General features: G+C 55.4%; 39 protein-coding genes. 16 read left to right on the top strand and 23 right to left on the bottom strand.

Annotated features, from left to right (window positions below):
• Nucleotides 1-312, top strand: a 312-nt coding sequence (locus LGT44_RS06620) for a hypothetical protein (protein ID WP_230333541.1), incomplete at its 5' end; no start/stop codon positions are given.
• Nucleotides 245-838, top strand: a complete 594-nt coding sequence (locus LGT44_RS06615) for an outer membrane beta-barrel protein (RefSeq protein ID WP_230331770.1) — start codon at nt 245-247, stop codon at nt 836-838. The genes LGT44_RS06620 and LGT44_RS06615, both read left to right, overlap by 68 nt.
• A gap of 48 nt (nt 839-886) precedes the next feature.
• Here LGT44_RS06615 and LGT44_RS06610 read toward each other — a convergent pair whose 3' ends face one another.
• Nucleotides 887-1,741 (bottom strand): crotonase/enoyl-CoA hydratase family protein, encoded by an 855-nt coding sequence (locus LGT44_RS06610; RefSeq protein WP_225691247.1) that lies wholly within the window; start codon nt 1,739-1,741, stop codon nt 887-889.
• A gap of 156 nt (nt 1,742-1,897) precedes the next feature.
• Between LGT44_RS06610 and LGT44_RS06605 the strand changes: the two genes are divergently transcribed.
• Nucleotides 1,898-2,824, top strand: a complete 927-nt coding sequence (locus LGT44_RS06605) for a LysR family transcriptional regulator (RefSeq protein ID WP_230331771.1) — start codon at nt 1,898-1,900, stop codon at nt 2,822-2,824.
• On the opposite strand, the gene LGT44_RS06600 is transcribed toward LGT44_RS06605, so the two are convergent.
• The 5 genes from LGT44_RS06600 to LGT44_RS06580 all read right to left on the bottom strand — a co-directional run bounded on the left by LGT44_RS06600 (nt 2,821) and on the right by LGT44_RS06580 (nt 9,018).
• Nucleotides 2,821-3,984 (bottom strand): hypothetical protein, encoded by a 1,164-nt coding sequence (locus LGT44_RS06600; protein WP_230331772.1) that lies wholly within the window; start codon nt 3,982-3,984, stop codon nt 2,821-2,823. The two genes, LGT44_RS06605 and LGT44_RS06600, sit on opposite strands and share 4 nt — an antisense overlap.
• A gap of 125 nt (nt 3,985-4,109) precedes the next feature.
• On the bottom strand, nt 4,110-4,550 hold the full coding sequence (gene cynS, locus LGT44_RS06595) for a cyanase (RefSeq protein WP_145467426.1): 441 nt from the start codon (nt 4,548-4,550) through the stop codon (nt 4,110-4,112).
• Between the two features lie 119 nt (nt 4,551-4,669).
• Nucleotides 4,670-5,584 carry a histone deacetylase family protein gene (locus LGT44_RS06590; RefSeq protein ID WP_230331773.1) on the bottom strand — a complete coding sequence of 305 codons (915 nt, stop codon included), beginning with the start codon at nt 5,582-5,584 and terminating at the stop codon, nt 4,670-4,672.
• Nucleotides 5,585-5,593: 9 nt separating this feature from the next.
• Entirely contained in the window at nt 5,594-8,068 is a 2,475-nt protein-coding gene (locus LGT44_RS06585) for an EAL domain-containing protein (RefSeq protein WP_145467428.1), read from the bottom strand.
• Nucleotides 8,065-9,018, bottom strand: a complete 954-nt coding sequence (locus LGT44_RS06580; protein WP_230331774.1) for an ABC transporter substrate-binding protein — start codon at nt 9,016-9,018, stop codon at nt 8,065-8,067. The genes LGT44_RS06585 and LGT44_RS06580 overlap by 4 nt, the downstream gene beginning before the upstream one ends.
• A 162-nt stretch (nt 9,019-9,180) precedes the next feature.
• On the opposite strand from LGT44_RS06580, the gene LGT44_RS06575 reads away from it, so the two are divergent.
• Complete coding sequence (locus LGT44_RS06575) at nt 9,181-9,456, top strand: hypothetical protein (RefSeq protein ID WP_145467432.1); 276 nt, start codon at nt 9,181-9,183, stop codon at nt 9,454-9,456.
• A 91-nt stretch (nt 9,457-9,547) separates the two neighbouring features.
• Here the strand turns inward: LGT44_RS06575 and LGT44_RS06570 are convergent, their stop codons facing one another.
• Together LGT44_RS06570 and LGT44_RS06565 are read right to left on the bottom strand one after the other, a co-directional pair.
• A complete protein-coding gene (locus tag LGT44_RS06570) occupies nt 9,548-10,123 on the bottom strand; it encodes a YceI family protein (RefSeq protein WP_145467434.1) in 576 nt (191 codons plus the stop codon).
• Between the two features lie 59 nt (nt 10,124-10,182).
• Complete coding sequence (locus tag LGT44_RS06565; protein WP_230331775.1) at nt 10,183-10,725, bottom strand: cytochrome b; 543 nt, start codon at nt 10,723-10,725, stop codon at nt 10,183-10,185.
• Between the two features lie 153 nt (nt 10,726-10,878).
• Here LGT44_RS06565 and LGT44_RS06560 point away from each other — a divergent pair, with 153 nt between their 5' ends.
• Entirely contained in the window at nt 10,879-11,775 is an 897-nt protein-coding gene (locus LGT44_RS06560) for a LysR family transcriptional regulator (RefSeq protein WP_145467438.1), read from the top strand.
• 10 nt (nt 11,776-11,785) lie between these two features.
• Here LGT44_RS06560 and LGT44_RS06555 read toward each other — a convergent pair whose 3' ends face one another.
• Complete coding sequence (locus LGT44_RS06555) at nt 11,786-12,427, bottom strand: hypothetical protein (protein ID WP_145467440.1); 642 nt, start codon at nt 12,425-12,427, stop codon at nt 11,786-11,788.
• Between the two features lie 210 nt (nt 12,428-12,637).
• Nucleotides 12,638-13,969, bottom strand: coding sequence for an MATE family efflux transporter (locus LGT44_RS06550; RefSeq protein WP_230331776.1), 1,332 nt, complete (start codon nt 13,967-13,969; stop codon nt 12,638-12,640).
• A 73-nt stretch (nt 13,970-14,042) separates the two neighbouring features.
• On the opposite strand from LGT44_RS06550, the gene LGT44_RS06545 reads away from it, so the two are divergent.
• The gene (locus LGT44_RS06545; RefSeq protein WP_230331777.1) at nt 14,043-14,666 is read left to right on the top strand and encodes an SCO family protein; all 624 of its coding nucleotides are present in this window, start codon (nt 14,043-14,045) and stop codon (nt 14,664-14,666) included.
• Between the two features lie 122 nt (nt 14,667-14,788).
• Here the strand turns inward: LGT44_RS06545 and LGT44_RS06540 are convergent, their stop codons facing one another.
• The gene (locus LGT44_RS06540; RefSeq protein WP_230331778.1) at nt 14,789-15,091 is read right to left on the bottom strand and encodes a hypothetical protein; all 303 of its coding nucleotides are present in this window, start codon (nt 15,089-15,091) and stop codon (nt 14,789-14,791) included.
• 87 nt (nt 15,092-15,178) lie between these two features.
• Nucleotides 15,179-17,863, bottom strand: coding sequence for a S8 family serine peptidase (locus tag LGT44_RS06535; protein WP_230331779.1), 2,685 nt, complete (start codon nt 17,861-17,863; stop codon nt 15,179-15,181).
• 150 nt (nt 17,864-18,013) lie between these two features.
• Here LGT44_RS06535 and LGT44_RS06530 point away from each other — a divergent pair, with 150 nt between their 5' ends.
• The gene (locus LGT44_RS06530; protein WP_230331780.1) at nt 18,014-19,528 is read left to right on the top strand and encodes a YifB family Mg chelatase-like AAA ATPase; all 1,515 of its coding nucleotides are present in this window, start codon (nt 18,014-18,016) and stop codon (nt 19,526-19,528) included.
• A gap of 81 nt (nt 19,529-19,609) precedes the next feature.
• The gene (locus tag LGT44_RS06525; protein WP_230331781.1) at nt 19,610-19,774 is read left to right on the top strand and encodes a hypothetical protein; all 165 of its coding nucleotides are present in this window, start codon (nt 19,610-19,612) and stop codon (nt 19,772-19,774) included.
• On the opposite strand, the gene LGT44_RS06520 is transcribed toward LGT44_RS06525, so the two are convergent.
• Complete coding sequence (locus LGT44_RS06520) at nt 19,756-21,279, bottom strand: EAL domain-containing protein (protein ID WP_230331782.1); 1,524 nt, start codon at nt 21,277-21,279, stop codon at nt 19,756-19,758. The two genes, LGT44_RS06525 and LGT44_RS06520, sit on opposite strands and share 19 nt — an antisense overlap.
• A gap of 444 nt (nt 21,280-21,723) precedes the next feature.
• Between LGT44_RS06520 and rep the strand changes: the two genes are divergently transcribed.
• On the top strand, nt 21,724-23,751 hold the full coding sequence (rep, locus tag LGT44_RS06515) for a DNA helicase Rep (RefSeq protein ID WP_230333539.1): 2,028 nt from the start codon (nt 21,724-21,726) through the stop codon (nt 23,749-23,751).
• Nucleotides 23,752-23,829: 78 nt separating this feature from the next.
• Here the strand turns inward: rep and LGT44_RS06510 are convergent, their stop codons facing one another.
• Entirely contained in the window at nt 23,830-26,118 is a 2,289-nt protein-coding gene (locus LGT44_RS06510) for a hypothetical protein (RefSeq protein ID WP_230331784.1), read from the bottom strand.
• Nucleotides 26,119-26,341: 223 nt separating this feature from the next.
• On the opposite strand from LGT44_RS06510, the gene LGT44_RS06505 reads away from it, so the two are divergent.
• From LGT44_RS06505 to LGT44_RS06495, 3 genes are all read left to right on the top strand, one after another.
• Nucleotides 26,342-27,085 carry a substrate-binding periplasmic protein gene (locus LGT44_RS06505; RefSeq protein WP_230331785.1) on the top strand — a complete coding sequence of 248 codons (744 nt, stop codon included), beginning with the start codon at nt 26,342-26,344 and terminating at the stop codon, nt 27,083-27,085.
• Between the two features lie 258 nt (nt 27,086-27,343).
• Entirely contained in the window at nt 27,344-28,507 is a 1,164-nt protein-coding gene (locus tag LGT44_RS06500) for a hypothetical protein (RefSeq protein ID WP_230331786.1), read from the top strand.
• Between the two features lie 245 nt (nt 28,508-28,752).
• Nucleotides 28,753-31,527 carry a DUF2339 domain-containing protein gene (locus LGT44_RS06495; protein WP_230331787.1) on the top strand — a complete coding sequence of 925 codons (2,775 nt, stop codon included), beginning with the start codon at nt 28,753-28,755 and terminating at the stop codon, nt 31,525-31,527.
• Nucleotides 31,528-31,536: 9 nt separating this feature from the next.
• On the opposite strand, the gene LGT44_RS06490 is transcribed toward LGT44_RS06495, so the two are convergent.
• The gene (locus LGT44_RS06490) at nt 31,537-32,184 is read right to left on the bottom strand and encodes an anti-sigma factor family protein (RefSeq protein WP_230331788.1); all 648 of its coding nucleotides are present in this window, start codon (nt 32,182-32,184) and stop codon (nt 31,537-31,539) included.
• Between the two features lie 9 nt (nt 32,185-32,193).
• Entirely contained in the window at nt 32,194-32,682 is a 489-nt protein-coding gene (locus LGT44_RS06485) for an RNA polymerase sigma factor (RefSeq protein WP_230331789.1), read from the bottom strand.
• A 146-nt stretch (nt 32,683-32,828) separates the two neighbouring features.
• Between LGT44_RS06485 and LGT44_RS20120 the strand changes: the two genes are divergently transcribed.
• From LGT44_RS20120 to LGT44_RS06470, 3 genes are all read left to right on the top strand, one after another.
• Complete coding sequence (locus tag LGT44_RS20120) at nt 32,829-34,229, top strand: S8 family serine peptidase (RefSeq protein WP_230331790.1); 1,401 nt, start codon at nt 32,829-32,831, stop codon at nt 34,227-34,229.
• A gap of 77 nt (nt 34,230-34,306) precedes the next feature.
• Nucleotides 34,307-35,662: a DUF5666 domain-containing protein gene (locus LGT44_RS06475; protein WP_230331791.1), complete on the top strand. Its 1,356-nt coding sequence runs from the start codon at nt 34,307-34,309 to the stop codon at nt 35,660-35,662.
• A complete protein-coding gene (locus LGT44_RS06470) occupies nt 35,655-36,581 on the top strand; it encodes a hypothetical protein (RefSeq protein WP_230331792.1) in 927 nt (308 codons plus the stop codon). The genes LGT44_RS06475 and LGT44_RS06470 overlap by 8 nt, the downstream gene beginning before the upstream one ends.
• Nucleotides 36,582-36,590: 9 nt before the next feature.
• Here the strand turns inward: LGT44_RS06470 and LGT44_RS06465 are convergent, their stop codons facing one another.
• Entirely contained in the window at nt 36,591-37,457 is an 867-nt protein-coding gene (locus tag LGT44_RS06465; protein ID WP_230331793.1) for a lipase family protein, read from the bottom strand.
• Between the two features lie 256 nt (nt 37,458-37,713).
• On the opposite strand from LGT44_RS06465, the gene LGT44_RS06460 reads away from it, so the two are divergent.
• The gene (locus LGT44_RS06460) at nt 37,714-37,896 is read left to right on the top strand and encodes a hypothetical protein (RefSeq protein ID WP_230331794.1); all 183 of its coding nucleotides are present in this window, start codon (nt 37,714-37,716) and stop codon (nt 37,894-37,896) included.
• A gap of 1,597 nt (nt 37,897-39,493) precedes the next feature.
• Here LGT44_RS06460 and LGT44_RS06455 read toward each other — a convergent pair.
• From LGT44_RS06455 to LGT44_RS06430, 6 genes are read right to left on the bottom strand one after another with little or no spacing between them, the layout of a single operon-like run.
• Nucleotides 39,494-40,444 (bottom strand): peptidoglycan-binding domain-containing protein, encoded by a 951-nt coding sequence (locus LGT44_RS06455; RefSeq protein WP_230331795.1) that lies wholly within the window; start codon nt 40,442-40,444, stop codon nt 39,494-39,496.
• Nucleotides 40,445-40,492: 48 nt separating this feature from the next.
• Nucleotides 40,493-41,242, bottom strand: a complete 750-nt coding sequence (locus LGT44_RS06450) for a hypothetical protein (protein ID WP_230331796.1) — start codon at nt 41,240-41,242, stop codon at nt 40,493-40,495.
• Nucleotides 41,243-41,256: 14 nt separating this feature from the next.
• A complete protein-coding gene (locus tag LGT44_RS06445) occupies nt 41,257-42,906 on the bottom strand; it encodes a hypothetical protein (RefSeq protein WP_230331797.1) in 1,650 nt (549 codons plus the stop codon).
• 12 nt (nt 42,907-42,918) lie between these two features.
• Nucleotides 42,919-43,149 carry a hypothetical protein gene (locus tag LGT44_RS06440; RefSeq protein ID WP_230331798.1) on the bottom strand — a complete coding sequence of 77 codons (231 nt, stop codon included), beginning with the start codon at nt 43,147-43,149 and terminating at the stop codon, nt 42,919-42,921.
• A gap of 3 nt (nt 43,150-43,152) precedes the next feature.
• A complete protein-coding gene (locus LGT44_RS06435; RefSeq protein ID WP_230331799.1) occupies nt 43,153-44,388 on the bottom strand; it encodes an ATP-binding protein in 1,236 nt (411 codons plus the stop codon).
• Nucleotides 44,389-44,391: 3 nt separating this feature from the next.
• A complete protein-coding gene (locus LGT44_RS06430) occupies nt 44,392-45,726 on the bottom strand; it encodes a hypothetical protein (protein WP_230331800.1) in 1,335 nt (444 codons plus the stop codon).
• Nucleotides 45,727-45,901: the final 175 nt, after the last annotated feature.

Here is a 45,901-nt window from a genome sequence, read left to right as displayed (position 1 = left end):
GCGGGTTTTTTTATGTCTGGATTTCTGCCGGAACGCAGCTTAGCTGCGGCCATAACAAGTCCAGCAGATCCGCGAAAAATCGGGCAAATGTTAAGCTTCCCCTGTTTTCTGAAAAATGCCTGTGTTTTATATTCGTTTAATTTCCCTGTGGCCGGAATTTCCGTTTTTTCCGATCCACCTGTCATAAAAAATAAATTTATCAGCGTTATAATCACCGCCTTTTATTCGTCGCTAAGGAAAGGCAATGCTGACCCACCTTTGCAGATCCCTGCTGCTGTTTGCTGTATTCGTTCTGCCATTACAGGCTTCTGAAAATCCGGGGCCATTACATCTTTATGTTGGTGCCGGTTGGGGGACTGGTGATGGCTCGCACGACTGGGATTACAGTAACCAGAAAATCAGCACCACACATTACGATCAGGATATAAAAGATTTTAAGTTGGGCATTCTGTTCTCCCCGGCAGTGCGGCTGGAGCTTGCCAAAACCCGGGTTGATATGGATGTCGGCACATCACGGAATGATCTGAGCGGTATGGATCTGAATTTGTTTTTCAGCATTGGTAGTAAAGCTGTGCGGCCTTACCTGATGATTGGTCTGGGTTCCTATGATTACGACGATACTGCATCTCTGGTGAAAGGAGATGATGACCTGAGCGGCACCGCCGTCAATATTGGCGTTGGTATCTTTGCTCCTCTGGCTGAGCATGTTGAGCTGGAAATTGGCTATCAGGAAAAACGCATTGAATGGCAGAAAATGAATTCGGTTACTAACGATGCGCGCTTAAATTTGTCGACTCGTATGAATTACTTCAATACCGGACTGCGCATTATTTTCTGACTGGTTTTAGTGAGTGGGGCGGAGTATGTACTCCGCCGCTTACCGCTCTTACTCTTCAAACAATCCCTTCACGGCAAACAGATCATCGTATTCTGCCTGTTGCTTCTGTGCTTTCGCCTGGAAGGTTTTCATCATATCGGTCGGGCGGAACATACCGGCCTGCCAGGTTGCCATATAGCGCAGGCTGTCTTCGACACTGTGGTCGCGGCTGTAATTCAGCATTTCTTTGCAACCGGTGACGGCCAGTGGAGAATTCTGGGCAATCTGGGCGGCAATGGTCATTACGCCATCCAGCATGGCCTGCTGGGATTCATACACCTCATTAACAAAGCCCAGAGCCTTGGCTTCCTGCGCACTGAATTTACGCCCGGTGTAGGCCAGTTCGCGTACCACACCCTGCGGCATCAGTTTTGGCAGACGCTGCAGGGTACCAACGTCGGCGGTCATACCCAGTTCGGTTTCTTTAATGGTGAAGTAGGCATCGGCGCTGCAGTAGCGGGAATCGGCGGCGCAGACCATATCCAGCGCACCACCAATACAACCACCCTGAATGGCGGCCAGTACCGGCAAACGGATCTGCTCCAGTGAGCTTAAGGTGTCCTGCAGCTGCAGCACGACACGGCGCAGATTTTCGGCCATACGCCCTGCATCGCCACTCATTGGCACCGCTTTCGGGTTGGTGAATACACCCAGGTCCATGCCGGCCGAGAAGTGCTTGCCGGTCGAAGAAATCACAATTACCCGTGCATCGGTCTGGGCTTCAATAGCGCGCATGCATTGCGGCAGCTCCAGCCAGAAAGCCTGGTTCATGGAGTTCAGGGCGTCGGGGCGGCACAGCTGTACGTGGGCAATATGATTTTCGACACTGACGTTAAAGCTCTGGAATTCAGGCAGGGCACTCATGGCAGATCCTTATGGTTGTCTGATGGCAGTTGTTATTGATTATGTTGACGCCGTCAATATAGGGGGAGGCTGTGTGGCAGGTCAAATAAGCGGCTGACCCGGGTGTGGACTCGCATGGTACTCTTATTGTTCTTGTGAATACTGCTGGGTCTGTGTATGCAGAAAATGAATTTATCCCGCGTCGACCTGAATCTCTTTGTGGTCTTTGATGTGATTTATCGTGAGGGCAATCTGACCCGTGCCAGCGAGCAGCTGAACCTGTCACAACCGGCGGTCAGTCATGCGCTGGGGCGTCTGCGGGAGCGCTTTGACGATCCGCTGTTTGAGCGGGCGGGCAAGGGGATGAGCCCGACGCCGCTGGCGAAGGCGATTATTGGTCGTGTCAGAGCGGCGTTGCAGGATTTGGAATCGACCCTGACTGAAGGGCTGGCCTTTGATCCTGCCCTGGCCAGCCGTGTGTTTACCCTGGCTTCCCGGGATGTGATGGAAGCCACAGCGCTGCCGTTGCTAATGGCGCGCCTGCAACAGCAGGCGCCGGGTATTCAGTTGCGCAGTGTGCGGCTGGCACGGCGTGATATGGAAAGCGCGCTGTCATCCGGCCAGATCGATTTTGCCGCCGATGTGTTGCTGCCCGTTGGCGATGATATTGAGCATCAGGCGATTGGTGAGGAGAAGCTGGTCGTGGCAATGCGCAATGGGCATCCGCTACAGGGCAAGCTCTGGGATCTGGATAGCTACCTGAGTGCCCGTCATGTACTGGTTTCCAGCCGCGCAGAAGGCCCGGGGGTGGAAGATTTTGCGCTGACGCGTTTGGGTAAGGTGCGGCAGGTCGCTTTGCGCTGCCAGAATTATTACGCCGCGATTCAGGTGATGCAGCAGACCGACCTGCTGCTGACATTGCCCGGCAGTTTTGCCAGAAGCATGGCCACCCGGCAGCCCGATTTCACCGTGTTGCCATTACCACTGCCTCTGGCACCGTTAGAGATGCATCTGTACTGGCACCGTAAGGCCAGCCGTGATCCGGCGGTTATGTGGCTGAAGGAGCAGATGGCCGGGCTGATGCCCGGCGCAGTATCGGGTTAGGGCAGGGTCAGATTTGTACTGTAGCTGCCGGTGGCGGCCGGAAAACGGTTAAATCCACAGTCAATAGCTGAGGCTGAGCCCATATCCGCACTAAGAACCAGCTGAAGATTATCGGCGGTTGCTGTCAGGTTGCTGAGAGCTTCGGGCTGGGATACCGATCTTACACAACCGCTATCCCGTGCCAGTGCACTTTTCAGGTTACCGTTCTGCTCTGTCAGAAAAAGCAGGCCAAGGCCGCTGCTGCTTCGGGTTTGAAGTTGCTGAATCAGTTCGCTGGCTGCCGGTGCCCCGCCGCATTCCTGTGTTCCGCTCAGCTCCAGCGTCTGTACCAGGCAGTACACCGGCTGATTCGGCTCATCAATGTTGACGCCATTGTATTGGATGGTGAGGGAGTGCTGGCCAAGGGGGGCGGTGCTGTCTGATATTTTAATGGCCGCAGTACTCTGACCGCTGAAACGGGTCTCGCCAAAACCGGTTGTGTAACCCGCTAAAGCTTGTCCTGCCATTTTGCTGTTACTGGTCAGCGTAAAAAATTGCGACTCATTGTTGTTAGAGTTGCTGTACAGAGGTAAAGAGAAGGCGGCCGTTGTATCGGGCAGGGTTTGGAACGTGCTGCTGCCTGCGGCGCAGTTGGCAACTTCCAGAGTGCCGGCATTGTCGCGGATTACAAAGACACTTTTGCGGCGGATATGCCTGGTTTCCTGCTCGGTAGGGATGCGTGGTATCTGCGTGCGTACATAGTCACTGACCATCACCCAGGTGCCGGTCAGGTCGGTATTCAGCTCGGTACGTTCGCTGTAGGCGGACAGGTCATAGGTAGCCGCTGCTGCAGTGTTGCCCAGTGTCTGAGTCGGATTAACCTCTGCTGGCGGCTGATAACCGCAATCGGGATCGGTCGGATCTCCACCGTCACCAGGATCACCACCATCGCCCGGATCACCACCATCGCCCGGATCACCACCGTCACCGGGATCACCACCGTCGCCCGGATCACCACCGTCACCGGGATCACCACCGTCGCCCGGATCACCGCCGTCGCCCGGATCACCGCCGTCGCCGCCGGGATTGTTGTTGTCGGGAGCAGAGCTGTGGCCGGAGTTGCCGTCGCCACCGCAGGCGGCCAGCAACAGCATCAGGGAGAAGGCGAGTAAATGGCGCAAAGCATTGTCCTTATCATTATTTTGTACAGAGCCTAATGTTGCACGATGGTTCTGTAAATGCAGATCAGGATGCTTTGCCTGTTGTTTACGCGCCGGAGCAGCCAGCGCGCACTATGGCGGTCGGCTTACCAGCTTTTATACGGCAGGAATTTACCATTCAGGGTCAGCAGAACGCGGTCGCCTTTCGGATCTTCGATTTTGTCGACTTCCATAGAGAAATCGATGGCGCTCATAATGCCGTCGCCGAATTTTTCCTGAATCACCTCTTTCAGTGTCTCGCCGTAGACGCCGACAATTTCGTACAGCCGGTAAATCAGCGGATCGGTGGGAACGGCCTGATCCCAGATTTTGGTGGGATAAGCTGCGAGGGCATTGCTGATTTCGCTGCCCAGTCCCAGGTAGTCGCTGATCGCGGCGGCTTTATCGGCAGGCGCACTGTTCATACCCAAACAGGCTGAGGTCAGCCAGACCGGCGACATGCCCAGATCTTTGCCCATCTGCTCCCAGCTCAGACCCTTGCTGAGTTTGGCGGCGATGATGGTTTCCGTCATGGTGACTTTATCCATAAATAACTCCTGCTTCTGATTAAGGCGCCCGAGCGCATAAATGCTCTGCCTGGGTGCGTTTTCCGGCTTCAGACACCGGCAGAGGATGGTCAGCAGGGAGTTAGCAAGGCGGGTGCCATTCAGCCCAGATACTGCGGATAGAGGTGAGCGGCCGTTTCGGCCACGATGGCGTGGCGGCGGGCGAGGCGTTCATGGTCGCGGTCATAGCCTCCGCCAATCACGGTCGCCACCGGAATATGGCGGCGCAGGCAATGGCTGAGTACCAGCTCATCGCGCTGTTGTACGCCGGCCCAGCTGATATCCAGATGACCCAGCTCGTCGCCCTGCCAGACATCGGCGCCGGCATCGTACAGCACCAGGTCAGGCTGCTGCTCGTCCAGTAACCGCAGCAGGGTGTTTTCCACCACTTCCAGATAGGGCTGATCGCTCAGATGCTGATCCAGACCGATGTCCAGATCACTGGCGGATTTGCGGAACGGAAAGTTTTTCTCGCAGTGAATCGAGCAGGTAAAGGCCCGTGGTTCACTGGCCAGTATGGCGGCGCTGCCATCACCCTGATGCACATCCAGATCGAAGATCAGTACCTTGCTGACTTCACCCTGTGCCAGCAGCGTCAGAGCACTGTAGGCCAGATCATTGAGCAGACAGAAACCGGAGCCAAAATCGCGGTGGGCATGGTGTGTCCCGCCAGCCAGATGACAGGCCATGCCGTGCTGCAGCGCCAGCCGGGCGGTCAGCAGGGTGCCGTTGGGCGCGGTCAGGGTGCGGTCGATTAAGCCCTGGCTCCAGGGCAGGCCGATACGGCGCCAGGCTTTCGGGTCCAGTGACTGATCACAGAGCATGGCCAGATACTCCGGAGCATGGGCGATGCTGAGGTCGCTGAGTGTTGCAGCTTCAGGGCGGAACAGGTTATTGCGGCCAATCAGTCCCTGTTGCCGGCAATAATCGTGCAGGCGCACAAACTTCGACATCACAAAACGGTGCTGTTCGGGAAAGGGGCAGGAGTAGTTGGGGTGGTATACCAGTGGCAGCACAGCGTTCAGTTAATGACCGGAAGATGCCCTATTGTGCCGCACAAACTCAATGAACTCATCTTCCGCCAGTGGCCGGCTGAACAGATAGCCCTGATATTCACAGCAGCCCCGGTTCTGCAGATATTCGCGCTGGGCCTCATGCTCGACCCCTTCCGCAATGATCTCCATGCCGAGGTTTTGTCCCATCTGGATGATGGAGTCGACAATCCGGGCAGGGCGCTGACTGTCCTCGATATCCATAACAAATGAGCGGTCGATTTTCAGTTTGTGCAGCGGCAGGTGCTGCAGGTAGCTGAGGGATGAATAACCGGTGCCGAAATCGTCCAGCGCAAAGGTAAAGCCCAGGCTGCTCAGGCGCTCCATTTTACTGCGGATAATCTCTTTATCGCCGAGGAAAATACTCTCGGTAATTTCCAGCTCCAGTTGTGCTGAGCAGAGAGAGTGGCTGTTGACCTGAGCAGTAACGTAATGCTCGAAGTTCTCGTCCATAAATTGCGCCGGGCTGATATTCACCGCGAGGCGGCGAAAGCTGTCGGGTAACCGGTTTTCCTGTCGCCAGCGTTTCAGAACACGGCAGCTTTCCGTCAGAATCCACTGCCCCAGCGGCAGAATCAGGCGGGTTTCTTCGGCGGCACGGATAAACACATCGGGGCTGACCGGCGTGCCGCGGTTATTCCAGCGGCACAGAACTTCGGCTCCGGTAATTTCACCGTGGTCGTTGAGTTGTGGCTGGAATACCAGGGTAAACGCCTGCTGCTGGATGGCCTGATGCAGGTCGTTATACAGATTCAGCTTATCCTGCGTTTCCTGCTGCATATTCTGGGTGTAGATACTGATGCCGCTGCGCCCCTGCGCCTTGGCATGGTACATCGCGGTATCGGACTGGCGGACCAGATCGGTTGCTTCATCCTGATCCGCAGGAAATACGGCAATACCGATACTGGCCGACAGATGGAAACAATGAATATCGATATTGAACGGTTGGCGGATCGCCGCCAGCAGCCGTTCGGCACAATCGCTGCCATACTGTGCGGCGGCTTCCGGTGTGTCAGCCAGTTCATCAAGCAGCACCAGGAATTCATCGCCGCCCAGACGCGCGGTCAGGTCTTCATCGCGTACCAGTTGATTCAGACGCTCACCCATTTTCACCAATAATTTGTCGCCAACCGGGTGGCCCAGCGAGTCGTTGATGTTCTTGAAATGATCAAGGTCGATAAAAAGCACCGTGCCGAATTTGCCCACCCGGCGGGCATGGGCCATTTTTTTCTCAATATGCAGCAGGGCAAAGCGGCGGTTGGCGAGGCGGGTGAGGGAATCGAAATTGGCCTGATACTCAATCTGCTGCTGCTTGCGTTTAACCTCCGAGATGTCACGGATTAACCACAGCAGACCGTTGACCAGTGGTTGCCCTTCTTCACTCTGACTCAGTAGTGGCGTCATGCGCGACTCGATATAAAAGTCTTCGTGGCGGAACTCGGTTATTTCTATATCTTGCGATATCAGTGCCTGATCGCGGCTCTCGGTAACGCGCTCTGCTACCTGTGGCTGTAACCAGCAGGTGAAAGGCTTTCCGGTAAGGTCGGCATGCAGAGCTGGCAGCTGACTTTCGAGGCTGCCATAGCGGCCACGGATAATGCCGTCGTTATCGAGCAGAAAAGCCACATCCGGGAAGGCCCGGGTAAAGGCCTGATCACGCATATGCTGCTCACGGATCTGCTGCATGGAGTGTTGCAGGTGCAGGCTGAGATTGTTGAACGCGCCTTCCAGATGAGCAAATTCGGATGATGAGCCGGAATGAATGGTCTGGCCCAGCTGTCCGGCCTGCAGGGTACGGGTGAACTGCACCAGCCGGTACAGTGGGCGCAGTACCTGACGCTGCACGATGCGCTGCAGACCCAGTGTATAAAGCACCAGCAGCAGGATCAGCAGAGCAATACGCAGCCCGGTGCTTTGCAGCATCTGCTGGCGCTGGTCGCTGGCGTCGTAATGAGCAAACAGCCAACCCTGCTGCTCTCCCCGCAGCTCGAGGGTGCGGAACTGAATAGGCTGCAGGCCATAGAAATGTCCGCCATCCTGAAAAAACTGAAACTGTTGCCGGTCCAGAGATAAATGCCTGCTGGCCAGATCAACTTCCAGAGGCCGGCGAATGTCTGCCCTGCGGGTTGATAGCAGAACCTGACCATCGACCAGCAGCAACAGATGGCTGACGTGTGGCCGGGTTGCCATCCGGCTGAGGGTCTGATCGCCGAGCGTCCATTCTCCATCCGCCAGTTGGTGCTGCAGGGTTAAACGCAGTCCGCCCAATTCGGCTTCCAGCTTGTTTGACCAGGTACTGCTGAACTGTTGGGTTAATGCCTGATAGAGGAAATAGCTGAGCAATAAGGCCGCAACGCCCAGTGCCAGGGCTGACCAGCTGAGCAGAATTTTGCGCAGAGAGCCGTATTTCCGGCGACGCTTATGATGTGGCTTGCGGCTCTCTGTCATGGTGACACCGGCAGAAAACGGGGATCGGTAAACTGCTTAAGCTGCGGCGGGGCTGGCATCAGTTTCTGTTTCACCATCAGCTGAGCAAGGCCGTCCGCATTGCGGCTTAAAGGAGAGGGGTCGCCGCTGAGCAGGCGCCGGTTTTCTTCTGTGTCCGGTAATTCCAGCCCATCAAACATGGCGCTGATCTGCTCGTCCGGCAAACGCAGACGCTGGTTCATAATGGCAAATGAAGTCTGTGGAGAGGTTTGTATCAGCTGGCGGGCCTGCAGATAGCCATCAATCAGCTCCTGTATATGCTGTGTTTGCTGTTCCATCACCTCCCGGCGAATTGCCAGCACATCGACGATCTGACCCTTGATTGCACTGCTGTCGAATAATACCCGGGCTCCGGCGCGGGCCAGTTCGCTGCTGAAGGGTTCGTAGGTGATCATGGCATCGATGCTGCCGTTCTGATAAGCCTTCAGCTGGTCACTCAGGTTCATATGGCGGATACGCAGTGAATTGTCCGGCAGTTCAGCAAAATCCATGGCACTTTTCAGCATCAGTGCCCCCACGGCAGTGGTTTCCAGCGCGATGGTTTTGCCACGCAGATCGCTCAGGGTGTGAATATCAGGACGAACCATCAGCATGTCGGCACCGGCAGAAATATTAAACACCAGCACCACGACCAGATCCTGCCCCTCCTGTACCAGTGCCAGCACTTCATCCAGTGTCAGTGCGCCGCCTTCCAGATGACCGAGGCGCAGGGCATCGATAACATCCGATGCTGAAGGCAGCTCCACCAGTTTGATGTGATGACTGTAGAGACCCTGCTCCCGTGCCAGATAAAGTGGCTCATAGCCGGGCCAGACGTTGGTGCCTACACGCAGCAGCGATCCCGGCGAGTCACAGCCACTGGTAGCTACCAATGGCAGGCAGAGCAGCAACCTTAAAATCCAACCCCGCACAGTAACTCCGGCTATTCGCTAACACTTTGTTAAGCCTAGCAGTTTACGGTTTTTCTGCTGCTGAATGTGTGGCTTTGGTGTGGTGACATTCCGACCATGGGCTAATAGTCCGGAGTGCTGAAATATGCTCCCCTGAAGGTTCAGCTGAAACAGGTGCAGGGTATGTCCAAAAATAACAACAAGAGCAGCAATGCGAAGGTAAAAACAGATGCTCCGGTGGCCAATGATGCCGGTTCGCGTTTTGAAAAAGTGTTCTATCGCTATCTGGCCTGGTTTCCGATTCTGGTGCTGCCGATGATGGTGTGGGAAATGATGGGAACGGGGCAGTATGCGGTAGGCAGCATTGTTGCACTGATCCACGCCGTGTTGGTATTCCGTTTTGTGCAGGTCATCAATTTGCCGGGAATCTTTAAGCGTCGTCGCCCAACAGACGCCTGAAAACAGGGGACGCCTGAAACAAAACAGGCAGAAAGCGGATAACGCTTTCTGCCTGTTGTTTTTCCGCCTGCTTTATTTCAGGTGCCAGTGATTACTGGCGGATACCTTCGATAAACAGACCGATTTCAACCGTTGTGGAGGCTGGCCCCAGGTTGTAATCGATACCGTAGTCAGACAGCTTCAGCGTGGTTTTGCCTTCAAAACCAGCGCGGTAGCCGCCCCATGGGTCTTTACCTTCACCAATCATTTTCACCGGAAAACTGATCGACTTGGTTACGCCGTGCAGAGTGAAATCGCCGGTCAGAACGCCTTCGCCGGCGCCGGTGGATTTAAAGCCGGTGCTCTTGAATGTGGACTGTGGAAATTTGCTGACATCGAGGAAGTCAGAACCTTTCAGGTGCTTGTCACGTTCAGCATGATTGGAATCCAGGCTGGTGGTATCAATCGTTACTTCAATGGCTGACTTCTCCGGTGCCTTGGCATCGTATTCAAACTGGCCATCAAAGGTATTGAAACGACCCAGCAGCCAGCTGTAACCCAGATGCTGGATCTTGAACTGGATAAAGGCGTGGGCGCCCTGAGTATCAATTTTATAGGTCGCTGCCTGGGACAGTGACGGCATCAGCAATGCGGCGCTCAGGCCGGCAGCAAGCATCAGTTTTTTCATCGTTCGCTCCTTGGGTTTTTAAAGCGGTTTGTCATTAATAAGTTGTTCTGCGGGGGAGCTTAAGCACCGGGTTTAAGCATCCGCACCAGTGTTTTGTCTTTATCCAGCCAGTGGTGTTTGATGGCAGCTACGGCATGCAATCCGGCCAGCATCATTATGCTCCAGGCCAGCGCCCAGTGAATGACACCGGCGATATCTTCCTGATTGGCGTGCGTCAGAGTGGCGGGTAGCTCAAACAAGCCAAACACCTCAATGGCACGGCCATCGGCGGTGGAAATCAGATAGCCGCTGACGAACAGTGCCAGCATCAGCAGGTACAGCAGAATGTGCGTCAGATGCGCGACTTTATGTTCCCAGACTTTATTGCCCAGTGGCTGCGGTTGCGGGTTACGCAACTTCCAGATAAGACGCAACAGCCACGCCAGTGCCAGCATGACGCCGGCACTTTTGTGCAGATCCAGCGAGCCGCGGTACCAGGCGTCGTAATAGGTCAGCTCTACCATATACAGCCCCAGGCCAAACAACCCGAAAACGGCCAGCGCCATCAGCCAGTGGAAGGCAATGCTGACCCAGCCGTAAGCAGAGGTGGTGTTGCGTATCATAAAACCTGACCCTGAAGTGCCCTTGAGAATTGATCTCGATAAGAACTCACCATAGCGACTTTAGTTCAGCAAAAAAACACGCATAATCGGACAACTGTTGTGCAAATATGCACAACCTGAGTGTAGTGACACACAATTTTCAGAGAACTGATCATGGAAACCAGTTGGGACGATATCCGCATAGCCTATCAGGTCGCCGAATCCGGCAGTCTCAGTCGCGCCGGAGAGCGTTTGGGAATGAATCACAGCACGGTGTTGCGCCACATTAACCGGCTGGAGCAACAACTGGGACATAAGCTCTTTATCCGCCATCAGCGCGGCTACCGGCTGACCGATGCCGGGCAGCTGCTGCTGGAGAAAATGCATCCGATCGTGGCCGATATGCGCCGTTTGCAGGGGACATTATCGACGCTGGATGCTTCACCTTCCGGCACTTTGCGTATTTCCACGGTGTCTGATTTTTCACCGTTTTTTACGCCGTTGCTGCATGCGTTCCGTCAGGAATTTCCACAGATCCGGGTGCAGATTGTCGCTACCGACGATGTGTTATCCCTGGCGCGTGGTGATGTGCATGTGGCCATCCGTATGGGCGCCGAGCCGCGGGAACCGGATCTGATTGCCCGGGCGCTGTTGCCGGTACAAATGCATTACTGTGCAGCGGACAGTTATATCGAACGCCATGGCCTGCCACACTCAATGGCCGACATTAACCGTCATTGGTGGGCGTTGCCGACCGGAGAAAAGCAACGGATTTCCGGCATCCGGCAATTGCTGGAAAAGCTTGATCCGGACCAGATCGCCTTTCAGAGCAACAGCTTTAACGACATTTTGTCGGCGGTAAAAGAAGGCATGGGCATTGGCCCGGTGGGGGCTTTGCAGCGTCTGGCTGACAGTATGTCAGGTCTGAAGCAGGTAGAGTTCGGACTCAGCGCTGAGCCGTCATTAATGTGGTTTGTGTATCACAAAGATATGCGCCGCAGTGCGCGCGTACAGGCGTTGCAGGAGTTTATCCTGCAACGCCTGCCGGAGATGCAACGCCGGCTGGCCTGATGTGCGGCTGTTACAACAGGGTGCTGGTTAAGCCCATCTCATTTGACATAGATGGCCACTGGCGCCAGATATGCACCAGATTGCTGGCTTCCTGACGGTTCATAAAGGCTTTGAATTCCGGGCTCTGGTAGGCCATCTGCGGACCGAACAGACGCTTCACGGCAATATCGACCAGCTGGTCCAGATCATTGGCGAATGGCTCGCCAATCAGGGTGTGGATAATCACATTCGACAACGTCATATCCATCGGAATCAGCGGCTGGCCAACACGGTGGATATAGGTTTCGTTCACCTCTTCCAGCAGACGGTGAGCCAGGTAGGCTTTGTCCATCAGAGCCGCCAGACCAGCCTCATGGCTGAGCGCGGCCGGAGGCGTCACGAAAAACTCGGTCGCCATCTGGATAACCGGCTGTACATAGTGGCTTAAGCCCGCTTCCAGCGCGGCGGCCTGCAGATCGAGCAGCATTTGTGGCACGTCTTCGATATAGCGGACAACAAACTCCAGCAGTTTTTCTGCCGCTTCACCTTCAGGCAGATCGACGATGCGGGCAACCTGATCGGCGCGGGAGCTCAGGGCATTCTGCAGTTGCAGGGTAATGGCTTCATCACTGAGGGCGTTGCGGATTTGCTGGTTGATAACTTCCATGGTCATGCGTTTGCCTCGTTTCCAATCTGCCGTGATTAGGGTGTGGTAAAGCTATAAGCTCAGGTTTACACACGCAATGGAAAATCACGGCACAACTTAGACGGAATTGATCTAAAAATTAATTTGTTAAAAAATCTTTTAAAATCAATAGTTTACGAATCTAATTTCTGTCGACTTTGGAAAGTATAGTAAAGTTTGACGCCGCAACCAGTCGATTTACATAAAATTTTGTGGACGCCTCCACAGTGTCAAAAAAGTGTTAATTGCAAACAGAGCCCGGGTCGTGAGGAAGGCGTAAAAAGACCACCACAGGCCGTCGTTCCCCCACTCTCTGCTCAGCCACCAGATTGGCAGAAATACCAGCAAAGCAGCCGCCAGCATGGCGTTGCGCATGGCGGCACTGGCCTGTGCTCCGATAAATACCCCATCCAGCCAGTAGCTGGCCACCCCCACTAAAGGCAGCCAGAACAGGTAGTGCTGATAGCGCTGCAGCTGTGGCAACAACTCAGGCTGACTGGTCATCAGACTGAGCAGGTAAGGCCCCGCCAGCCATAAGGCCAGAGTCAGGGTAGCTGCCAGCCCCAGCATGTTCAGGCCGGTGAGCTGCAGCGTCTGGCGCAATTGCCCGCTGTCGGCCTGGCCCAGACTGTGCCCGGTCAGGTTTTCGGCGGCATGGGCAAAACCATCCAGCGCATTGGATATCAGCAACAGCGCAGTAATCAGTAATGCATTAGTGGCCAGTGTCAGCTCACCCATCCGCGCTCCCTGAGCGGTAAAAAAGGCAAATACCAGCAGCAGGCACAGGGTGCGCACAAATAAGTGCCGGTTGATACGTAACAGCGGGCGCAGTGTTATCAGCGGCGGGCGGACTCCCAGTGATTGCAAACCATGGCGGCGGGCAAAATACAGCGCCGCGATTAAGCCGCTGTAATCCGCCAGCACGCTGCCCAGCGCCACACCGTCACTGGTCATCCCGGCGTGAAAGACCAGCAGATAATCCAGCACGGCATTGAGACTATTCACGAGTGTCAGAATCAGCAGCGGAATGCGGGTTTTCCCCAAACCGATAAACCAGCCGGTGAGTACATACTGCGCCAGCACCGCCGGTGCCGATAACAGGCGGATGCTGAGATATTCTGCCGCTCCGCTCTGCACATTATCGCTGCCCCCCATTAACGGCAGCAGCCACGGCAGCGCGATAAAAGCTGCAGCCATAACCAGCAGGCAGATTGGCAGCACCAGCCATAACGAATGTTGCAGACTCTCAATGACCTGCGCCTGCTGCTGTGCTCCGGCGGCGCGGGCGGTAACGGCGGTGGTACCCATGCGCAGAAAACCAAAGCTCCACAGCAGCAGGGTAAATAACTGCGCGCCTATCGCTACCGCGCCAAGGTGTTGCGGGTCGGGCAGGTGTGCCAGTACCGCGCTGTCGGCCAGCCCCAGCAACGGCACCGTGATGTTGCTGAGCATAATTGGCCAGGCCAGCATCCAGATGCGGCGTTGTGTCGCAGCCAGAGAAGGGGCTGTTACTGCGTGGCTGGCCGTCATGGCTGATATACTCCGCGTCTCAGTTTTGCGATTACATATTTGGGGTTAAGGCTTTGAGCAGGTGTTGGTCACGATGAAAAAAGCGATTGTACTGTTTTTACTGTTACTTGCGGCATGGCTGACCGGTGCAGGTGTTGCTTATGCACCGCAATGGCAGCAGGCACAGCTGCTGCAACAGGATGGTCTGATGCTGTTTCCGCGTGCGCTGGCCGTGAGCGATCAGGTCTTTATTAATCAGCATGGGCAGCGGATGGCATTGCGAGAACTGCAGGGGCGCAATGTGCTGCTGTTTTTTGGTTACACCTTTTGCCCGGATATCTGCCCGACCACACTGGCCGACCTCAGCCGCAGCTGGAAACAGTTGCCGGCGGATATCCGCGAGCAATGGCAGGTGGTGCTGGTTTCGGTCGATCCTGAGCGTGACAGCCCACAGTCTCTGCAGCCTTATATGGCGTACTTCAATAAGAGTTTTCTGGGTTTAACCGGTAATGCCAATGGTTTGGGCGTGCTGGCGGCAGAACTCAATGCGGTGTATGGCAAAGTGGAGCGTGGCGAAGGCGTGGCTTATCTGATGGATCACAGTGCCAATCTGGTGATTCTGGATAAACAGGGCGCTTACCGTGGCTATATCGCCCCGCCGCATTATCCACAACGTCTGGTGCCGCTGCTGCAGGCGCTGAGTACCCGCCTTCAATAACCCGCTGTCAGTAACGGCTGACCTGCATGGGCGCTGCTTGTAATGGCGGCCTTGTCCATTTAATCAGTTGCCGCAATCCGCTGTCGTCGCAGCGCCCCTGATATTCCAGCCAGTGAATGGTGTTACCGGCGAGAAATACTGAGCCGGAGACGATGGCGCTGCCGGCGGTCCAGCCACCGATAATCACCACAATAGGCTGCGAGGCAGACTTCGGTGCTTTGCTGACAATCCCCCAAACCCCGCAGCAGGTTGGCATGTGTGTTAGCCTCCAGCCACTCATAGTTCAGCGCCAGCTGGCGTGATACCAGTTCGCAGCGGGCATAGCCCTGATCCAGCGGCACTTTGCTGGGGTAAACGGTGCAGCCGCTGAGCAGCAGTACCAGCGTCAGCGCAGCAAGCTGCAGGCCGTTATCCGGTAGTTTCATCCATGACATCCATCGGGCACAGAGCCGTCAGTATGCTGAACGGCGGCTAAACCGCAGCTGAACGATGCTGCATCGCCTTTACCGGCATCATGGAGCAGAACTTTTGTCCGCTTCGCCGGAGACAATGGGTTGTTGCCGCTGCAGCGTATGGGCTGTGCTTTGGCTGTTGCTGCCCAGATTGCTGTTCAGGTTTATCAGAAAGTTCACTCCGCTGCGGCTCGCGCTTATCTCAATAATCTGTTGTGCCCCCAGGCTGGGATAAGCGCCACAGGTTTCTCCGGCCTGACAGATCACGTTATCCACATCAATATCAGAGCCGGCCAGCAGGGAGTAGCGGCCAGCAGGAACGGCCGGGAAGCTGTAGCGGCCATTCGCCTGAGCAAAAATGCTGGTTGTACATTCTTTCTCGTCGCGCCCGGCGGCAATGCAATCGGCATCTTCGAGTAATACATACTGCTGGGTCATGGCGTTGTTGCTGCTGATAACGCCATTCTGCATATACACCGGAATACTCAGGCTGTTGCTGCCGTCGCTGACGCTGATGGTGGCGTTGTAGTAGCCATCACTCAGGCCGCTGCGGCTAACGCTGGCACTGTATGCGCCGAGGTTTTTGTCGTCGACACTGACCGCTGTAATGCTCAGCCAGTCAGCATCATCACTGAGCGTAAGTTGCCCCGGTTGCAGATCACCGGCATTGCTCAGGGTAAAAATGAGGCTGTTGTCGCTGCCAAATACCAGCTCCGCCGGAGAAGACTGCAGCGCCACCGGACGTGGCGGCAGGGTGCCGCCGCCAGCCAGTTTCAGTGCTTCGCTGACTGCGCGATAGGCATCAATCTGACCATAACCCAACTGGTTGTCACGGTTACAGCTGGTGGCTTTACTGGTGATGACACAGCTCTGCAATAACTGATCGACATCGCTGGCAGACAGCGCCGGGTAAACGGATTTCATCAGCGCAATCACCCCGGCCACGTGCGGGCTGGCCATGGAGGTTCCTTCATACAGGTCATAGCTGGGTTGACGTGAGCCGCTGCTGTCATCGGCGAACGTGCTGAACACGCCATCCTTCTTACCGTCGTGGTTATCGTCATTTCTCAGCTCTCCACCAGGGGCTGCAACGCTGATGGTGCTGCCATAATTGGAATACGAGGCCAGTGTGCCGTTGTAACGGGTGGCGCTGACGGAAATCACTTCCGGATAGGCCGCCGGATAAAATGGTGAGGAGGTGGCCTCGTTACCGGCAGCGGCAACAATAATCACTCCGGCATTGCGCGCCGCGGCGTACACCGCCTGCTCCGCCGCCGATGAACTGCTTCCCCCCAGGCTGAGGTTTATCACATCGGCCTTTTGGGCTGGCAGTGTGTTGCTGTCATTGCTTAACCGGGCGGCATAACGTACGGCCTGAATGATGTCGTAGGACGTGCCGTCATTTTTACCCAGCACCCGCAGCGGCATGATTTTCGCGTTCCAGGCGACGCCCGCGCCGCCAATGCCGTTATTGCTTGCGGCAGCAATGGTGCCGGCAACATGGGTACCATGCCAGGAACTGGCTCCGGGAATATCGCTGTCGCCGGGATCATCAGGATTGTTATCGATGCCATTGCCATCGCGGGCGCTGTCTCTATTGGCAATAAAGTCATAGCCCGCAATCAGCTGACCACTCAGATCCGGATGGGCCAGATACACACCGGTATCGATGACCGCCACGATGACGCCATCACCTTTGCTCAGATCCCAGGTCTGCGGCAGATTGATGGCCGGATAATGCCACTGGTAGCGGTAGTAGGGATCGTTGGCTGTGGCCTGAGCCTTGCGGATGTAATTGGGTTCGGCGTATTCGATTCCTTCCTGCTGGCGCAGACGTTTGCTGTCGATCAGGGTCTGGCGTTTGTTATACAGAGCCTCGCTGAACGCACGCAGCAGATCGGGCTCAGCACTGCCGGCGCTTAACCGCGCGCTGCTGCGGTTAAGGCTGAGCAGCTGTGGTTTGTCCGGATCGTTTGCCGATGCTGCATTCAGCTGGTTCAGAGCCACAGGACTGAGCACGGTGTTTAAGCCAGCATTACGTGCCTGGGTGCTGATGCTGCTGCCTGCTTTGGCTTTAACAATGATTTCGTCGGCGACAAAATCATCCATTCTGTTTGCGGATGCCGATGCACTGGCGGGCAGAATCTGCAGTACGTATTTGGAAATACCGGAATCGGCGTAAACGTTAATCAGATAGTCGCCGTCGGCCGGAACGGTGACTTCTTCAAAAGCTCCGGCAGCACCATCCACCGGGCCACGCTGTGATTTGTCAGCCAGCAGATAATCGCCTTCAGCATTCGGGGTTGCTTCGGCGAGAAACAAATCAAGGTCGCCATAATAGCCCTCGCTTGTATGGGTAAAGTTGACAACCTGCAGGCGGATGGTCTGCCCCGCTTGCAGGCTGGCCTTAAAGTAATCGTCGCGGTCTGCGCTGTCGGCATAACGTTCAGATTCGCGGTTATCAGATACTGCGGCATTGGTTGCTCTGGCGGAAGCAAAACCCTGAACAGTCGTCAGGTTACTTAACAGTTGTGGATTGGTGGGATCATCATTACTGGCATAAGGCGCGTAGATATCATTGATATCGGAATCGGTAACAATACCGGTGGCAATGCTCAGCTGGCCCGATAACGAGTACGTGGCTGTCGGGTTGCTGCTGCCACTACTGCCTCCGCAGGCACTGAGAGTAAGACTCAGCAGCAGACTCAGAGGTAACAAGCTGGATTGACGTGCGAAGCTGATCATGGGATTTCCGGAAGGAGGCAGATAACGATGCAGGTATTTTAGCGGCTAATCGCAGCTCTGTGCGTGACCCGGTTGTCTTTTGTCTGCACATAGGCAATTGCAGCACTTTGCATTACCCTGAGGTTTCAGCCGTACAGCAAAGGATTGCTTATGTCGTTAGCCCGCGTATTTACCCGCGCGCAGCTGGGTATTGATGCTCCGCCGGTCATTGTTGAGGTGCACCTGTCCAGTGGCCTGCCGTCGCTCAGCCTGGTGGGGTTGCCGGAAACCGCCGTTAAAGAAAGTAAAGACCGCGTGCGTTCTGCCCTGATGAACGCGCAGTTTGAATTCCCCGCCAAGCGCATCACCATCAATCTGTCTCCTGCTGATTTGCCAAAAGAAGGTGGCCGTTATGATCTGGCCATTGCGCTGGGCATTCTTGCGGCTTCCGGCCAGATTCCGGCCACCGCTCTGGATGGCCATGAATTTATCGGTGAGTTGAGTCTGGGCGGAGATTTACAGCCGGTACCCGGAGTATTGCCCTGTGCCCTGCAGGCAGCCCGTGCGGGTAATGTGCTGGTGTTACCCCAGGCCAATGCCAGCGAAGCGGCACTGTGTTCTCAGGGGGAATTCCGCAGCGCCGCCAGCCTGCTGGAGGTGACCGCTTATCTGCATGGGCAACAGAGCCTGACAGCTGTAACAGCGGGCAATGCTGTCCCCGCGGGGCGTCCGCAACAGGCCGACTTAACCGATGTGCGCGGCCAGCCACAGGCGCGGCGGGCGCTGGAAATTGCCGCAGCAGGTCAGCATAACCTGCTGTTTATTGGCCCGCCGGGCACCGGCAAAACCATGCTGGCCAGCCGTCTGCCCGGCATTTTGCCGCCCATGAGTGAAGAAGAAGCGCTGGTGTCGGCGTCGGTTTATTCCATCAGCAGTCAGCCGTCGCAGTGGCAGGATCAGTGGCGCGTGCGGCCTTTCCGCGCGCCGCACCATACCGCATCCGGAGTGGCTCTGGTTGGTGGTGGCACAACCCCCAAGCCCGGTGAAATCTCACTGGCCCATGGTGGTGTGCTGTTTCTGGATGAGTTACCGGAATTCAGCCGCAAAGTGCTGGATGTGCTGCGTGAACCGCTGGAAAGCGGACGTATTGTTATCAGCCGTGCCAACCGCTCAATTACCTATCCTGCGCGTTTTCAGCTGATTGCGGCGATGAATCCCTGTCCCTGTGGTTATTTTGGTGATCCGGCCGGACGCTGCCACTGCACCCAGGAGCAGATCCGCCGCTATCAGGGACAGACTTCCGGGCCGCTGCTCGACCGTATAGATCTGCACGTTGAAGTACCTCCCATTGCCACCGCGTTGCTGCAGCAGGCTCCGGCCGGTGAAAGCAGCGCGGCAGTACAGCAGCGTGTGATGGCGGCGCAGGCGCTGCAGCAACAGCGTCAGGGGTGCGCTAATGCCGAGCTGAGCCCCACACTGCGCGAGCAGGTTTGCGTGCTGAATGAAGAGGATCAGCACTGGCTGCTGGCGGCGATTGAGCGGCTGCAGCTGTCGGCCCGGGGGTATCACCGTCTGCTGAATATTGCCCGCACCATTGCCGACCTAGATGCCCAGCCGGCTATCGGTCGTGTGCATCTGCTCGAAGCGCTGGGCTACCGCACGCTGGATCGTTACCGGCAGGGGTAAGGCTGGCGGCTGCAGATTTGTGCATTATTTGCACAGATGTCAGTATCTGCCACACTTGGAGAAACCCTGTGGATATAAAGCATGGTAAAGCAACTGATTGTCTTCCTGATCATCATCGCCCTGACCGTGGCAGTTATGGTGTATTACCACGTCAATACGGAAAGCCCTTTTGACGGCGAAGCCTTTTTCGGCCCGAAAGAGCGCCCCACAGAACCGTCACCGGCGCCTCAGAACAAGCGTCCCTGAGTAAATCCTGAATGTTCCGGAAAGCCGCTTTTCGCTTGTGAGATCAGTTCGCCCAGCGCCAGTGGGCGGGCGTAAATATAGCCCTGAATGCGGTCGCAGCCGAGCCGGCGTATCTCTTCCAGACAGGCACTGTCTTCAACACCTTCAGCCGTTGTTTCCAGCTTCAGGCGGTTCGCCAGATCCAGCATGGTGGTAACAATATGGCTTTGTGGTCCGTGGTCGGGCAACGGTGAGACAAAGGCACGGTCAAGCTTGATACCGGTCAGTGGCAGGTCACTTAAATGGGACAGCGATGAGAAGCCGGTGCCGAAATCATCCAGCACAATGTGCACGCCCGCGGCTTTCAGCTGGCGCAGATTCAATAAGGATACGCTGGCGTCGCGCATCATGGCGGTTTCGGTCAGTTCCAGCTCCAGAAACTGTGGTGGCATGCCAAACTGGTCGAGTAAGTCGAGTACCTGCCGGGTATAAAAGGGATCGGCAACCTCCGGAAAAGAGACGTTCACCGCCATGCGCAGCGGGTGGTCGAGCAGCTCCTGCAGCCGGCACCAGGCACTGATGGTTTCGCGCAATGCCCATTGGCCCAGCGCCTGAATCAGTCCGGCATTTTCGGCCTCGCGGATAAACACTGTGGGCGGGATAACCCCCAGCGCCGGATGGCGCCAGCGCATTAACGCTTCGGCCCCGACCAGCGCCCCGGTACGGCTGTCAAACTGGGGCTGGTATTCAAGGTAAAACTCATCACGCTGCAAGGCCAGATGAATACCGCTCAGCAGGCTCAGGCCGGTGTCCTGCTGGCGCCATTCGAACTGGGCTTCCTGTACCAGTCGTTCCCGCGCAATCTGTTGTACACCTTCCTGCAATACTGCACTCAGGGCAGAGAAACCGCTGATACACAATGGTGAGCTGTGGTACACCACCCAGGGGCGGTCGTCATCGTCCGGCTGCAGCGGCAGCCAGTCGGCATGGAGTTCGTAGTAATTGTCACTGACCACAACCAGCTGATCATCCAGGATACGGCCGATAATGGCTCCGGCGGGGGCGCGCCGGCTGATGGTGCGTTCAAATTCCTGCTGAATACTTTCCCGTTGCTGCCAGCTGTCACGGTCATGCTGATGCCGTAACCAGCGGCATTGCAGCACCTGCAGATAATAGCCATGGTCTGCCTGGGTCAGTTGCTGGCGCAGGCGGGTAAAAAAATCATTGCGCTGTAAGGGTGCCGGAATGTTCCTGAGTACCTGCTGTTGCAGAGGTCCCAGGCTCTGGAAAAAACGCTGACGATTAAAATCATCCAGCGCCAGCCAGTGTCCGGACGGAGGCAGTTGATCGCGGTGTTTGGTGGTGGAAATAATCAGGCAGGGCAGGTGTGGCGGAAGTTGGGTAAGCCATTGTTGCTGGGCAGTTGTAAAGGTGTCTATCAACAGTACTGCAGCTTGCCAACCGTCGCCTGAGGGGGGCAGGGCAGACGTTGAGAGCGGATTCAGGAACAGGAATTCCGTTCGCATAGCGTCCTGCCTCTGATGTTGACCCAGCCAGTGTTGCAGGTCTCCGAGGCGCTGTTCGCAGGTGCTCAGAATCAACAGATTGAGCCTGGACTGATGTGGTGAAAATTCCATAAAACCCGAACTGAATTAGGTCTGGTATGTGTCTGCCCGTAAGGCGACGCCCGGTTGTGTGACCTCCGTATTGTTGCCGGAATGGCAATATACGACGCGATCCATAACCATTTCTTTTAATAATCAGTGTTTATATATAGGACATTTCGGGTTGTGTGTCTCCTTTTGTGGCAGAAAAATATCCTTCAGGGACAAAGACTTGCGTACCAGAGTCCGCAGCGATGGTGATAAAAGCAGTGACAGTTGTGCCTGTTCGCTGTCCGAGTCACGTTGCGGCGGATTCCAACCATGCGCTGAGCTGTTAGAATGCCCGCCCGTCAGAGAGGTAAGCCCGTGGTCGATCTAAGTCAGCTCAATCCCCGTCAGAAAGAAGCCGCCAAATATGTGGATGGCCCGCTGCTGGTACTGGCCGGTGCTGGCTCCGGCAAGACGTCGGTGATTACCCGTAAAATTGCTTACCTGATCGGTGTGTGCGGTATTAAGTCGTACCATATCGCCGCGGTAACCTTTACCAATAAAGCCGCGCGCGAGATGAAAGAGCGGGTGATGTCGCTGGTGGGTAAAGGCGGTGCCAAGGGCCTGACGGTATCGACCTTCCACAACCTCGGCCTGAATATCATCCGCCATGAGCTGACCACCGCCGGTTATAAAAATGGTTTCTCAATTCTTGATCAGGATGACTGCAAAGGCATTATCCGCGACGTGATGCACCGTGAACACGGTGACGACGGCGATATGATCGAGCTGGTGCAGAACGCCATCTCCAACCTCAAAAACGACCTGATCGCCCCCGACCATGCCATCAAAGTGGCATCGACTCCGCAGGAATTGCTGATCGCCCAGACCTACAGCGTTTATCAGCGCATGCTGAAAGCCTATAACGCGGTGGATTTTGACGACCTGATCATGGTGCCGACGGTGCTGTTCCGTGATCACCCGGAAGTGCTGACCCGCTGGCAGAAGAAGATCCGCTATCTGCTGGTGGATGAGTATCAGGACACCAATACCAGCCAGTACGAGCTGGTGAAGCTGCTGGTTGGTCACCGCACCGGTCTGACGGTGGTAGGTGACGATGACCAGTCGATCTATGCCTGGCGTGGTGCCCGTCCGGAAAACCTGTCGCTGCTGAAAAAAGACTTTCCGACGCTGAAGATCGTTAAGCTGGAGCAGAATTACCGCTCCACCGGCCTGATCCTGAACGCCGCGAACCGGGTGATCGACAACAACCCGCACGAATTCGAGAAAAAGCTGTGGTCCGATATGGGCTACGGTGACCCGATCAAGATTCTTAAATGCCGCAACGACGAAGTGGAAGCCGAGCGCATTGCCACCGAAATCGTCGAGCGCCGCCTGCGTTATGGCTGTGGCTACCGCGATTTTGCCGTGCTCTATCGTGGTAACCACCAGTCGCGTGTGATCGAGATGAAACTGCAGGCCTATCAGGTGCCGTACAAACTCAGTGGCGGCCAGTCGTTCTTTGGCCGCAACGAGATCAAAGACATCATGGGTTACCTGCGGCTGCTGATTAACCCGACCGATGATGCGGCTTTCCTGCGCGTGATTAACACGCCGCGCCGCGAAATTGGCCCGACCACCATCGAAAAGCTGGGCGAATACGCCGCCATGCGCGGTATCTCAATGATGGCGGCGACCACCGAAATGGGGCTGGAGCAACAGCTGATGCCAAAGGCGCTGGATCGTCTGCGCCGCTTTGGTCACTGGCTCGAAGGCATTACCCGCAACGCCTATACCGATGATCCGGTGGCGGCAGTCAAAGAGATGATCAGCGATATCGACTACGAAGGTTATCTGCTGCAGAACTCCGGCACGCCGAATCAGGCCGAACGGCGCATGAAGAACGTCTGGTTCCTGGTCGATTCAATCAGCAAGATGATCAGTAAGGCGGAAGAGCTGGGCGATGAATGCACCATCGAAGATGCGGTGTCCAAGCTGATCCTGCGCGATATGATGGAGCAGCAGGAGAAAGAAGACGAAGCCGATCAGGTGCAGCTGATGACGCTGCATGCCTCCAAAGGTCTGGAATTTCCGCACGTCTATATCATGGGCATGGAAGAAGAGCTGATGCCGCACCGCAACAGCATCGAGGCCGATACCATCGAGGAAGAACGGCGCCTGATGTACGTGGGCATTACCCGCGCCAAGCGCACCCTCACTCTAACCTATGCCGGTAAGCGGCGTCAGTTTGGCGAAGCCATGGATACCACCCATTCGCGCTTCCTCGATGAGCTGCCACCGGACGATATCGTCTGGGAAGGTAAAACCGAAACCTCCGCCGAAGAGCAGAAACAGCGCGGCCAGGAAACCCTGTCCAGTCTGCGCAATATGCTGGCCGATTTCTGACCGCAGCAGATCCAAAAAAACGCCCGGCATTGCGTCAGTAATGCCGGGCGTTTTTGTTTCTGGCGAACGCTGTGGTTATCAGCGGATATTCCACACCTCGCCGCGGACATCACCACTGGCGCCGTCTAATCCGGCTTCGCTGTCGGCTTCCAGCCCCAGGGTAACCACACTGACCTGACGCGCATTCTGCTCAACCTTGGCAATGTTCATGCGCAGGTAGAGGGTGGTGCCATCGCCGTTCGGTGTGGAGGTGTTAATGACGATGTAGCCGCTGCCATTAATGCTCCAGGTGAAGTCGAGATACTTCTGGCCATCATCACCCAGTTCACCAAAGTAGCTGCCGGTGTTGTTGGCGGCGAAGGTGAATATGCCGAAGTCGGAGGTCAGAGACTTACCGGCGACATCGTCACTGATAAAGGCTGTGGCGGAGCAACCTGTTGCCGCTGTATCCAGCGCGCCGATTAACGCAGCGTCAGCATCTCCGCTGGCACAGGCAATCAGACTGACCAGCAGACTGTCATCGAAGGCGGCTTTTATATCGTCGCGCGCGGTATCGTTAAAGACCCACTCGTCATCACTGCTGCTGCCGGCTTTGGCTACATAGCCGCGGCGTACATAGCCTTCATGCACGGTGAAAAACTGCACACGGTCATAGCGGTCAAAATCCCCCTGAGCAGCCACCAGATCCGGAATGGTAAATTGCAGAATGGTTTTGCTGTCGACGGTTTTCTGCACCCAGCTGCCGCTGACTTTGCTGCCCAATGTTGGTCCGCCCTCACCATAACTGAACGGATAGAAGTTGACCGTGCCACCGCTGACAAACTCCATCATCCAGCTCTTGTCGTTGCCGTAAAGATCGGTGCCTTTAATATCTTCCGGGGTCTCCGGGCTGACCGCCGCGCTGGCCGAAATCAGCTCAGACAGTGCCGTGGCGGCTGTGCCGTCGGTCATGCTGTTACCGTCACCGGTGCGGGTAAAAACGTTATTACACCAGGTGTCGGTTGGCGCCCAAGGACCTTCGGAATTGGCATCACCATCCCAGCAGGCGCCAATACTGGCGGCATTTTCTTTGTACAGTTCGTAGTAGTCGTTGTTGCGAGTAAAGGTCAGTTTATAACCTGTGGCAGCGGTGCTGAATTTAGCGGTAGGATCAAGCGCCAGAGCAAAATATTCATCATTGGCATAAGTTTGAATACGTCGGCCATTGAGACTGACGGCCACGCCGGTAATGATCTCCTGAGCTGCACTCAGACCGCCGCGGCTTACCACCACACTGCTGCCACTGATGGCGATGGTTTCATCGTTGTCGTTAATGCAGGTCCAGGCTCCGGCGGAGAGAATGCAGTTTTGCTCACTACTACTGTCTGCCGCCTCAGTCTCCCATAAACCATTGCTGCTGTTGTAGCGGTAATTAGTTACCACCACACTGCTGCTTTCACCGGGAGCCACTGTGCCATAGGAGAAGCTGATCTGGTCGTTATCTTCATCACCTTCAAAGAAATGCAGGCTGCCACCACCACCCAGTACATCCGCAATGCTGATGCTGCTGGCAGTACGTTCGGCCTCACGTTCGGCCAGATCGTCCTCCACGGTGGATGGGTCAACGCTGGCACCATCCACAGCCCCGGAGTCCACCAGAGCGTCGGCATCAAAATCACCGCTGTTGTTATCAACGGCGCTACCGATCGTCTCCAGAGCTTCAAGCACTTGGCTGACGATTAACGCCAATACATCTTCAAAAGATACATCAGTGCCATCCAGAACCTGAGTGACGGTTTCTATATTGTTCTGCATTACTGCACGGGTAACCTGCGCCACTTTATGCACACGTTCGAATTCGGACGCATTACTGCCACCATCACCGCTGCCGGCAACGTAATCATCTTCAAGGTCTACAGTGGTGCCCAAGCGGGTCTGAATGCTTGCTTTGGCTTCATCCGGAGAGATGCCTTTTTCCCGGACTTCATTCTGTACCATGGTGGTCAGAGGGCTGACAAAACCGTATCCGGGAGGAGCGGTGAGAGTGTAGGTACGGTCGATAGGGGTGCCTGGATTATCTTCATCGATGGTTTCTCCAATGACAACTTCAACCACAATGGCAGCGCTGGCAATCTGTGTGGCGGTAGCATTGGCAATAGTAAAACTGCCGCCGGATGATGAAGTTGTGGATGGCTCGTCGTCATCACAGGCCTGATTTGCGTTGAGATCAAGGCAGACTTTGGCTCCGGCCAGGTAGCCATCGGCAACTTTGCCGGATATCGGGGTGTTGTTGTCGGAACTGCTGTTGGACGAGTCGTTACTACAGGCGGCAAGACCTGCACCAAGTAGTCCGCTCAACAACAGTCTGAAGGGTATATTGCTGCTCATACTCACGCTCCTGTGGATATTCTTAGGGGTGTATTGAGTAAAGCAGACTAAGAAAACTGGCTTAGAAATATTAGTTCTAATGGACCGGTGCTGCATTGCTGCTGTCTTTTTTACTAATAGCATCCAGTCTTTTTCTTGGCTGTATTTGGCCGAATCTTACTTCTACACTCAGAATTAAGCTCTAACCTGTGGGTAATGTATGCAGCAGCTCTGGCAAAGCAGGATGTTATGGCTGGTTCTCTCCGGGCTGCTGGTGTTGCCGGTACGGGCTAATGATATTCTGCGCATTTGTGGCGACGCCGCAGGCTGGCCGCCCTATACCTTTGAGCAGGACAATGAAGTTCGTGGCTACGATGCCGATGTACTGGCGCTGATTTTACCTGCGGCCGGTTTTGATTATGAAATCCGCATGCTGCCGTGGAAACGCTGCCTGCTGGAGGTAGAAAAAGGCCGTTATCAGATTGCTCTCAGTGCCTCGGCCAGCAAGGAGCGGAAAGTACGCTTTCTCACGACCGAACCTTATTATCAGGTGCAGCCTGGCTATGCCTACTCGCTCGACCGCTTTCCCTCTCCACCGCTGGTCCAGAACAGCATGGACCTGAAAAACTACAATATCTGTGGCCTGCGGGGCTATGACTACAATCGCTTCGGAATCGATACGCGCTGGGTTATGCGTGAAGCCAACCATTATGCCCAGGCGCTGGCGCAGGTACGGCGCGGACGTTGTGAGCTGTTTCTGACGCGGCTGGAAGTTCTGCACGGGCTGTACCGTCAGGGCGATGTTGATCTTGGTGATGATATTTTGTTTGCACCGGTGCCCGGCATCGTGGCCGATGATTTTGTAATGCTGATTTCGCGCCTGTACCGCCGTGGTCCGGAACTGAAAGCGGTACTGGATCAGGGCTTCAGTGAGCTGCGTAAGCAGGGGCAGTTGCGGGAGTTGCTTAATTTTTATCTGGCTGAGTAATTTCTGGCAGGTGATATACGGATACGCCGCTTTTACGCGCCTGACTTTTTCTCCGGCATCCCTTTAACAGATTTCTGGCTGATAAGTTAACTCTTTGTTATTTAAGGGTTTTCCGGTGAGGTTCAGTTATAAATCTATCATCGGTTCAGGAAGAAACATTCTGTTACATATATTCCATACAACAAAGAAGACAATTCTGGAATGATGCTGCGCTTTTTATGACCGCTTGGTCAGGTTTTAATCATCGCAGAGAATTCCATGTCTAACGCTACCTTCTCCCGCGCCTTGCTGGCGACCCTGTTGATTGGCCCTCAGGCCTTTGCTGATACCCACGAAACCAACAGTCTGGAACAGCGGGTAACCGCGCTGGAAAGTGTACGCCTGACCGGTGGCTTCCGTCTGAATTACACCTACAAAGACTGGAGTGAAGCGCAGACCGAACGTGGTGGCGATTTCACCTATAACCAGATCAACCTGGGTATCGAAGCCGAACATCAGGGCGTACGCCTGTCGAGCCAGTACCGCTGGTACGACAGCGGCAATGGCGCTATGGTGCACCATATGTATTTTGCTACCGATGCGTCTGACAACACCGAAGTACAGGTCGGTATCACCAAGGTGCCGTTCGGTATCCTGCCGTACGAATCTCACAGCTACTGGGGTGATGCCACTCTGTATCTGGGTTTTAACGATGATTACGACAGCGGCATCAAGGTACTGAGCAAGCAGGGGAAGTGGGATCTGCAGCTGGCTTACTTCGCCAGTGGCGATGCGGCTCCGACCGATGCTCAGCGTTTCTCTTTTGATGTGGTCTCCGATGGCGATGCCGGTGTGCAGCAGAATCAGGAGACCCACCAGTTCAACCTGCGTGCGGCCTATGCCCTGAGCGAACAGGCGGAAGCCGGTGTGTCGCTGCAGTATGGCGGTCTGTATAACGAAACCACCGGCAAGATGGGTAATGCCCAGGCTCTGGCGCTGCATTACACCGCGACCTACGGTGCCTTTGGTGTGCAGTCGGAAGCGGTCCGTTATTCCTACAATGCCGAAAACGCTGATGGCGTCAGCAATGACACCATTCAGATGGGTGGTTTTGGTGCGCGTTACATGGCCGCCGCACAGGCGAATGTATATGTACTGAACCTGAGCTACGACCTGCCGTGGAAAGGTGGCATCGTCAATCAGGTGCAGCTGTACAACGACTACAACCTGCTGGATAAAAACAAAGAAGCCTTCCGCGATTCACAGATCAACACGCTGGGCGTGCTGGTGGTGACCGGTAATCTGTACACCAACTTCGATGTCACCAGCGCCAAGAATGTACCTTTCATCGGCGCCGGTGATTACACCAAAGCCTTTGCAGAAGGCGATGGCGAAAACGGCTGGCAGACCTTCTTTAACGTGCAGTTTGGTTACTACTTCTGAGTGTGAGCAGTACAAGCCGATAAAGAAAAGCGGGCAGGGGGTTATACACCGGCTCGCTTTTTTTATGCCCGCTTTTTACCTCCACCGCTGCTGGGCTGATCAGCCTGAGGCTCAGGTCACCTTTTCCCGTGCTGCTGGCGTTATACTCTGGCGCTTCGGCTCCTGAGCAAAGATCAGGACAGCGGCAGGGCGGATTGCGTATAGTCTCCTGCTGAGTTATCAGTCAATGAAAGTGAATGGTGTTTATGGATGAATTTGTCACTCTGACGCTTCTGCTTGCCGTCGCCTTGCTGGGAGCGCTGGTTCTCGGTGTGGTGGCGTTCTTTAAAGTCAGTACGCTGGAGCAGCGTATCGGGCAGCTGGAAGCCGCTCTGCGCCGCCTGACGGCCAGCCGGGAAAAACCAGCAGAAGCTGAGCGCCCGGTTACTTCGCCGCCACCGACAGCGGTCGGTTCTGCGCAACAAACAGCGACTGCTACGGCAACCGGACAGACTGAGGTTGCCGCCAGCGCGATGCCGCCTGCTCATGTTTCTGAGCCAGTATCTGAACCCGTATCCGCACCAGAATCTGAGCCTGCTGCTGAACTGCCGGTGTATTCACCGACCGCACCTTCTTATCAGGCGCCGGCAGCTTCTGCTGCTCACTCTCCCGGGACAGCAAGCCGCGAACCGGATCTGCTTGAGCGCCTGCTGCAGAACATCCGCAACAACTGGATGGTCTGGCTCGGTGGTATCTGCGTAGGTCTGGCCGGCGTGTTTATGGTGCGATACTCCATCGAACAGGGTCTGTTGGGACCGGAAACCCGCGTAGTGCTGTCGTTGCTGGCGGGTATCGGCCTGCATGTTGCAGCCGAGTGGCTGCGGCGTAACAAAGGGCAGAACAACGTCTTTGCTGCTCTGGCCGGTGGCGCCAGCATCATTCTCTATTCTGCGTTATTTGCAGCCTTCAAATTATTGCCGGGCACATCGCCCGGACTGGTGTTTACCGGCATGGCGCTGGTGTCTTTTGCCACGCTGGCACTGGCACTGCGGCATGGCCCGGTGCTGGCGGCGCTGGGCATGCTCGGTGGTTATCTGGTGCCGATTCTGCTCAGCAGTGGTTCGGGGCAGATTGAACTGGCGCTGGTGTATATCAGCATTCTGACGCTGTTCTCGCTCTGGTTGCTGGCCTATGTGCAGCAACGCTGGCTGTGGATCGGTGTGATTACCGGCTCTCTTTTATGGTGGATGATCAGTCTGGCAACCGAGCCTGCCATGGGCGTGCGTTCTCTCTACCTGCTGGCGCTGGCCTATATGTTCCTTGCGGTTCCGGACTTTGACTGGCTGCTGCAGAACCGTCATCAGGGCAACGACGATGAGTCGGCCAGCGCAGACAGCTGGTGGCAGCGTGTGCAGAGCTGGCGTGCCGATCCGCACTGGCCTGCTTTGCCGGGTGTGTTGCTGGTGCTGCTGGCGCAGGGGTTTACCCTCGCCGGCGAAGGTGTGATCGCATCGGGTTACTTCACCTTACTGGCATTGCCGGTACTGATGCTGCTGGCGGCCAGCCGTCGCCCGGAACTGAATCCGCTGGCGGCGCTGCCATTACTGTTGATTGTGCTGGCGACGGTTATACCCATGCTGACGTACATGGGTGATGAGCTGGTGCTGCTTGGCCCGGATGCCGCCGGACAGGCGCAGCTGGGCGTGCGTTTTCTGTGGCTGACTCTGCTGTACAGTGGCAGTGCGCTCTGGCTGCTGCGTATGCGCGTACCTTACCCCGCTTTCTGGACCGGGTTGGGCTGTGCGGTACCACTGCTGATGCTGGCGCTGGGTTATTACCTGTTTACCGATTTCCGCCTCGACTGGGCCTGGGGACTGGTGGCGCTGGTACTGGGCATGCTGTATCTGTGGCTGGCTAACAGAAATCAGCTGCAGTATGGCGATGCCCGGCCGCTGATCAGCGTGATTCTGATCAGCGTGGCGCATCTGGGTCTGTCACTGGCAGCGGTTATCTGGCTGGCCGAAGCGACCCTGACGCTGGCGTTTGCCCTGCAGCTGGTGTCGCTGGCCTGGCTGCAGCAACGTTATCAGCTGCCACTGATGGCGTGGATTATCCGCGCCGTGCTGTTGCTGGTGGTTGTGCGTCTGACCTTTAACCCCTGGCTGCTGAGCTACGATGCCGGCACTCACTGGTCACTCTGGACCTATGGTGGCGCCACGCTTTGCGCCGCAGCGGCAGCCTGGATTCTGCGCCATGAAGTGAAAATGCAGCCCTGGCTGCAGGGTGGTGCCGCGCAGCTGCTGGTGCTGACGCTGGCTGCGGAAGTGCGTTACTGGCTGTATGACGGCGATATTTTCCATCACGAATTCAGCTTTCTCGAAGCCAGCCTCGACGTGCTGATCTGGGGTTGTGCGGCGGTGATTTACCTGTGGCGCGCACGCTTAAGCGAACAGCTGCCGCGCTTCTATCAGGTGGTGGGGCTGCTGCATCTGGCAGCGGCTGCAGCCACCTATCTGTTTGTGTTGCTACTGGCCGAAAACCCGCTGTGGAGCGGTGGCAATATCGGTTCGACGCCACTGTTTAACCTGCTGTTGCTCAGCTACGGTCTGCCGACGCTGATTATGCTGGCGCTGTGGCGTCAGCTGCCGGCGCAGTACGGCCGTTTTGCCGCACTGGCCGCCGGGCTGAATGCGCTCTGGTTTATCTCGCTGGAAATCCGCCAGATCTGGCAGGGCGATGCCGGTATGAGCCTGAGTAACTACACCCCGGATGGCGAACTCTACACCTATTCCGTGGTGTGGATGCTGCTGGCCGCGGGCGCGCTGACGCTGGGGCGCTGGTTGTCCAGCCGCGATATTTACCGTGGCGGTATGGTGCTGTTGCTGGTGGTCGTGGCCAAGCTGTTCCTGATCGATATGGCTGGCCTGACCGGGCTGTGGCGGGTGGCGTCCTTTATGGGGCTGGGACTGGCGCTGCTGGCACTGGCCTGGCTGCATCAGCGGCTGGGCACTGTCGGGGAGCAGGAAAGCTCCCCGGCTTAAGTTCTCTGCTCAGTCGGCCTGTGTCTGCTGCGACAGGTTACGCAGCCAGCGTTCTTCCTCGTCGGCGCTCAGGCTTTGCGCTGGCTGTTCGCTGGCGCCGGCAGGCTGGTACTGACGGCTGCTTCCCGGCGGGTGATAAAGCCACTGCTCACCCTGCCAGCAGGCGCTGCTCTCTTCTGATCTGGCCGGGGTATGCACAATAAAGTACCGGCAGAACTGGCCAGCGCTGTTCAGCTCTGAGCGGGTAATTTCAAGGCGTTCCTCTGCGTTCATAATTTTTACGCTGCCGGAACTCATGCTGAGTAACGCGCGGTCGGTTGCGGTGTAGGCCGCTGGTGACAGCAGTTGCCAGACCAGACCAACGCTCAGCACGACACTGGCGGCAATGGCCCAGGGCCAGCGTACGCGCGGCTGGAATTGCACTACCTCCGCTTCGGGCCGGTGCGCCTGAATCTGTTCCAGCAGGCCGGCTGGCAGGGGGATATCATCCTGACTGGCAAAAAACTGCCGTGCCATCTCATCGGCCTGTTGCAGTTTGTGCAGGCGCTCCCTGAGTTCCGCAGACTCCGCCAGCAAGTTATTGATATGATGCATTTCGCTGTCGGGTAAAGCCTTATCAATAAAGGCCGATAACTGTTCGTCGCTGATGGTATGCATGCTGTTCTCCTACAGTGCCAGACTGAGCTGTTGGCGGGCGCGGGCAAGGCGGCTCATGATGGTACCGACCGGTACTTCCATTATGTCGGCCGCTTCCTGATAGCTGTGGCCTTCAACTGCGACCAGATAAAGTGTGGTGCGCAGCACTTCGCTTAACTGCTGCATGTGTGCCTGCACCCTGGCCAGCGTGGTATGGGTTTCGTACTGTTCGGCGAGATTACTGCTGGAAAGCACGGTGTCATGCTCTTCATCCAGACTGTCGCTTGGTTTTTCCCGGCGCATGGTATCAATCCAAAGGTTGCGGCAGAGACGGTATAACCAACGATCAAAGTGGGTGTCTGCCTGATATTGTTGCCAGCGCGCCAGTGCCCGCTCCACCGTTGCCTGAAGCAGATCATCGGCACTGTGTTGCTGAGCGGTAAGTGCCAGGCAATAGCGTCGGATTGCCGGAAGCGCTGCCAGTAATTGCTGCTGAAAGTTTTGATGCTGAATATTCATATCAGGTAAACGCAGGACATGAAGTTTTATTCCATGCGCAGGAAATATTCCGGCCAGTTAATCGTTAAAGAGAGAAGTAACCGGGTAACCCAGCGTTTTACACGGGCTGGTGATACCGGAATAAGCACAGACAGCGGGAGTTTAGAGTGAAAGTGTTTTGGCTGCTGTACATTTTATTAGTCATGCCTCTGCCGCTGCTGGCGGACAGTGATCCGGACGACGATCTGGAGGAGCAGGAAGAACTGCTGGAAGAGCGTCTGGAGGAACAGCTGGAAGAGATGCTTGATGCTCAGGAAGAGCTCGAAGACCGGCTTGAAGATGCTCTTGAGGAGCGCATGGAAGACGAGCTCGATGATGACCTGGAAGACGAGCTTGAGGATGAGCTGGAAGACAAGCTGGACGATTCTCTGGATGACCGTGAAGAGGAACTGGAAGATAAGCTGCAGCATATTCTGGCAGCCCGGCAGTTGGACGAGCTGGAAGGGCAGCTGGAAGGGGCCTTTGATGAAACCGAATCCGAGCGCTTTATTGCGTTATTAAGTGCGGAAGAATGGCAGGCGCTGCAGGCACAGGGGGTTAATGCTGTTGCTGCTGAGCCTCTGCCAGCGCTGGGGCTGCATCTGATCACGTTTGACGAAATGCCGGAGCTGCCAGAGCAGCAGAAAGCGTTGCAGGATACGGTTGCGCCGGATCACTACTACCGGCTCGACGGTGATGCGGCTCCGAACGCAGCGCAGAAACCCGCAGCGGATTCCGGTCTGTATGCAGCGGATGCGCTGGGCTGGGCGCAGGCCAGAACGGCACAGCGTATTATCGGTATGATGGATTCCGGCATCGATATGGCGCACCCCTGCTTTGCCGGTGTGAATATCGCGCAGCGTGAGTTTCATGCCGCGGATGCATTGCCCGACAGCCGCCACGGCACGGCCATCGCCGGTCTGCTGGCGGCCAACTCCGGCTGTGCGGTTCCGGGGTTGCTGACCTCAGTACGGCTGGTCAATGCGGTGGTGTTTGCCCGCTCGGCGGACGGGCCGGTACAGGCCAGTGCCGGTCAGCTGATCGCCGGTCTGGACTGGCTGTTACAGAATGAGGTGGAGCTGATCAATATGTCGCTCTCTGGCCCACCTAACCCCTTGCTGCAACGGGTGCTGACTCAGGTGCAGGCGCGTGGTGTGCAGTTGTTGTCATCGGTGGGCAATGACGGTGCGGCCGCCTTTCCGCGTTATCCGGCAGCCTATGCGGAGGTGATTGCCATTACCGCGGTGGATGAGCAGCAGCGGATTTTTAACCGGGCAGTACAGGGCGAACATGTTGAGTTTGCATTGCCGGGGGTAAACCTCCGGGTCGTAACAGCTGACGGCAACGGGGTGATGTCCGGTACTTCTTTTGCCACGGCGCTGGCCACGGCGGTACTGGCTTCGCGCCCGGCTGAGGACTGCCAGACAGAGCGCGAACGTTTAGCCCGTCAGGCTCTGGATCTGGGTGAGGCCGGACGCGATCCGGTTTTCGGCTTTGGCCTTATGTCGTCGCTCTTTAACGAAAATTAACAATATTTGATGGAATATTTTGCAGCTCCCGGCGTTTTTACCAGTGAGTTCACTGAAATAAACGAGAGAGTATTGCTATGAAAAAACATCTTCTGTCCGTTGCCGTTTGTCTGGCTGGTACGCTGCTGGTAACCGCTTGTGGGGGTTCCTCTTCTTCTGCCAAAGAGAATGGCAAACAGGTAACACGCGGTGTTATCGACGGCTTTGGCAGCGTGATTGTTAACGGCGTGCACTTTAACAGCGATCGCACTCAGTTTACGGTGGATGACCGTGCCGGTATTCAGGCGGATCTGCGAGTTGGTCAGGTGGTCACCATCATTGGCAACCACAATGGCGCAGAAGGTGTTGCTGCCGAAATTATTTATGACGTCAGTGTGGAAGGTACGGTGACGGCAGTTGATAGCGCCTCGGGTACGCTGACGGTGCTGGGCCAAACCGTTGTTACTGATGCGATGACCATTTTCGAAGACCTTGATCTGGCGACTCTGACCGTAGGCCAGCGCGTTGAAGTGAGCGGTTACAGCGCCGGTGAAGGACGCATCATCGCCAGCTTTATCGCCGCGGACGATGCAGACCAGAGCCCGGAAGAACTGACCGGTGTTGTGGCCGGCCTCGACAGTTCTGCACAGACTTTCCTGATCGGTTCTCAGCTGATCAGCTATGCCAGTGTTGCGACGCTGGATCTGGATGGCGCCACGCTGAGCGATGGCATGCAGGTTGAAGTTGAAGGAACCCTGGATGGCGACGTGCTGGTTGCCAGCGAAATTGAAGCGGAAGACAGCGATTTCGAAGAAGACACCGAGCTGGAGATGTCCGGTGCGGTTACCGCAGTCGATGCAGACAACAACCAGTTTGTTTTAAATGGTATGACGGTACGTTTTGACAGCGAGACCGAATTTGATGACGGCGACCAGTCGGCTTTACAGGCGGGTGTAATGGTTGAGGTTGAAGGCGTTGTCGGTACCGACGGCGTGCTGCTGGCTGAAGAAATCGAGTTTGAAGAAGCACCGGAAATTGAACTCGAAGGTGTGGTGCAGGCGACAACTGAAAACACCCTGACGGTGATGGGCATTACTATCAATGCTGACCTGCGTACCCGCGTGCGTGATGACCGTGACGATGAAGTGTACTTTAATCTGAGCATGCTGCAGCCCGGTGACCATGTTGAGCTGCTGCTCGAAGAAACCACGGCCGGTCAGTACCGTGCACAGTTGCTGGAACGTGTTGACGCCAGCAATAAGGTGGAACTGAAAGCCCCTGTGTCAGCCATCGACCTGAGTGCCGGTACTGTTGTGTTGCTGGGGCTGACGCTGGATGTCAGCGCGCAGGATCCGTCCATGCTGTCCTCTCTGGTGAGCGGCAGTATGGTAGAAATTGAAGGCTCATTCGACGGTCAGGTTCTGATCGTGCAGTCGATGGAAATTGATGACTGATATTTTGCTCAATCCTATAGCAGCCCCAACAGCAGCCCCCCTGCGCGGAGCATTCCGGCAGCGGGGGCTGCTGCTTATCTTATTACTGGTGTTTGCCGCTCAGGCAAAGGCCGGACTGCAGCTCGGGCTGGCCGCCGGTGCCGGCTACGACTCCAATGTTGCCCCCGACGTTACCGATATCAATGCTGGCCTGGGCGACAGTTATCATGCACTGGAAGCTTCGCTTGGCTGGCGTACGGCGGGGCGTCGTGGTGTGCAGTTTGAGACCAGCTACTGGCTGAAAGAACAGCGCTGGCAGGTTTACAGCGAATACGACAACCGTCTGCAGACCGGCCTGCTGCGCTTTGGTTATCAGGGTGATGTGCTGGCCACCGATGTGGCGCTGATTGCGGCCACCGCAGATGTGGATGGCCAGAGTTATATGCAGCTCGAACGTATCAGCCCGGCACTGGGCTTTATCCCGTCCGAATCTCTGTATGTGCGCACCCAGTTCGATTTTATGCGCAAAACCTACGAACAAAACAGCGCCCGCGACAGTGAGCGCAGCGCTGCCCGTCTGCAGTTGTACTGGTTTTTCCGCCGCAGCGGCTTATCGCTCAGCGCTCTGATACAGGGGGTGGATGAACAGGCGAATGCTCAGGTTTACAGTTATCAGGCTGGTATCGGACGGCTGTCGCTCAGACATCGCAGCCGCTGGTTTGGGCTCAGTGTGGTGAATCATCTGAGGGCGCGGCTGGAACAGCGTCAGTACGATGATGTGACGGAGCAGCGCCAGCGTCTGGAGATCAGCAGCCGCTGGCAACTCAGTCAGCGCTGGCAGTGGTCGGTCAGTCTGCAGCGCGATGACCGCCAGTCTGATTTTGCTGCCGCGAGTTATGATCAGAACCGGCTGGAAAGCACCATCCGCTGGAGCTTTTAAGGCTGCCGGTTAATTAATCGACAGCCCGAACAGATTGATTTCCATCTGGTAAGGCACTTCCTGCGCTGACTGCAGCAGCTCACCGATCAGTGTCTGATAGGTGGCGATCTGATGCGCCTGCAGGTTGCTTTCATCCGGCAGCGCTGTACTCAGCTTGGTCGCACGCAGCATGCTTTTTAAGCCGCGGGTCTGAGAATACTGCTGGCCGCCGAGCAGAATAATTTCTTCGCCCATGTGCCAGTAAACATCCAGGTCTTTAATCTGCAGCGGACTGAGTGGCGGCACTAATGGCACCAGATCTTTCTGGGTGACGACCCGTATCAGCGGAATACTGGCGTAGAGATCTGCCCCGGTAACGTTGGTGGCCTTGGGCTGGCCGAAAGTAATCACCTGCGTTATCTGCATTGCCGTATCGTGTTTTAAATACATCGCCAGCACGACCGCAATGGCGCCGCCCAGACTATGACCGGTAATCTGCACCGGCATGCCGGCAACCAGTCGTGGCCTGACATCGTTAAACACCGCCTCGGCGGCACTGCGGAAACCGTTGTGCAGGGTGATGCCCAGACGCTCGTCCGGCTGAAATTCAATATCCAGATCGACCATCACATTCGCCAGATTGGCGGTGCCACGGATCGCGATGGTCTGCACGCCATTGCCCTGACTGAGAAAATAACTGACCTGCGAATCCGCCAGCGTGACCTGATGAATCAGCGTCTGCCCCTGCTGCTTCAGCTGACTTTCCCGTTCGCTGTCGGCCAGATAAGTATCGCCGGACAGCTGCGCCTGAATGCGCAGCTGAGCGAAGTCCGGGGCGGCCTGCACCGCTGGCAGAAAGCAGTACAGCAGCGTGGCGGTGAGTAATTTTCTGAGCATATTCAGACAGTCCGGGCAGTGAGTCGGTTGTAGTATCAAAATAAAGTTGGTAACTAAAACCCCTTCCAGGCCTTGTTTTACCGCTAAAAAATAACACAGTAAAAAATAAAGTTGGTAACTTTCTAGGCGGATAGGGTCTGTAATAGAAAAATTTCATACAAAAAAAGTTGGTAACTTTTGTGTTTGGCCTTCGTCCTCGATGAGCCGGAACTGCAAGTCGAGATCGATCAGCAGCGGGATCAACTCCCGGAGAATAATGAAGCTGTTGCAGACGATCCCCCCTGCTGCGCGTCTGCATCCAAGTGTCCTCATCGCGCTTTGCTGCGTCAGCGTATTGAGCTGCGGCTCGCCCGACACACCTGCTGGGCAAATGCAGCGCCATCTCGGCTCTGTTGGCCTCCTGATCAGCTCCAAATATGCCGATGTACTGCCGTTTTAACGGCAAGAGCAGATATTCAAACGTCTGGGCCACGAGGTGGCCGCACCAGTATGGCGCACTGGATCATCCATCTGGATGAGGTGTTCAAACCGCCGATTCATCTGATTGCGCGAGGCACAGAACAGTGCAGCCTACCTGCAGGCTTCACATGGAATCAGTGGCAACCGTGATCTGGAATACGCACCTTAGTCGGATAAAATCCTTTGTTGATCAAATAATCCTTAAAACGATCAACAAATTGGTTTGTGTGTATCAGGAGATCAACAAACACTTTCGTCTATATTTTTGAAGGGAAAATGATCATCAAAAAAGTTTGTAGCTCAGGGCGAGGGGGCATCAAACTACCCTGAATGAGGACCCTAGTTTATTGATTGGTTGTTTCTATGAGGTAAGGCCGTTGGTGCTGGATGTCTCTATGATTATCCAATTGACAGACTGAAAGCAGTTGAATAACCGGATAATGCGACTGCTGTATTGTTAGTATTAGGTATGGCTCAGGCTTCAAAGCGTAGCGCCAATACTGACTACATATCTTGAAGTCTCGCCTTGGCCTTCTTTCCTGAGAATTGCGCCTTCACTTCAAAGATCTCCAGCCTATCCTTCGAAGAGGCTTTGCCATCCTTGACGATATGAAAGCCGATGTGACTGCCTTTTGTCGACTAGTTCCGGATGGTTTTGTCACTATAGCGAGTGCGTGGAACCCAGTAGCCGAATAGATATTCAAGAAAATCGTCGCCGAAATCGCCAGCGCGTATGCTGGGACCTAGTGCAGCTTTGGGGTCGGAAAACTTTGTGGTATTTATACCAAACAACTTGGAGTTGCAGGCAGGCGACCAACGAACAAATCCTCTGAGCACTTCGTGAACATAGATACTATGTCATGTGTTTGTGAGTGTCTGTCAACAACGCTGCAACTTCAATTAAGAAGGGTATAGATACTCCCCGCGAGAACACCCGCACCCTCTGTGCCAACAATCTATTTCGCCGTCAAAGCAATATGATTTCGGAAGTGTTTCGCCCATGTGGAGAGCACTGCCTCGTCGTTCTCATGACGGAACTCCCAGACCTCGACCTTCTTGCCGTCGGCGGTCTTCCGTCCCTCGTCAGTATCGACGAGCCATTTAGTGTGTTCCGAAGTCCAGGGCATGAATTATTGCCCGAAAATGGAAACGCATTTGTCACCTGCGCGTTGATAGCCACTGTCACAGACCCATTTGCGGCCGGTGTAATCAACACTGGCATTTGCAGGAACGAAAAACTTGACGCATCTATCTCCCTCCGGTCGGTAGCCACTATCACAGACCCATTTGCGACCGGTGTAGTCAACACTGGCGTTTGCAGGAACTTCGAATTTCACGCATTCGTTTCCCACCTGTCTGTATCCACTATCGCAAACCCACTTGCGGCCGGTGTAATCAATACTGGCATTAGCAGGAACTTTAAATTTTACGCACTCGTTACCTACCTGCTGATAACCACTGTCGCAAACCCAGTTTCGCCCTGTGTAATCAATGTGCGCGTTCGCAGGAATTCCACTCGACCTTCTTGATTCTTGCGCTGGCCTCGATTCAACTTTCGGAGGAGCTATGTTGGAACGCTAGTGAGCAACTCGCCTCAACACGGAAATCAGATACTGATCAATCCAGCCATCCTGGGTGATTCCAACGTCGCGCTGAAAGGCTTTCACCGCGTCGGCAGTACGGCGGCCATAATCGCCGTCCACCGGTCCAGGGTCGTAGCCGAGATCGGTTAGGAGCTGTTGAGCCTCCCTGGTGTATTGGGCATTGGGCTTCTTGGGAGCGGTGCTGGTCGATACTCCTGGTGAAACAGATGGATAGGAACGTCCCAACTGTCTGGCCTTGCGAATGGCCTCCGAGACAATCTGGCTTCGGTAGGCTTTCACATCACGTTCAGCTCGAGACTGGGAACCTTCGCGATACCTGTAGCTCCCGCAGCGGCTGTTGTAATCGTTGACGATTCGGTTGAACTCATCGATTCCCGCATTGTTATCAATGACGTCCCGCATCGCTTCAATGCGAATGCCCTCCCTGATGCACCAGCGAATTTCCGGTACGGACAGCACGTTGTTGGTGCCGACCGAAGGCTTTGTATATTGCAGCCCGGCACTTTGGGTGTTGCTTTGCGTTTGAGTAACCGGAGCCGGTGTGCTCTTCGAGGAACCGTAGCTCTGTGACGACGATGGCTGAGTATATGAAGGCTTTTTGTTGCTCTGCTCTACATTATTAATCAGCCAGAACACAATGATCACAAAGATGACACTGATAATGCCAAAAATCCATTTGCCGTCAGAGCCGCCCTCGTTATTGCCAATGTTTACTGTTTCGACAGGCGGAGGAGAGCTTGTAGATTTTTGCTCGGGTTCGGAAGTCGTAGTGTCCCGCTGAGGCTGGGGTGGTTGCTTAGGCGTTGAGGGCTTAGCCTCTGCTTTTGGCTCCGGCTTTATTGGCTCATCGATACCACTGACCTCGGACGCCAAGTCTGAAAGCCCGGAGAAGCCCTTTTTGTTCTTGTCGTTATCACCAGCCATGGGCATCGACCCCTTCCGTTTCGCACATAAATTTCATGCCGAGCTCCCTCATATGAACGTCAGCCCCCAAGCGCCCAGGCCGCCAATACCAATGCACAACAGAATCACCGGGGCACATCCAGAGTTTTTCTTTTTGGCGGGCAGTCCCGTTTCCGGATGTCCGTGCGCCTGAGCCAGATCGCCAATCATCTTTGGCTGGCCGCTTACTCCCAACTGTCGACCCAAGATCTCGAAAAACCTCCGCTTGACCGCCTGCGAGCTTGTGTCGCCTTCATAATCACCAAGGTTCAAGCGTGTCTCGCCGGTGAAGAGACCAATCATCAGCGGTCCCATTTTGCTGCCACCCTCGGCTTGAAGGAGCTCGCCAGCTTCGCTGCCGAGCATTTTGGCAAGCATGCCCATATCGGCCTGCTCGAGGGCAATGGTCATGATCGGCCGGTGCGATGGTCCGTGAGGATTCCTGTCGATGCGGTAGAAAACCGACATGGCGTAGTGATAGGTCATCCCCCGGTACTCGGCCTTCTTCCCCTGCATTTCCATGGTGAGGTCAAGAACGGTCTTCGGCTTCTTCTGAAAAGTCAGGAAGAAATCCCCCCAGACCCAGGTCTCGCCAGCATCGACGCTCGACCATGGAGCCGGAAGGGTCGGCCATTTGGTCAGCTCCAGCAAGGCGAACACCGGCTTTTGTGGTGCTGATGGCAGTGGACTGGTTTGACGAGGCTGAGACTGTGGGAGAGTCCCGGTATCCGATGTTAGATCACTGAGACCTGAGAATCCGCGTTTGTTGTCTTTATCCATACTGTTGCTCCCGTTCATTGCATGCTAATAAACATCCAGGCAATCAGGCCCAGAGATATTGCAATGTGCCACTTATCAAATGTCCGTAGCGGAGCCTTTCCGAGAAAACGGTATCCGTTACCAGTTGGTATTACCCGATATCTGCTTATCGGAAAAATGGGTATTGCAAAAAATACGAAATAATGGGTAGAAAGGTACGATCCTGATGCAGGGTCATGGTCAGTTGAACCATACATCGTTGTGCCAATCCCGTTTATTGTATGGAGACTCGGAGCAGATGAGATGGGTATGAGGTCCCCATAAAGCCTATCGTTATCTCTAACAGTGCTGAGGTTCTTCTGGATTCTTGATTTTACCTCTTGGCTACTGGCGTACTTGAAGGCCTCTTCAAGGAATGCAATGCACGGCTTCCACTTTTCCGTTTTGTTGCCGTAAACAACTGCGCAATGCATCAGGGTCAGTGCAATCTCATCTTTTCCTTGCGAGAGAATTTCGGCACCGGGTTTTGATGCTGACAACTTCGCTATAAGCTGGGGCGCAGTATTCATAACTTTCTGCGCCTCCCTATCAGCAGAGGTTGGTTGCTTTTCAGAGCTCTCCAGCGCTGCTTTACAAAGATCAGAAATCGGGTCGAGTAACCGGCTTAGCTTTCTTCGCTCCGCTATCTCGCCAAGTGCATCAGCGTCCTCAGCGGTGCGTTCGGCAACCTCACCAACCTCCGCGAATACTTCCTGCAGCATGTTCGTGAGTTGCTGCGAGAAATCGAGCTTGCCGTGCTCGTTGAACATATGGATCGCCAGGCCACGAACCAGACCGGCAACGCGGTGGCTGGCGTCGTGGTCGAGCCCTCGACTTTTCGTGCTGACCTGTATCGGCTGAGCGACGGTATCCCAGTTCTTCACAACCTGGATCAGCTGATTCACCATTGGGGCCAATGTGGAATCGGGCCGTTCTGCATCAACGGCTGCCCGCAGTTTCTCGACAAGGGCTCTTATGTTTCCTTCTTCCTTGTCAAGAAATCCCTGTGCCTCTACCTCATACGAATCAATGAGATCGGCTATCAGAATAGGGCCGTGCTCCTCCCCATCGTCAGTCGCGGACTCAACGGCAACGGTGACTGCCCCCACGAGTTCTTTTGGGGAAAGGTTGTCGAGGGCCGCCTTGATGACCTGGCGATAGTGCCTCCGCCGTTCCTGGATTTCAGCTTCGACGGCCGAGAGGTCCGATACTTCCGGAAACCCGGAGACAACCCGTTCCTCGTTGATGATCACGCTCAGTTCTTCAGGATCGAGATCCTCAAATGCCCATGAAATTTCGAGAATCCATTCCGCCACGTCATCGGCATTGTGATTTGGCAAACGAGCGAGGCCGGATGCAAGCAAGTTGGCTCGCGCAACTGACGACAACTTGTCAAGGGCAAGCAAATCAGCTGGCATGGACTCCAGAAGTGTCAGTACCTCGCCGGCTCGTCTCGGCCCAATGCCAGGCAACCATGCTACTTCAGCAGATAGCCTTTTCCGGGGGTTGGTCAACTCTGAACGCGCCTCCATGCACTCACTTGAGTCGAGCAAAAGGCTACGTTCATCGGCCAGTTCCATTATCCGACGACGATTATCGCGGGGGCTGGCATTCAGAATGTGAAAAGGATTTTGTAAAAGGTCCATGCTCCCCTCCGGTTACTTGTCATCCCAGACGAATCCGATGCGTCTGCTTTTTTTCTCTTGGTCTTTAGGAAGGCTGTTCAGCGCTGCCACGATGCTCTCTTGATCGAGTTCTGTCTTCCCGGCCTTGGCAGCGAGCCGTGCGGCCTCGCGTATAACAAAAGCCGAATCGGAGAGCGCCTTACCCGTGAGCGCATCGAGGATCTTGTCCACGTTAAGGCCGTCGGCTTTCGGTAGTTTGCTCAAGAGTTAGTCCACCAACGATGCCACTTCTTCCCTCGATGGCATGCCCACCTCGATGATGTGGTCGAACCGGCCGCGACGTAGAATGGCCGGATCGATCATCTCGATCAGGTTCGTCATGGCGATTATCAGTACCTTGTTCTTGATGGCCTCCGGAATCCGACGAAGGAATTCCGCTACCTCCTCGACGTGATGCAAGCCGGACGAGCTGCCAGAGCGTCTATCCGACAGAAAAGATTCCATCTCGTCGATGACGACGACGGACGGAGCGCCATCAATCGCCTTGTCAAAAACTTCGGAGATCTTCTTGCTGGTTTCGTGGATGTAGGGACTACCCACGCTGTTGGAATCAATCGAGTAGCTGGGCCAATCGATAAACTCGACAAGCCGCTCCACAGCGAAGGTCTTGCCACAACCTGGCGGCCCGTGCAGGACAATGGCGGAAGGAAAATCGATGCCCAAAGCCTGGTATTTCTCGGCATTGAAGATGATGTCGATGACGTGTTCGTTAAAAAACTCTTCGAGCTGTGGACGCCCAGGAAGCCTGAATACTTTAGCCTCGGCCGGTTCTTCTTGGGTTTGCGGCTGTTCAGGTTTGACAGCCTCCTTGGGGATGGCGGTCTTTGCTTCGGTCTTGGCTTGAGAGGCGGGTTTGCGCTTAGCCAGTAGACCCGCATCAGCAGGTACGCTAAACCCTGCCGCCTTTACAATTTCCGCCAGATCGCCAGCAGGCATCCACCCTGTCAAGTTGGTCAAACGCCGGAAGGATTCGGTGGAGATGACGACCCCTCCGGTTATCCAGGTACCCAAAACCACTTCATCATCAACGTGGGGTGTCAGCGTCCAGGTTGGGAGCAGTCTGGAGTACTGCTCCACATAAACAGCATCTTGAAATGAGGCATCCTGCGATAGCTTCCGAGACTCTTTGAGGGCGAAAGCAAAGGCCAGTGCATCAACCTTGCTTTCGGGTGACTTGCCATTTTCAACTGGAGTAAGGGAGTACTTCTTATGGCTGCTCAGGCTCCGGAAAGATTCAGTTCCAGACGAGACCTCTGTGAACAGGGATTCGTCGAGAAAACCGCAATCATTCCACTTCCGCATCAGCTCCGGGCGCGTGACCAGAATATTGTTGGAGCCATTGGTATCAAAAATCTGCCACTCGTCGCCGGAATAGAGGAGTGACCGGATTTTCGAACCATCCGGCAACTCGTACCCTTTAGGCAGCCATAAGTCGTTCGCCATAAATCATCCCCTGATAATGTTGGCTACATCGAACATCTCGTTGTCTGGGCCACCGCCGATCTGAATCATCGAAAGCTGGGCGACAACGGTGCGAAGTTTTTCAATGTCGTCGGAGCGCATGAGTTGTGTGCCGATCTGGGCGAGTTCCTCGAAACGGTGCTTGTCGGCAAACTGGTGGGGCGAGCTGACCATCCATTTGAATCGCTCGACCACGAACCAATCCTGCCGCCAGAGGATCTCGAAGTTTTTGCCTTTCAGCTCATCAAGGTGGTGCTCGAAGTCTTTGTCATTGCGGTCGATTGAGCGTTGAGCCGTTTTCGCCAGATTGTCAAAGGCCGACGCCTCAGATGGGCGGGCATGTTGACGGATATGCTCATCAAAGAAGGACACGAGGCCGTCGAGGTCAATCTGCCGGATTTCCTTCAGATGCTCCTTTCGGACCTGGGCAAGAAGTTTCCGTGCCTCGAGAACCTTCTCCATGGCCTCTTGGGACTTCTCTGTTTCCGCTTCATCTGGATCGAGCGAGACTGCAGATTCAAGTTTCTGCCGTGCTTGGTCCAGTTTCGGGTTGTCCACCACCTCGTTGATCTCGTCGATGCGATTCAGCGTTCTTTCGCCTTCCTCGACAACCATGACGGCCGCTGCGGTGTAGTCGAGCTGTCCCTCCTGGCGGGAATAGAAGTTCTTACCGGAGTGGAAGGTGCCGCCGATGCAGGGCACGGAGACCTCAATGTTGATGTTGCCGGAGTCCAGGATCTCGTATTCACATTCCAGATCGGCACCGGCGGGAATCACGCCGTCATCGAAATCTGAGCCGGAAATCTTCAATACCCCGATGGGGCGGTTGTCGGTAATGGGGTCTTCAATTTCACCTTCCCAAAGTTTCAGGTTGAGCGATCCCGAGGCACCGGATTTGAGCGACTCAGCGGCCTTGAATACCTTTTTCCCCTTCTTGGGCAGCGAGTCACCCGAGCGAACCAGATAGTCGAGTACGGGGCGGCCGCCAAGTTTCTCCAATACTTCAATGCCAACCGAGTGAGAGGCTGGAATTGCATCCACTGAGGCAGCGGTTCGGGTAATGACGATATTGTCCTGTTGCAGAGCAATGGGTCCGCCTACAGAATCGAAAACAAATACCTTGAAGGTGTTGTCACCAGCTTTTGTCAGGGTGACGTCGATGGTTGCGCCATGCTTGAGAGGCAGGCGGCCTGAGGTCCAACCAGTGTCGACGCAGTCGACCTGAAACTCTGAACCAGATGCTGCTTGCCCAGCGAGCTGCACTGCTATCTTCGCTTTAACATTCGGAGTACGAGCAATGTAATTGAAAGATAGTTCCAATCCTCCGCCGGAGGAGATTTGACCTCGGGTGCTTTTTCGCGATCGGTTCTGGGAACCCCAGTCTATAGATTCAGCGAAAGGTAGTGTTCAGAATTCTGTGTCATTTCTTTATCCTATACAAAACAGAGATGACACATGACCAAACCAACCTTCGACATGGAAGCCGCGCTGCAGG

Source organism: Thalassolituus alkanivorans (genome assembly GCF_020447205.1).
GTDB classification, from domain to species: Bacteria; Pseudomonadota; Gammaproteobacteria; order Pseudomonadales; family Oceanobacteraceae; genus Venatoribacter; species Venatoribacter alkanivorans.
Note: the sequence above shows the minus strand (reverse complement) of the source record. Positions and strands in the feature narration are given on the sequence as shown.

What these genes read in the sequence shown, in the direction of transcription:
- LGT44_RS06615 (WP_230331770.1), top strand. Translation starts at nt 245, where the DNA reads ATGCTGACCCACCTTTGCAGATCCCTGCTGCTGTTTGCTGTATTCGTT.
- LGT44_RS06610 (WP_225691247.1), bottom strand. Translation starts at nt 1,741, where the DNA reads ATGAGTGCCCTGCCTGAATTCCAGAGCTTTAACGTCAGTGTCGAAAAT.
- LGT44_RS06605 (WP_230331771.1), top strand. Translation starts at nt 1,898, where the DNA reads ATGCAGAAAATGAATTTATCCCGCGTCGACCTGAATCTCTTTGTGGTC.
- cynS (WP_145467426.1), bottom strand. Translation starts at nt 4,550, where the DNA reads ATGGATAAAGTCACCATGACGGAAACCATCATCGCCGCCAAACTCAGC.
- LGT44_RS06585 (WP_145467428.1), bottom strand. Translation starts at nt 8,068, where the DNA reads ATGACAGAGAGCCGCAAGCCACATCATAAGCGTCGCCGGAAATACGGC.
- LGT44_RS06575 (WP_145467432.1), top strand. Translation starts at nt 9,181, where the DNA reads ATGTCCAAAAATAACAACAAGAGCAGCAATGCGAAGGTAAAAACAGAT.
- LGT44_RS06570 (WP_145467434.1), bottom strand. Translation starts at nt 10,123, where the DNA reads ATGAAAAAACTGATGCTTGCTGCCGGCCTGAGCGCCGCATTGCTGATG.
- LGT44_RS06565 (WP_230331775.1), bottom strand. Translation starts at nt 10,725, where the DNA reads ATGATACGCAACACCACCTCTGCTTACGGCTGGGTCAGCATTGCCTTC.
- LGT44_RS06560 (WP_145467438.1), top strand. Translation starts at nt 10,879, where the DNA reads ATGGAAACCAGTTGGGACGATATCCGCATAGCCTATCAGGTCGCCGAA.
- LGT44_RS06555 (WP_145467440.1), bottom strand. Translation starts at nt 12,427, where the DNA reads ATGACCATGGAAGTTATCAACCAGCAAATCCGCAACGCCCTCAGTGAT.
- LGT44_RS06550 (WP_230331776.1), bottom strand. Translation starts at nt 13,969, where the DNA reads ATGACGGCCAGCCACGCAGTAACAGCCCCTTCTCTGGCTGCGACACAA.
- LGT44_RS06545 (WP_230331777.1), top strand. Translation starts at nt 14,043, where the DNA reads ATGAAAAAAGCGATTGTACTGTTTTTACTGTTACTTGCGGCATGGCTG.
- LGT44_RS06540 (WP_230331778.1), bottom strand. Translation starts at nt 15,091, where the DNA reads ATGAAACTACCGGATAACGGCCTGCAGCTTGCTGCGCTGACGCTGGTA.
- LGT44_RS06535 (WP_230331779.1), bottom strand. Translation starts at nt 17,863, where the DNA reads ATGATCAGCTTCGCACGTCAATCCAGCTTGTTACCTCTGAGTCTGCTG.
- LGT44_RS06530 (WP_230331780.1), top strand. Translation starts at nt 18,014, where the DNA reads ATGTCGTTAGCCCGCGTATTTACCCGCGCGCAGCTGGGTATTGATGCT.
- LGT44_RS06525 (WP_230331781.1), top strand. Translation starts at nt 19,610, where the DNA reads ATGGTAAAGCAACTGATTGTCTTCCTGATCATCATCGCCCTGACCGTG.
- LGT44_RS06520 (WP_230331782.1), bottom strand. Translation starts at nt 21,279, where the DNA reads ATGCGAACGGAATTCCTGTTCCTGAATCCGCTCTCAACGTCTGCCCTG.
- LGT44_RS06510 (WP_230331784.1), bottom strand. Translation starts at nt 26,118, where the DNA reads ATGAGCAGCAATATACCCTTCAGACTGTTGTTGAGCGGACTACTTGGT.
- LGT44_RS06505 (WP_230331785.1), top strand. Translation starts at nt 26,342, where the DNA reads ATGTTATGGCTGGTTCTCTCCGGGCTGCTGGTGTTGCCGGTACGGGCT.
- LGT44_RS06500 (WP_230331786.1), top strand. Translation starts at nt 27,344, where the DNA reads ATGTCTAACGCTACCTTCTCCCGCGCCTTGCTGGCGACCCTGTTGATT.
- LGT44_RS06495 (WP_230331787.1), top strand. Translation starts at nt 28,753, where the DNA reads ATGGATGAATTTGTCACTCTGACGCTTCTGCTTGCCGTCGCCTTGCTG.
- LGT44_RS06490 (WP_230331788.1), bottom strand. Translation starts at nt 32,184, where the DNA reads ATGCATACCATCAGCGACGAACAGTTATCGGCCTTTATTGATAAGGCT.
- LGT44_RS06485 (WP_230331789.1), bottom strand. Translation starts at nt 32,682, where the DNA reads ATGAATATTCAGCATCAAAACTTTCAGCAGCAATTACTGGCAGCGCTT.
- LGT44_RS06475 (WP_230331791.1), top strand. Translation starts at nt 34,307, where the DNA reads ATGAAAAAACATCTTCTGTCCGTTGCCGTTTGTCTGGCTGGTACGCTG.
- LGT44_RS06470 (WP_230331792.1), top strand. Translation starts at nt 35,655, where the DNA reads ATGACTGATATTTTGCTCAATCCTATAGCAGCCCCAACAGCAGCCCCC.
- LGT44_RS06465 (WP_230331793.1), bottom strand. Translation starts at nt 37,457, where the DNA reads ATGCTCAGAAAATTACTCACCGCCACGCTGCTGTACTGCTTTCTGCCA.
- LGT44_RS06460 (WP_230331794.1), top strand. Translation starts at nt 37,714, where the DNA reads ATGAAGCTGTTGCAGACGATCCCCCCTGCTGCGCGTCTGCATCCAAGT.
- LGT44_RS06455 (WP_230331795.1), bottom strand. Translation starts at nt 40,444, where the DNA reads ATGGCTGGTGATAACGACAAGAACAAAAAGGGCTTCTCCGGGCTTTCA.
- LGT44_RS06450 (WP_230331796.1), bottom strand. Translation starts at nt 41,242, where the DNA reads ATGGATAAAGACAACAAACGCGGATTCTCAGGTCTCAGTGATCTAACA.
- LGT44_RS06445 (WP_230331797.1), bottom strand. Translation starts at nt 42,906, where the DNA reads ATGGACCTTTTACAAAATCCTTTTCACATTCTGAATGCCAGCCCCCGC.
- LGT44_RS06435 (WP_230331799.1), bottom strand. Translation starts at nt 44,388, where the DNA reads ATGGCGAACGACTTATGGCTGCCTAAAGGGTACGAGTTGCCGGATGGT.